The sequence below is a fragment of the Bacteroidota bacterium genome (genome assembly GCA_018692315.1).
Lineage (GTDB): Bacteria > Bacteroidota > Bacteroidia > Bacteroidales > JABHKC01 > JABHKC01.
In genome coordinates this window covers 1-43,081 of the sequence record JABHKC010000133.1, presented here as the reverse complement: position 1 = coordinate 43,081, position 43,081 = coordinate 1, and the positions used below count along the sequence as shown (strand labels likewise).

Here is a 43,081-nt window from a genome sequence, read left to right as displayed (position 1 = left end):
TAAGTTCCTGAAGTGAATTGTGCAGCTCCACCGGCAAAATGCGATTCGCCTTCACAAATATCAACATAAAGGTCGGTTGAAATTTCACTATTTACTGATAGGATTGTTGTTACGATACTATCGCATCCATCTACAGTTGTAAAATTGTCAACATAAGTACCTGAAGTAGTTTGGTCTGCTCCACCTGCATAATATGAACTTCCTGCACAAATAGCAGCATTTTCAGTAATCTCATAAACAGGATGCACAGTCAAATTGGTAGTAATAATGCTATCGCAACCTTCAGCAGTTGTGAAATTGTCGTTATATACCCCTGAAGTGGTTTGATTTGCGCCACCGGCAAAATACAATTCGCCTTCGCAAATTTCAACATCTTCTGTATAAGAATAAACCGCATTTACAGTCAAATTTGTAGTTACTACACTGTCACATCCGTCAACTGAACTAAGATTATCTGTATAGGTTCCGGAAGTTGTTTGATCTGCTCCACCAGCGTAGTAAGACTCTCCATCGCAAATATCAACATTAGCGGTTGTTGCAAAGTCAGAACTAACAGTCAAGTTTGTGGTTACCGTACTGTCGCAACCGAGAATTGAAGAGAAATTATCAATATAAGTACCTGCTGTTGTTTGATATGCTCCACCTGCATAATAGGATTCACCATCACATATTGCGGCATTTACAGTTTCGTTGTAAATTTGCCCTACAGTCAAATTAGTAGTTACAGTGCTGTCGGTACCAAAAATTGATGTATAATTATCAACAAAGGTTCCACTCGTAGTTTGATTTGCACCTCCGGCATAATATGACTCACCATCACAAATTGCAGTATCAACTGTAATGCTATAACTTGCATTTCCTGTCAAAGACTCAACGCCACTCATTCCATTAGAACTAAATTGATTTGTATTTGGAAATCCATATGGCATATAAGTTGCAACCATTTCTGTTTCATTTCCTGTAAGCACATCCCAGACTTTCCATTTAAACTCCTCATTAGACAAAAAGCCATCGTTTCCGTTATCTGCTCCCCATGCTGAAATAAACATATTTCCGGTACTTGGTGTGTATTCAGTATAACCAGCACATGCTAATGTTCCAAGTGAATCAAAAAATACTCCAACATAAGAACCTTCAACAAGCTGCACACCTCCAATAGTAATTGGGATAGTACTAGAAACTAATAATGTATGATTACTACCAGTAGTCTTGTAATACCATGGGGCATTTTGAGCATTTACTGTCGTCATTTTTAGAAATAATACCAAAAATGAAAACAAAAACAATTTAAAAAAGTATGATTTCTTCATAAATATAAAATATTAATTAAATAAAAATTTGTTACTTCATATATTTTTTAGAGATAAAATATTAAATCTATTTTGAATTGAATCACCAATTCACAAAAACCCTGAGGGCTTTGTTTTCTTACGATTTTCAAGTTCTTTCATAATTTAAAGATTTATTTGTTTAGAATTTTTGAGTAAACTTATGTCAGATATAGCAATCATTTCAAAATAAGAACTTCCTGGGAAATTCCTAATATTTATCAGTTTCTTAATCGAAAACTTCATAATAATATTCAATTTTTCTAAAAAATGTAAATATACAATATATATTTTTTTATATATATTTTTTTTCAAAATATCTATTATACTTAAATAGCTGAATATTAGTTTAAAAAAAAATGTTAATTATTTAGATTATACTTATCTGCCTAATAATCATCAATATAAGAACCCAATTTATGTATGCTATTTAACAAAAAAGATTGGTATATTCAATAAATATTTTTATTGATAAAAAGAAAACACTAAAAAATACGGACTTAAACTTCTGGTTATCATAATATTATTAATAATATTGAAAAAAATAGTGTTTTTTTTTAAAATGTCTCATTTTTGAAGTTTTTTTTGAAATAAAATTTCTCCAAAAATTAGAAATTCAAAACACTTAATGCAAAGGCATATATCTTATTGAAAATCCAAACTAAGCTCATCGGAAAACCTTTTCAATAAAGGATTCTTATCAGCTAAATAGCTTAGTTTTTCGCTATTGGTATATGGACGATTATTATCAGTATTTTGTGTAACTTCTACTTCAAGAGTAATTTTAGAATTTTTTAGTTCAGCAGATAAAAATTTCAGAAGTTCAAGCTGAATAGTTCTAATAGAACTTTCTTGAGATTGATTTTCGAGCTTTAATTTTAGAACAAAATTATCTAATAATTCAGGCTTATTTGAATTTAAAATATTGAAAAGTCTTGGTTTAGTGCTACAAAATTTGGTAGCATATGAAGACCAGGCTTCTATCAATTTTGAAGCTGAGAATTTTTCTGATTGCGTGTTTGTTTTATACGAGATTGTGCTTTCTTCCACATTTGAATTTTGCCCATTGATGCTATCAATTTTCTGATTAGATTCCTTTATTTCAAGCGATTGAGCAATATTTTTTATCGAAGATATTTTTTTTATAGTAGGTTTTTCTACATTAATACTTGGTGCATTTTCAGTTTTTTTTACTTCTATAGAATTTTGCACTTCTCTTTTCGTGTTTGTATGAACTTTTTTTGGTGCATCATCCGATTTCTTAATTGCTTCAGGTATTTTTTCAACAGGCTCTTTTTCAATAAGTTTTCCGGAAATATTGCATAAAGAAATTATTGCAATCTCGACATGTAAGCGTTTGTTTTTACTTTCTTTAAATTTCAAATCGCAATTGTTTACAATTTCAAGCGCTTTTACTAAAAAATTCAAACTTGTTTTTCCGACCTGAATACTATATTGTTGTCTTATTGATGGTCCTACTTCTAAAAGTTGAATAGCTTGTTGATCTTTGCAAATCAGTATATCGCGAAAATGCTTACTCAAACTATTTACAAAATTGTGGCTATCAAATCCCTTGTTTAGAATTTCATCGAATAATACTAACGACTGCCAAATATTTCCTTCAAGAAATAAGTCAGTAAGTTTAAAAAAATATTCGTAATCAAGAACATTCAGATTTTCAATAACATTGGCATAAGTTATGCTACTACCAGATGAACTAACTATTTGATCGAAAATAGAAAGTGCATCGCGCATTGCTCCATCTGCTTTTTGTGCAATAATATTTAAACCTTCTATCTCTGCCGATATATTTTCCTTCTCAGCAACATTTTGCAAATGACCGATTGTGTCATCAATTTTTATTCTGTTAAAATCGAATATCTGACACCGAGAAAGAATTGTTGGTATTATTTTGTGTTTTTCGGTAGTAGCAAGAATGAAAATCGCATGTTTTGGTGGTTCTTCCAAAGTTTTCAGAAATGCATTAAATGCTTGTGTAGAAAGCATATGAACCTCATCAATAATATAAATGCTATAACTTCCAATCTGAGGCGGAATTCTTACTTGTTCTGTAAGGTTTCTAATATCATCAACCGAATTGTTCGAAGCTGCATCTAATTCATGAATATTGTAAGACCTTGATTCGCTGAAAGAAACACAAGATTCGCAAACATTACATGCTTCCTGTTCGGAGGTTAAATTATCGCAATTTATGGTTTTTGCAAAAATTCTGGCGCAGGTAGTTTTTCCAACTCCTCGTGGTCCGAAAAACAAATATGCATGTGCAAGATGATTTGTCTTTATGGCATTTTTTAAAGTTTTTGTGATGGATTGTTGCCCAACTACAGTATCGAAAGTAGCCGGTCGATACTTCAATGCAGAAACTATAAAATTATTCATTCATCAATTATTTTTATTCTCTGCAAAGATATATTCTGCAATTGAAAAAAAAAATATTTGCGTTGTTGGGTATAATTCTAATTCAAATACAAAAAATACTTTCCTTAAATAGTGTTTCAAAGAAAACAGGCAATTTTTATAAAATAATTTATTTTTGATGATATTTCTATTTTCTTTCATGCAGTAAATGCTTTTGTATTAGACAAATGAAAAAAATAGAAATATCATCAAAAAGAGATGTTTTTAATTTTGAACTGTTTTCTTAGAGGCACTATGTAGGAAAAGTGTATTTTTACGTCCTATAAATAGAAGAATAATTTGAAGATTTTATTAAGAAATAGCAGGCAGATTTTCAGTTTGAAAATGAATACAAATGAACTTAAAGAAACTTGATATATAATTGAATATGATTAGTTTATTATGCAAATAAAAACCCGAATAACTTTATTTTTGATTGCCTCACTTGGCTTGTTTCTGATTATTGCATGTAGTCATCAGAAATCCGACCTATTCCCACATGAACAAACAATTGTAGAACGATTTCAGAAATCTGTCGATGACAATTTAAGAAGTTCACATCTTGATAGTGCCCAAAGTATTGCTTTGGAGGTTATCAAGATAGAAGAAATAATTGAAGATTATTCGATAATATTTCAAGCGTATAGTCAAGTGGGAATAATTCATGAATACCGGAAAGAATATGATTCAGCAATGATTTGCTATGAAAAAAGTTACAAAATTGCTAAAGAGAATAAAAATCAGAAATTAATTGCAAAATCACTTCACCTTACAGGCAATATTCATTTTCACCAAAAGAAATTAGAAAAAGCTAAAGAAGTTTCATATGAAGCTATGAAAATAAATTTGCAAAGAAATGATACAATAAACCTCGCATTCAATCATTCATTATTAGGACAAATACATCAGTCCAATGCAAATTTTGATTCAGCATTGGTGCATTTCCACTATGCGGCTGAAATTTTCGATGCAATAAAAGACTTTAATAATTATACTGTTGTTCTTAGCAGCATGGCAGATGTATATGCCGAAACAGATGAATATGAAAAATCTTTAAACAAACTTAAAGAAGTCAATGCTATCAATGATTCAATAAACGATTTATATAGTTTGATTTTTAGTTATAATAGAACAGGCTTAGCTTTCCTCAATCTTAATAAATACGATTCTGCAGTGACATTTTTCAAACATTCATACCTTCTTGCAGATAAGCTGGAAATAGGATTTTCTAAACTAATTGCAAAATTTAACACAGGCAGAGCACATTCTATGGCAGGCAACTACGATTCAGCAAATGTGATTCTTCAACAGGTTTACGATTTTTGTATCGAAAACAAAATTGTTGACGGGCAACAAAGATGCCTGCTTCGTATGGGGCAAAATGATTTGGAAAGGAATTTCTCGAATGCAGCAAACATTAAACTTACAGAAGGATTAATACTTGCTAAAAAGAATAATCATTCCGTATTAGAACGCGAGTTTTTGAGAGAATTAACCCGATTGCATATTTCTTCAAACTCCATTAAAACTAATCCACATTATTTTGAGCGCTATCTTAATGTCAGCGACAGCCTTAACAAAAATGAACAAAAGAAAAAAATTGCAGAATTGGAGATTCGTTACGAAACGAAAAAAAAGGATCAAGACATTAGAAACCTGAAAAACAAAAACACTTTAATAAAGATAAGACAGATATTTTTAAGCATTATTTCTGTACTTCTGCTGACTACTGTTGCATTAGTATTTTTCTATTTCAGAAATCGAAACCAATTGTTGCGAAACAAAAACACCTTGGTAAGCGAAAATCTGAAACTGCATGAAATAGAATTAGAAAAAACAAGACTCGACTTGCTGTTAAAAAACCAAATAATCGAAAATCAAAACCTAAAAATCCGGCAAAAAGATCAGGAATTAGTTAATTCTACATTAAACAAATCATACTATACAAAACTATTTGAGGAGTTTGCTGACAAAATGAAACCCTACTATTTGAAACTAAAAAACAAAAAAGATCAAAACGAATTCTTTCAAATAATTGAAAATAGTAAGAAACAAAACTCCATTAAGCCAATTGAGAGCTTTGAAGAAGTGTTCAAAGATTTGCATCCCAATTTTATGAAATCTATTAAAGAAAAATATCCCGAAATTTCGAATCGTGAGTTACAAATTTGTGCAATGATACGTCTGGATATGAGCTCAAAAGAAATTGCATCTGTAACCTTTCTATCTGCAACTTCCATTGATAATGCAAGGTACAGAATACGAAAAAAAATGGATTTATCCACAGATATAAACCTCACAAAAGAATTGGTGAAATATTAATTTCTGAAAGTTTATATGCGGCAAAAAAGATAATTATTGTCTAAATCTATTTTTAAGGTGCTGAAGAAAAATGCCTTGGTGGTAGCAATATGTTTACTAAAATGCTAAATTCTATTATAATAAGTTGAACTTTGAAGATAAATTTTGTTTTTTTTTGATAAAAAGAAAACAAAAATCAAAGCTCCAGAGAATTTTGAGACAATACAAATTTCTCAATCCTCCCCACAAGTAAAGTCGCCCTTTACCAATAATAGTTTCTTAATACGTTTCTGTAATTCAGTAATTTAAACTCAATTTTTCGCATGTTGTTGGAGGGCTTGTTACATGCTTAGCTATGCCCACCGCCAGAATTTTCGAAAAGTATTGTTCCCAAAATTCTCTGATGGCAGGAGTCGCAATAAAGTTAGAACGAGCCTAATTATGAGGCTATTAGTTGCAGAGGACGTGAATTTCGTTGCTATCGACAATTATCAATAGTTGTTCGCACCTAAATAATTTTGAAAAAATTATTGGTGTTGGCCGGAAAAAATGGCGGGCGGGGGCTGGCATGTGGGTGGTAGCATCATTTTTTCTTGACTTTTTGTTACTTTTGTGTCAAGACAAAAGTAATTGAAAGAACAATAAACTGAACTTGATATTTCACAATAATAAGACGAAAATTATTTTCCTCTCCTCAAAAAAAGATTTAACCAGTTTTCTCTTTAAACCTCAATTTCTTCTTTGTGATTCTTTGTGAAACAGCTATTACACAAAGTTGCTCAGAGAAGCTCAAATTGGCACAAAGTTTTAAAAGAAATTATTTTGAAGCCTTATCATAATAACTTTTCAGTACCTGTTAGTTACAAAAGAACTAATCAAAAAAAAATCATTTAAAAGCACATTATCAATCACTTAAATATTGTATGTGAGATTTTTGTGAGATTTTTTCTCCAATTCTTTTTTCATAAAATGACAAATATCATGCTGAGCAGGTTATCTTTGCAGCTCAATTTTTCACTTAAAACTAAATCAAAAAATAAAATAAATCAAAATCTATGAGAAAATTAATTATCATTTCAGTATTTATACACTTAATTGCTTCAGTCGGATTTTCACAAGAAATAATTTCCACTTCAGGAGATTATTTCGAAAACCCGGAAATCTCATTAAGTTGGACTATTGGAGAAGTGGCTGTGGAAACTTTTTCAGGCTATAACTTTTTCCTCTCTCAAGGATTTCAGCAACCGCTCGACTATCAACTCAGTCATTTTCAAAACATTACTCTAAACGAAGGTTGGAGTATGATTTCAACCTTTATTGATAAAGAATCGGAAAGCATAAGTACAGTTTTTCAGCCCGTTGTCTCCGATGTTATAATTATAAAGGACGAAACCGGCAATATTTATTGGCCCCAATACGGAATTGATGCTATTGGATACATGGGCATAGGTAAAGGATATTCAGTAAATATGATAAATAGCACAGCCCTTACAATTTCAGGTCTTGCCGTTTTTCCGGAGGAAACTCCTATTCCATTAGACGAACAATGGAATATGATTGGATATTTGCGGCAATCGGAAGAAGACATTTTGGATGCCTTAAGTGATATATCTCAGAATATCACTATTTTCAAAAACGATTTGGGACAGGTTTATTGGCCATACTATAATTACTGCAGTATCAGCAACTTAGTGCCCGGTGAAGGATATACAGTGAAAATGGAAACAGTAGATACTCTGGTATATTCACCCAATGGTCAGTCGAACAAATCTCAACTGCTTGAAATTAAAACTAAATTCTTTAAAGACATTCAAATCACAGATAACAACATGACTTTAGGAATTTTAGCCTCAGCTTTTCACAACAAAAATGCTGAAGAAACAGCCACTTCTTTGAAAATTGATGACGAAATAGGAGTTTTTAATCAAGAAGGAAAACTTGTTGGAGCTTCAGTTTATAAAGGTGGATACACAGCCATCACAATTTGGGGAGACGACGAACTGACAAGCCATACTGATGGAATGAAAGACAAAGAAAAATATTTTGTCAAAATATTAAAAAATCCTTCTGATTATGAAAATATCGAAGATTTGAACACAGCAAATATTCAAATTATTGAAGTTGAAAACTGGCTTGAAGGAAACGAATTTTATAAAACCAACAAAATTGCAATTGTTTCGAGTTTTAAAAATTTCGAAAACAACGTGAATGCAAATGAAATATATCTACACAACTATCCAAATCCGTTTGATGATTTTGTTTATTTCGAAATAGAAATGCAAACTGACGAACATGTTCAATTATCAATTTTTAATATCCTTGGCGAAAAAATCGATCTAGTTCTAAATCAAAATTTAAAATCAGGATATCACAAATTGCAGTTTGATATGAGCCAGTATCTTCCGGGCACCTACTATTACAAACTGAGAACAAAAAATTTCACAGCAAGCAAGCAGATTGTTAAAATATAATGGTGGCTTCTAAAAATACAAATTTCCAATTTCCAATTACATAAAAAAGTATAAAACTAAATAAACTAATAATTAAATTTTTAAAAATGAAAAGACTATTTATTTTCTTAGGAATCATCCTAATTAGTGCCACAACATTTTCGCAAACACCTCAGAGTTTTAAATATCAGGCTATAGCCAGAGGTCCCGGAGGCGAATTGTTGAGCTATCAGGATGTTACTTTCCGCATCACACTGCTGCAGGGAAGTGCAAACGGTTCAGCAGTTTATGCTGAAACTCATCAGGCAACCACAAATTATTTCGGCTTGGTGAATATAAATATTGGTGAAGGAACACCTGTTTCAGGAGATTTCTCTGCTATCGACTGGAGCATAAACAATTATTTCATTCAGGTTGAAATTGACCCTGCCGGCGGAAGTTTTTTTCTTATGATGGGAACGACTCAATTGCTCTCGGTGCCTTATGCCTTGCATTCGAAAACTGCCGAAAGTTTTCAAACAGGTGAATACGCCGACCTAAATGGAAAACCTGAATTATCTTTTGTAAACGATTCATTAATTATATCCTCAGGCGGAGGCTCGGTTTATCTTGGCAATTATGGCAATCTTATAAAAATTGGTGCAGATAGCACTTTTCTAAAAGGTCTTATTGACCAAAATGCAGCAGATATTACAACAGAAATTACAAACCGTACAAATGCCGACAACAATCTGCAAGCAAACATCGATGCAGAAACACTTGCCCGACAAAATGCAGATACCGATTTAAATACGGAAATGGATGCTGATTCAACTTATTTGAAAAATCTGATAGATGCAGGTTCAAGTAATATTTCTGATTCAGACAACGACACAAAAATTCTTGTAGAAGAAACCACCGACGAAGATTCTATAAAGTTTGTTGTGAATGATACTCTTCGCTGGATTATGACCAGAAACAGATTAGAAGCAAAAAATAATGGAGGTTCAATTTATATTGGAAAGGATGCCGGCGCATCAGATAAGTTGAATTACGAAAAAGAAAATGTTTTCGTAGGTATAAATAGTGGTAATGCAAATGTCTCAGATGATAATGTTTTTATTGGATCGAATAGTGGAAGATACAGCGAGAAAGCAGATCAAAGTGTTTTTATTGGAACCCAAAGCGGTATGTATAGTTATAGTGATTATAACACATTTATAGGTTTTAAAAGTGGCAAGTTAAATACTTTAGGAAATTCCAATATTTTTATTGGCTATGAAACCGGACAGAAAAATACGGAAGGAGACAAAAATACTTTTGTGGGATCCGATTGTGGCGAATATAATACCACAGGTAATGAAAATGTAAGTTTAGGATATAACAGCGGCTTTAATAATTCTACAGGAGGCGGAAATGTTTTCTTAGGTTTCAAAGCTGGGTATAGCGAATTGGGCAGTAACAAACTTTACATCGAAAACTCAAACACAAGCTCACCATTAATCTACGGAGATTTTGCAGCCGACTCTCTTGCAATAAACGGAACACTTACTGTAACAGGCGGCAATCCTGGATTAGGCAAAGTTTTAACATCAGATGCAAATGGTTTTGCAAGCTGGCAGGCAACAAGCTCCGATGCTATTTCTGATGCCGACAACGACACAAAAATCATGGTTGAAGAAACTGCCGACGAAGATTCTATTAAGTTTGTTGTGAATGACACATTGCGTTGGAACATGGTAGGATCACGTATTGAACCTAAGAACTCAGGTGGTTCTGTAATTATTGGAGAAGGTGCAGGAGCAAGTGATGATTTTAGCAATAATCAAAATGTATTCATCGGAAAAAATAGTGGAAAATCAGAAAAAAATGATAATAATGTATTTATCGGAGCTTATAGTGGTAAAAGCACAAAAGGTGATGATAATGTTTTTATCGGATCATACAGTGGAGAAAATGGCGTGAATGCAGAAGAAAATGTCTTTATCGGTTATCAAAGTGGTATGAATTGTAATGATGATTACAATACATTTGTTGGAGCATTTAGTGGAAAACAAACTACCTCAGGATGGAGAAACACATATCTTGGGTACAACAGTGGAGAAAACAATACTACAGGGCTGGGAAATCTATTTGTTGGATACAATAGTGGCCGCTACAATGAAACCGGTGAGAAAAATATTTTCCTGGGATATGATGCTGGATTTTATGAAATGGGAAGTGAAAAACTCTACATTGAAAACTCAGATTCAGAAACACCTCTTATTTATGGAGATTTTGATGCAGACTCCCTCGCAATAAACGGAACTCTTACAATCACCGGTGGCAATCCCGGATTAGGCAAAGTTTTAACATCAGATGCAAATGGTTTTGCAAGCTGGCAGGCAACAAGCTCCGATGCTATTTCTGATGCCGACAACGACACAAAAATACTTGTTGAAGAAACGCCTGATGATGATAATATAAATTTCACAATTCAAGATACAACGCGTTGGCAAATGAATGGCAACAGATTGGAAACTACAAATGCTGACAGATCTGTGTTTATCGGCGAAAACGTTGGTAACAAAGGCGAATCTAATGTTTTCATAGGTCTGGAAAGTGGAACAAGTAATACAGATGGTGATGACAATATTTTTGTTGGAGCTTGGACAGGATATAGCAACACAACAGGCGACAATAACATTTTCCTCGGAGTAGAAAGTGGTGGGAATAATACTACAGGAAGAAAAAACTTTTTTGGAGGATATTATAGCGGTGGCGAAAACACAACTGGGCAAAAAAACATATATTTAGGTTTCGAAACTGCATATAGCAACACTACAGGTTCTGGTAATACTTTCATTGGACATCAATCAGGATATGAAAATAATTATGGTTCATATAATGTTTTCTTAGGTTATCAGGCAGGAACCTATGCCTACGGAAGCAATAAACTTTTTATCGAAAACTCCGACTCTGAAACTCCACTAATTTATGGTGATTTTGATAAAGACTCACTAGTATTTAATGGAGATGTAACAATCCCAAGTGGCAACACTTTGACTGCTTCGAAACAAGGAATAGGAACTAACACACCCGATGCCAGTGCAGCTCTCGAAATTCAGAGTACTACACAAGGTTTCCTTCCTCCACGTATGACGGAAGTAGAAAGAGATGCCATTAGCTCACCAGCCGCTGGTCTTATGGTTTGGTGTACAGATTGTGGCACAGCAGGCGAATTGCAGGCTTATGATGGAGCAGCCTGGCAAAGTTTAATGGGTGGAAGCACTGGAAGCACCGGAGGTTCTGACACCACCTTTACCTGCGGAACATCTACAATTGATGATATTGATGGAAATACCTACTCAACTGTTGAAATTGGCAACCAATGCTGGATGGGCGAAAATCTAAATGTTACAAAAGAACCGCTAGGGAACTCTATTACACGAAACTGCTATGACAATAATAATGCTAATTGCAATACTTATGGTGGTTTATACGATTGGAGTACTATAATGAATGGGGCTGCAAGCAGCTCTGCTAATCCAAGCGGGGTACAGGGTATTTGCCCGGATGGCTGGCATGTACCAAGCTATGATGAATGGAATGAGTTATCCACATTTCTTGGGGGAACTTCAGTCGCCGGAGGTAAGATAAAAGAAACCGGAACTTCTCATTGGAATTCTCCAAATACGGATGCTACTAATTCAAGTGGTTTCAGTGCTCTTCCTGGTGGCTATTTATACAACGGTAATTTTAGCTCGATGTATTCTAATGGCATGTGGTTTACGTCCACACATATTGCATCATATACCGCCCATGCTTACTTTATAAGGGTAAGTGACAATCATGGAATTCTGGACTTTATAGATAATCCTAAGGAGATAGCATATTCAGTCCGCTGCGTAAAAGACTAAAACAATAGATTTGAGTTAATTAATTATGAGTTAAAAATACAACACTATATATTGAAGCAGTATCGGGGTTTTGCCGGTAGAGGTTGAGCTGCTCGGTTTTAGCCCTGAAAACTGTTTCATAGTATTCAATTTTTAATTATTAAAGCTATTCTGAAACTAAATGTATGAGTTTGGTTAAATAGTATAATTTGTTACTTCAAACTAAGCCCCATTGTTCTTTTACTTTGGGGCTTTTTTTATGTTTACTGTATAAAAACCTCGCTGTGCGAAGTATTCAACTACGCTCTCACCTGCCGCAAGTTTGCAACTTGTGGCTATTTCTCCGTTTGAGCTATCAAATGTGGCTTCGAGTGCCTCAACCACCTTGCTAAGCGTAGTTTTTACTACGCTCTCTGCAAAAAATCAATATTGTTCCCATCAAAAACAAAGGAATACAAATCGCATACAGCACAAAATAGTTGAAATCGCCGGCATAGGCTTGAAAAAAGAAAAATGCTGCAACACTGAACAATATCAAAACAATTCCACCAATTGTTTCCCATTTCCAGACTACATAATTTATTATAAACAAAAGAGCCCATGGAAGAGCGTTTGGAGAATTTTTTACCACTCCCATCAATCCGCCGCCATAGGTTTCTGAACCAGAAAGCAGTGCAAAGAGAAACAAAAGTGTGGTGAGAATCAATAGTAAGGATCTAACTCCTATTCTTAAAATTCTAATCGTCGATTTATTAAAAATTTGTTTTTTCATGATATCGTTTTGGATATGCGTAGTGCGGGTTAAAGAAGCACTACACTTTTATTCAACAAATAAATATGATTACTAATATTAGCTTTCAGTTTGCAATGAACCCTGTAACACGTATGGGTTTTTATTATGGACTGAATTTATTAAAACAGTCTTAAAGTTTCTTCATTCTCTTCAAAACATCAAGCAATAGTTTATGTTTTTTTTAAGAAATGCTTTTTGATGATTTTTTCGTTAACCACCAACTGCAAATATATAAAATTGAAGGTATCAGATAAATAAAAATAGTATAAATAAAATTAGCTTGAGGATTAATTCCTACAAGAAAGATAAAAATAATAAAGCTACACAAGGAAATAATGCCTCCATTACCCTCTTTCCATAATGCAAAGATGAGTCCGGCAAGACCTACAATAAAAAATACAAATGCCATTATCATTAAACTATCAAATTTCTCAAATGGACAAACTCCATTCCTATTGTAGCTCCCAAGCATTTCACCAACACCTATAATTATAGTAAACAGAACTAATAATATACCAATTACACGAGCTGTCCAGCGAATGATATTTATTATTGTAGAAGTTTTCATTTTTAAAGTTTTTTAATTTTTAAATAAATATTTCTCAGTCTAAATCATAATTGTCAAGTCTATCAAAGTTAAACTTTAGTAGCTCTGGCCAAAGCATTTTTTCAATATGCTCATAAATTTTATTGTCATTTACATATTTTCAAACTTCACAAGCATTAAGTATAGATAGGAAAACTGTAATACATTAGAAAAATTTATCTTTATAAGATTCTGTTATATTTCTGTTTTCATCGAATTTGAGTGTAAACTTTTTCTCGTATAAAACCCCATTTATTGTTTGATCTTTTGCAAGTGTACATTTCTTTAATTTTCCATTTTCATAAAGCCATATCCCTCCTTTTGTAGAAGATGCTAAACATATCACGCCATTCACATCAATATCATCAACAGCATAAAAGAATTTTAATTTTCCATTTGGATAAAAACGAATACCACCTCCGCCCATCCATATCCAACTTGTATATTTGGTTCCCGAACACTGATAGCCTTGAATTATTGGGTCATATAAACAATATGTAGAGAAACTTCCGCTCTCAGCAAACACTGCAAGAGTACCCTTCCTTAGCATATTTCCTTCAATAGTGTCATCATCGCCAAGAATACAAGCTCGCAAATTCCAGTTTGTTGTAAATATAACCTCCTCAGTAGCAGAGCATAAAAGACCATTTATTGATTGATTGGATATGAATTTGCATGTATTTACAAAATCATGTCCTGCTACAACCAAATAATGTGTTTGAAGATCATATTTATTTATATCAAAACCAATGTAAGTATCTTTAGGAAAGATGTATTCACCAAAAGTATGCTCATCGGCAAGGGTGAAATATTCCAGTTTCCAATTTTTAACAAAACTAATTTTGTGGTGGCAAGGAATCCCTTTTATTATAGTCTTATGTTTTAAAAGACCTTCAATATGAAGTGTATCATTTGTTTTCTTGTCAAGAGTAAAAGTAATTTCTTTAAAATCAATATGATTGAAAGTTCTGTCAGTATATGTGTCCTTCTTCATTTTCCCGAGACAGGAAGTTGAAATTAGGACAATTGCCAAAATGAATGCTAAATTTTTCATGTCTATATTTTTTAATTGATAAATATTTATTGGTAACTTTTAAAATGGTAAGATTCAAACTTCATCAGTTTTGCATAACAAGACCACAAGGCATATAAAGCAAAACTGATAAAGTCATTAATTCTATTTTTTAGTTTTTCTTTTAGCAATATTAAAACCAAATGAAATTCCTACAACAGTGCCCTCTTTGTTCGGCGAAACATAAAGATTTACCGGAACATTCAAATAGCCTGATTTAAAAGTTTTTCCAACAGCAATAATCAAACCTGTGGTAAGTTTTGCATCTCCCCTATTGTCGAGAGCTTCTTCCAATTTATAGTTGCTACCGGAAGGTACTTGGTCGGCCATATGCCATATATCGTTTTCGTCCCAGTAGCCTTCTGCCACTTGCGAAATTCTAAAAACAGGACCCAAGCCCAACTCAAAACCACTTTTGTTGAACCTAAAACCATTCAAGAAAGTCAATGAAGGAATAACTTTTCCCGACTCCAAACCGTTTATTGCTCCAACAAATTCTACGAGTGCTTGAAAATCGCCTGAGCTAATGTACTGTACCTCATACTGATATCCAAAAACTGAAGTAACCGGATACATATTAAATCCGCCTTCTTTTTCCGATGCCATCAATCGTTCAGCAGCTCTTCCGGTTGTCCAAATCGCGCCCATTCTTGGCCCATTTAGTTTCAGTGTAGTTTTTTCGCTTGTGATAGGTGCACTAAAATTCGATAATAAATCTACCAAATTTTGGTCGTTTTCAATTCCAAGCAAATTATTCAATGAAATTCTAACCATAATCTGAATTTCTGACTGTTGGTTTAGATATTCCATCACATCGGTTTTTTCAATTTTTTCGGTACTAACATCTATCATGCGTAGAATTAGAATAATTTTCTCTCCAAAACGCTCGGCACTACCAGTGAGCATTTTGTCTGCTTCGAGCAATTTTCCAACTTTCACCAATTTGGTTTTTCCGAAACATTCGTTCACGTCAATTCCGTTTTTCTTAACAATATCTGCAACATCATATTTGTCCAGGACTTCGAAAGTATTTGCCTTTTCCAATTCGAGCCGAACCATGCTTCCCATAGTTGAATTGTCGTAGTCCAAACCTTTAGTGTCGATACTTATCACAGCAATACTCTCTTTGTTTTGAGCTGAAACAACAGAATTTAACGAAAATACCAAAAAGCCAATAATGGCAATTCTTAAAATAAACATTTGTGTTTTCATAACTTTAAATTTTAAATTAATAATCTATTTCTTTAAACCTTCAATCTTTATTAAAGATCTTTTCATGAAACAAAGGTATGGCAGTAATTAAGGCGATAAAAACGGTTATTTACAATCTGTTTTTGAAATTTGTAGAATTCCAAAAATAATTTCTATAAAAATGAAATCTGAATAATATTTTTGCATATTATGCAAATTTTCAATCAAAATTATTGTAATTTGCAAATTATTTTTTTACTAAAATTAGATTATGTTAAAAATAGATGAAATTAGAATTAGTAAAAATACTTTTATTAACATATTTATTATGGGGACTTCTAAAAATAGCAAATTTCAAGGCGTAAGAAATTTTAAGACCACAGTTTACCATTGTAAATGAGGATTTTAAAATTTTGAAACAACGAAGAAATTTACATTTTTAGATGTTCCCTTATTTCAAATTTAAAACAATTACATGAAAAATAATTCAATATCAATTCAATTACAGTTTTTAAATAAAATTGAAGATATTATTCCATCGAACAGCTCCCTTGTTTATGAGCTTGAATCAAGCTTGGGAATAAGTATGGACAGTGCATATAGAAGGATTCGAGGAGAAACTTCATTAACAATCAACGATGTTATAATACTTTGTAATAAATACAAAATTTCTTTCGATTCATTCAGCAATTTCGAGACCGGAACGGTTACTTTTGGATATACCGTAATGAAAAATTTTGAAGATAATTTTGAGGATTATTTAAAATCTTTGCTGAAAGATTTGACGATAATAAAAGCTGCAAAAAATAGTCAAATAATTTATGCTTGTCAGGATATACCAGTTTTTCATAACTATAAATATCCCGAAATGGCAGCTTTTAAAATGTTTTATTGGATGAGGTCAATAATGAATGTTCCCTCACTGCAAGACAAGAAATTCGATATAGTGAATATTCCGGATAAACTTAAGGAACTTGGGAAACAAATCTTTATAGCCTATACCTCAATTCCATCAATTGAAATTTGGACAGATTCAACTTTTCAAAGCACACTAAAACAAATTGAATTTTATTGGGAATCAGGAATGTTCAATTCTATTGAAGATGTAAAAAATGTTTGTGCATCGCTTAAATTACAACTAATAGATATTCAAAAACAAGCTGAGATAAGCAAAAAATATGCCTCGGAAGACAAAATTGTTGCTGATGAAAATAATTATTCGCTTTATTTTAGCGAAATAGAAATTACGAACAATTGTGTATTGGTTTCGCTCGGAAACACCAAAGCAGTTTATCTTGGGCATCAATCGTTCAACACAATGTCAACTTCAAATATTTCATATTGCAACGAAACCGAAATTTGGCTAAACAACCTCATAAAAAAATCTACTCTAATTAGTGGAGTTGCCGAAAAACACAGATACCAATTTTTCAGAAAAGCCTTCAGAGGTTTGGATAATTTGTTAGAGAAAATTGAGGAATTTTAATTTTTTCACTAATAAGGGATTATTTGTTCCTAAACTTTAGGATTTTTAGTTTCAGGCATTGACAACTTGCAACATGCAACCCGCAACTCGAAACCCAGCAACATAATTTTACTCAACAAGTTTTTCAAAATCTTGCATCAATGGTTCTTCTTTTTCAAAATCGTATAATGTAAGCATCCTTATTGTAAAATAATAGTTCCAATAAGATCGCAAAGAGCTTATGTAGCTTCGTTTTTTCACATCTTTTTCAGTGAGGGCATCGTTCAGGTTTAGCACGTCAACTTTTCCTATAAGAAATCTTTGTTTTGTAACATCGTAGCGGCTTTGTGCAATTGTATCGGCTTTTGCAGCAATTCTCACTTGCTCGTTTTGCATATTAAATTGCATAACTTTAAGGAAAACATTTTGCTGAAAATCAATTTCGGCTTGCTCGATTACAATTTTTGTAAGTTCCTCATTCGACTTTGCCATTTTTACCTCACCTTTGCCCAAGCCCCAATCAATAATCGGAATATCAATGCCAAAATATAAATTCGAAGTTTGTTGTGGATCAATATAAACATCTTTTGCTTCGGTGGCGGTTTGGCTTAAACCATAATTTAACGACAAATTTGCATTGAAACGATTTTCAGCTTTAGCCTGGGCGACATCTCTTTTTGCTTCAACAAGTTGGCGATGGTAGGATAAAATATCGGGATTGTTTTTTAATGCCAAATCCATTGCCTGCGATACATTTATTTCAAGTTTAGGAATTTCGTAAGGTACAATCAATTCCAGTTTTACTGTTTCGTTAAATCCCAAAAAAGAGCGTAATCTGAACTCCATAATTTTAAGGTTTAATTCTGAATTGTTTACATCGGAATTTGAATTCAGAAAACTAAGCTCCATTTGCAACAATTCGTTTTGAGCAATTTTTCCTATATTAAATCTACCTTCAGAAATTTTGAAAAGTGTATCGGTATTTAAGAAATTTATTTTAGATATTTGAACGTCAAGCTGTGCCGAAAGCAATTCGAAAAAATGTGAAACGGCATCCATCGATATTTGCTCAATGCTCTCAACATATTCTTTTTTAGCTTCTTCGTATTTTATTGGTTCTATTTTCCTTTCCCATTTCAAGCTGTTGAACGACAAAATCGGTTGAACAATTCCTATGCTAATTGGCGATGAGCTGTATGAAGTTGTACTGTCGTTGAATTGGTCGAGACGCAAAACGTCTGAATTTAAATAAATGCTCCCGCCAGTGGGGCCAATATTCTGATTCAACGAAAGCTGCATTGAGGAATTGTTAGAATTTTGGTCTAAAAAAACATCTTGCCCATCCAAAGTAGTTTTTCGTATAGATTTATTGTAATTCAAAAGTGTTGAATTAAGCGACAATGAAGGCAGATAATTTGCCTTAAAAGTACGATATTGCCAGTATTTTCCAAGAAAACGATGCTTTGCAATATATGAATCTGGCGATTGAGATACAGCCAAATCGATTACTTCTTCCAGAGTTAAGAGTATAGTTTTTTGCTGACTAAACAATTTAAAACTAAAAAATAACAAAACAATAATTAGTATTTTGGTGGTGTAGTTCATTTCTATAATATTTATTTTGTTGGCTAACTTTTAGCTCACTGCCAACATTTAACTTTATAAACTTTCAACATATTAAATTTTAACAATTCCATCGCTAATTTGAATTATCCTATCAGACATGGCAGCAAGTTCCTTATCGTGAGTAACTATAACAATAGTTTGGTTAAATTTTTTCCTTAAATCGAAAAATAATTTGTGCAATTCTTCTTTATTTTTCGTGTCTAAATTTCCTGAAGGTTCGTCGGCAAGAATTATTTGAGGATTATTTATTAACGCTCTTGCCACTGCAACTCTTTGCTGTTCGCCACCGGAAAGTTCTGCCGGCTTATGGTTTTTACGTTCAGTCATTTTAAGAAAACCTATAACTTTTTCGGCTCGTGCAATTGCTTGTTTCTCAGACTCTTTTGCAATGAAGGCAGGAATACAGACATTCTCGATGGCAGTAAATTCAGGCAGCAAATTATGAAACTGAAAAACAAAACCAATATTTTGATTACGGAATCTTGCTAACTGTTTGTTTTTTAGATTATTAATCTCAATATCGTTGATTCTTAAAGTTCCTCCATCAGCTTCTAAAAGGGTTCCTATTATTTGCAATAAAGTAGTTTTTCCGGCTCCACTTGCACCAACTATCGACACAATTTCGCCTTTATTTATATGAAAATTTACTCCTTTCAGAACCATTAAGTCGCCAAACGATTTGGTTATATTTTTTATTTCTATCATCAAATTCTCCTAAAATCAAACTATTCAATAATTGCTCAAAAATATATAATCGAAATGAAATAATAATTACGAATTATTTGATAAAATATTTTATTCCATTTTACAAATCCGAATAATTAGTATTTCTTAGCAAACTCATTATTTTGAAGCAGCTTATAAAAATACATCGATAAAATGGTTTGTGAATCGTTTAAAATTAAGAAGTTTACTTTTGCAAACGAATGCCTTAAACACAAGCGTATCGCAATTATTGACTTTTTTTAATAAGCCAATAATTAATAATAGCTCTCTCCTAAATTAAGTCATGAAGTGGATTGTATATTTATTTAACTTCATAAATTCATTGAAATTTGTGAACTTAACTTCATATATTTATAAGAATTTATGAAGTTTGTTTCATATTTTTAATAGTTTTGTAATATATTAAAAATGATAAATATGCAAATTGATAGAATAATTCAAGAAAAAATTGAGAATAATTTATTCAAAGGAAAGGTAATGATAATTTATGGGGCGCGAAGAGTTGGAAAAACAACATTATCGAAACAAATTCTTTCGAAATATACTAAATCAAAATACATAAATTGCGAATTATTGCAAAATAAAATCGCATTAGAAACTACAAATAGCGAACTGTTATTGAATTTTTTAGGCGGATATCAACTTATTGTTTTAGACGAAGCTCAATATATTAATAATATTGGACTAATTTTAAAAATAATCACAGATACATTTCCAAATTTGCAAATAATTGCAACTGGTTCGTCAAGTTTTGATTTGAGTAATAAGATTTCTGAACCCTTAACCGGAAGGTCAAGACAATTTTTATTGTTTCCATTTTCGATGATAGAACTTCAGCAAAAATATGATTTTATTGAAACTCATTCGAAATTGGAAAATATACTCCGTTTGGGTTTGTATCCCGAAGTTTTCGACAAACCCATAGATGAAGCAAAGGAAGAGATAAATAATATTGCCAGTAATTATTTGTATAAAGATGTGCTTTTATTTGAAAAACTGAAACGTTCCGATTTGTTGATGAATTTGCTGAAAACTATTGCATTTCAAATAGGTCATGAATTGTCATACAATGAATTAGCTACTTTACTTGGAGAAAATGCACATACAATAAAACGTTATATCGAGATACTTGAAAAAGCATTTGTTCTTTTTAGATTATTTTCATATAGTCGTAATTTAAGAAAAGAAATAAGAAAAAGCCAAAAAATATATTTTTATGATTTGGGAATAAGAAATGCACTAATACAAAACTATAACCCAATTAGTTTAAGAAATGATGTTGGTGGATTGTGGGAAAATTTCTGCATTCTTGAACGTAAAAAAGCAAACAATAATAATCGAAGATTTGTAAATACTTATTTTTGGCGTACTTATGACAAAAAGAAGATTGATTATATTGAAGAAAAAGACGGAAAACTCTTTGCTTTTGAATTCAAATTCAATCCTAAAAAAACGGTAAAACCGTCGAAAGAATTTTTAGAACATTATTCTGGAACTGAATTTCAAGTAATAAATAATGAAAATTACTGGAGCTTTATTAGTTAAAAAATACGAGTTCTCATTAAAATAAATTATTCAATTGCGTAAATCTCTAATTCATTTTTTTTCTAATTTCCAATTTCTAACTTTCAGTGTTCTATTACAAAATTTCTTTACTTTGTAATTGTTATCAAATTTTTTGTTTACTATATAATATATTTATTATGAGGCATTTATTAGTTTTTTTGTTTGTCGGAAGTTTTGTTTTTGTAAATGCTCAAGTGAAGTTCGACGATTATTTTCTGCCGAAAACCATGAGAGTAGATTATTCACAATCAGGAAATGCTCACAATGCCTTGATATTTTTTGAACAAATAAAAAGTGAGCCATATTGGGGAGGCTCGCAAAAAAATCTTTTAGATGCTTTCGATTATGGCGATTATCGCTATTTGGTTTACGATTCGACAAGCAATGAGCTGATTTTTTCGCGTGGATATTCAAATCTCTTCCGAGAGTGGCAAGACACACCCGAAGCAAAAGTGATGCGAAAAAGTTTTTATGAATCAATAGTTTTTCCATATCCAAAAAATACTGTAAGGCTCGAAATTCAGAGTCGTTCTAAAAATCAGAAATTCAATTCAATTTTTTCACATTATATTAATCCCGACAATTATTTTATTGTTGAAGAAAACCCACTAAATTTTAAAACTAAGAAAATTCATGACTCTGGAAACCCTGCCACAAATATCGATGTAGTGATAATTCCGGAAGGGTACACAAAATCGGAAATGAAAAAATTTCGAAAAGACGCTGAGCGTTTTGTGAATTTTTTCTTTACAGTTTCTCCTTTTAAGGAAAACAAAGGTAGATTCAACTATTGGACGGTTGAAGCCATTTCTGAAGAATCGGGAACAGATATTCCTGGCAAGGATATTTGGAGAAAAACTATCCTGAACACACATTTTTATACCTTCAATTCGGAACGTTATCTTACCACAAAAGACATACGCTCTGTAAGAGATATTGCAGCCTGCGTGCCTTACGATCAAATATATATACTTGTAAATACAGAAAAATACGGCGGTGGCGGAATCTACAATTATTACAATCTTTGTTCGAGCGATAACGAGCAATCAGAAAAAGTTTTTGTACACGAATTTGGTCATGCTTTTGCAGCACTGGCAGACGAATACGACTATGGCTACGACAAAGCTGAAAACCTGTACGATATGACAGTTGAGCCATATCAACCAAATATTACGAATTTAGTTGATTTCGAAAAAAAATGGAAAAATATGGTCGATTCCGATACCCCCATTCCTACTTCTACCGATGGGAAGTATCGTAATAAAGTAGGAGCATTTGAAGGTGCTGGCTATGTAAAAAAGAAAATATACAGACCGGTAGCAGATTGCAAAATGAGATCGAACAATGTGAAAGAGTTTTGCCCGGTTTGTAAAAAAGTCTTAGTAGAAATGATAATTTATTATTCGGAATAAAGTGTATCTATTGATTTTTTTAAACGAAAAATGAACGTAGCTTTTTTTAATTTTGAAATAAATGAACATAAAACAAAATATTAGATTTTTTTCAGAAACAATTCCGAATTCGGTGAAACTTGTGGCTGTTTCTAAAACAAAACCAAACGAAATAATTTTGGAAGCCTATCAAGCCGGACAGAAAATTTTTGGAGAGAATAAAATTCAAGATTTAGTTAGAAAATATGAAGAACTTCCAAAAGATATAGAATGGCATATGATTGGTCATTTACAAACCAATAAAGTGAAATATATTGCTCCCTTTGTTGGTCTGATTCATGCTGTCGATAGCCTTAAACTTCTGAGTACCATCAATAAAGAAGCACAAAAAAACAACAGAATTATCAAGTGTATGTTTCAGCTACATATTGCTGAAGAGGATACAAAATTTGGTTTAGATTACAACAAATTAATTGCTATTTTAGATTCAGAAGAATTTTCAAAATTTCAAAACATTGAAATAGTCGGATTGATGGGAATGGCAACTTATACTGAGGAAGAAGATCAAATTCGCAATGAATTTAAATATCTTGCAAACAGTTTTAAGAAAATAAAGAATAAATATTTTAGCGAAAGTGAAAAATTCTGTGAAATATCGATGGGTATGTCCGGAGACTATCGAATTGCAATTGAGGAAGGCAGCACTATGATTAGAGTTGGGAGTTTGATTTTTGGAGCTAGAACATGAAAAATAATAATTCAATTGAAGTCTTTCAAAAAAATATTAGCTTATAAAAGCAGTATAAATGGAATTTGAATGGGACAAGAATAAAAACAAATCAAATATTGAAAAACATGGAATTGACTTCAGTTATGCAAAAGATGTCTTTTTTGACAGAAAAAGAATATCTTCACCCGATTTGAGAAAAGATTATGGAGAAAATCGTTGGGTATCAATTGGGAAATTTGCAGATACAATAATTGTTGTAATTTATACGATACGAAACAATATATATCGCATTATTTCAGCAAGATATGCAAAGAAAAAAGAACGAACTTTTTATGAAAATGAAAAAATATGAAAAAAAGAAAACTATACTGGAAAGATGCTATTGAATTATTAGAAAATGACAATGATGTATCACCATTGGAAATAGATTTCAGGAATGAAAAAATTCCTATAAAAGAAGTTGGATTTCTTAATAAGCACCAAATTCGAGTTCCGGAAAACCTAATTTCATACGATGATGAAAATATTGATTGTAGCGATATTCCTGAAATTACAGAAGAAGATATAAAATCAAGCAAAATTCAATGGATAAAAATGGAGGAATTTCCAATTGATAAGGAAATTCGAAATTGGGTAGTATCACAGAAAATAAATTTAAATGAACTATTACCACATCTTTTAGAAAACTTTTATCAATCAATTAAATTTGCAAAAAAAAACCAATTGTAATTTTTATCTTACTTAAATCAATTTTACTAAACAAATAGATATTTACAGATGAAACTCATTTCCAAAACAATCATAATATTAGTTTTTGTGCTAATAGCAAACATTGCAAACGCAGCCTACCTCCTCATCCCAATGGACGACACACAAAAAAACCACCTTAAAGCATATGGAATTGCATATATGACTTTACAAAACAAAATTGAAGTTCAGTGGTTGCTAAATTATAAAGGGGGTAGTTTTATGATACCATATTATAAAGATATTGAAACTGAATGTATAATTCGTGGTGTAAGTTTTAAAGTTATTGCTGATGTTCAGGCGAGTGCAATTTTGAGCGAAATTTCGCAAGCCGAAATAAATATGGATGTTGTAAAATTAGAAAATGCTCCAACAATCGCCGTATATTCGCCGAAAGGCAAACAACCGTGGGACGATGCCGTAACACTCACCCTGACTTATGCCGAAATCCCTTATGACATTTTGTACGATGAAGAAATGATTGTGCAGGGGCTTGAAGGATACGATTGGCTGCATCTACACCATGAAGATTTTACCGGACAATACGGAAAATTTTACGCCTCATTTCATCATATGGCTTGGTATCAGGAAGAAGTGAGACGAAACGAAGAAATGGCTGCAAAATTAGGTTTTTCAAAAGTTTCCGATTTGAAACTTGCCGTTGCGAAAGTAATCCGCGAATACGTTTTTGGAGGAGGCTTTTTGTTTGCAATGTGCTCTGCTACCGACTCTTACGACATTTCTCTCGCAGCAGCCAATGTTGACATTTGTGGAAAAATGTTTGATGGTGATGCTGCCGATCCCGATGCTCAAACAAAATTAAATTACGATAATTGTTTTGCATTTAAAAATTTTAAATTAGTCAGAGACCCTTACAGGTACGAGTTTTCGAGTATCGATGCCACCGAAAAAAGAAAAGTTAGCCAGAATAATGATTATTTTTCGCTGTTCGATTTCTCAGCAAAATGGGACCCGATTCCAACAATGCTATGCCAAAATCACACCAGTCTGATAAAAGGTTTTATGGGACAAACCACATCTTTTCATAAAGAATATATTAAATCAAACGTTTTGGTAATGGGCGAAAATAAATCGGCAAACGAAGCAAAATATATTCATGGAGAATTTGGTAAAGGCACATGGACATTTTATGCCGGCCACGATCCTGAAGATTATCGTCATAGAGTTGGAGACCCGCCCACAGAATTAAATTTGCACCCAAACTCGCCGGGATATCGATTGATTTTAAACAATATATTATTTCCGGCAGCTAAGAAAAAGAAGTTGAAAACGTAGATTAGGTGTTGGCTTTTAGCCATTTGCTTTAGTTTTTTGCTAACAGCCAACAAGCCCAGCTAATAATTCAAATTCGTCCTAAGGATTTTTTCAGCTTCCTCAACTTCAATTTTATTTGTCAGAGCAAAATTATTTAATTGGTCTTTCGAGATTTTGCCAACATTAAAATACTTTGCATCTGGATGTGCAAAATAAAATCCGCAAACCGAAGCTGCCGGATACATGGCGAAATTTTCTGTAAGCTTCATCCCAATTTTTTCTTCAATATCAAGAATCTCAAATATTGTTTTTTTATCGAAATGCGAAGGACAGGCAGGATAGCCCGGTGCAGGCCTTATTCCTTGATATTTTTCTCTTTGCAAATCTTCCATTTCGAAGTTTTCGTTTTTCGAGTATCCCCAAAATTCCTTCCTCACTTTTTCGTGCAGAAATTCAGCGAAAGCTTCTGCCAAACGGTCAGCAAGTATTTTCAGCATTAAAACATTGTAATCATCTCCTTCACCCTCGAAATGTTTTATCCATTTTTCAATGCCAATTCCGGTTGTTAGAGCAAAAAAGCCAATATAATCTTGATTTTCTCCTGATGGTGAAATAAAATCTGACAGACACAAATTTGGTTGTCCGTCGCTTTTTAATTCCTGATTTCTGAGAAAAGCAAAATTAGCTATCGTTTTTCTAACGTTTTCATTTTCATAAACTTCAATATTATTGCCGGAAGAATTTGCGGGGAATAATCCAACAACAGCACGTGCTTCCAACATTTTTTTACTAATTATTTCTGCAATAAATGCTTGAGCATCGTCGAAAAGTTTTTTGGCTTCTTCGCCTTTTTCCGAATCATTAAAAATTGCAGGATATTTTCCCGTGATTTTCCAGGCATGGAAAAAGTAAGTCCAATCAATATATTTACTGATTTCTTCAATAGAATAACTTTTGATAACTTTTGTGCCTAAAACAATTGGCTTTTTTATATTGTTTTTAAACTCAAGTTTCAATCCATTTTTGTTTGCTTCCGAAATTGAAATATATTTTTTCGAACTAATTTTTCTCAAATGGTTATCTTTCAACTCCTTATATTTTTTATCAACAGAACTAAGAAATTTTTCTTTTTGAGAAACAGAAAGTAAATTTGCTACTACACCAACAGCTTTTGAGGCATCTCTAACGTGAATAACAGCAGCATCATAGTTTTGACAAATCTTCACAGCAGTATGAATTTCAGAAGTTGTTGCACCTCCAATCAAAAGTGGAATTTTCATTCCCTGTTTTTGCATTTCTTTTGCAACATGCACCATTTCCTCCAAGGATGGTGTTATCAAGCCACTAAGTCCAATTATATCAACATTTTTCTCTCTTGCTGTTTGTAATATTTTTTCAGCAGAAACCATCACACCAATATCAATCACTTCGTAGTTGTTGCAGCCAAGCACCACGCCTACAATGTTTTTTCCAATATCGTGAACATCGCCTTTTACTGTGGCAAGCAGAATTTTTTCTGCATGTGTAATTGTCTCATTTCCTTGCTTTTCTGCTTCCAAATAAGGCTGTAATTTCGAAACAGCTTTTTTCATAACTCTGGCACTTTTCACAACTTGCGGTAGAAACATTTTCCCGGAGCCAAACAAATCGCCAACTTTGTTCATCCCCGCCATAAGCGGATTTTCGATAATTGTTACAGCATTTTCGTAAGTTTTTAGTGCTTCATCAATATCCTCTTCTATGTATTTATCGATTCCTTTTACAAGTGAAAAAGACAGTTTTTCGGCTATTTTTAATTGCCGCCACTCTTCAATTAAATTCTGTTTTTCCTTGGTTTCAGTAACATTTTCAGCGAAAGCGAGAAGCCTCTCGGTGGCATCGTTTCTTTTGTTAAAAATCAAATCCTGGACAAGAGCTAACAAATCCTTTGGAATTTCGTCATAAATTTGCAACATTCCGGCATTCACAATTCCCATATCGAGCCCCGCTTTTATTGCATGATATAAAAAAACAGAGTGCATAGCTTCCCTAATCGTATTGTTTCCACGAAAAGAAAACGACAAATTGCTGATACCTCCACTAACTTTTGCATAGGGCAAATTATTTTTTATCCATCGGGTAGCATCAATAAAGTCGATTGCATAATTATTGTGTTCTTCGAGAGCCGTTGCTATTGTGAGAATGTTTGGGTCGAAAATTATATCCTGAGGATAAAATTTTACTTTTTCAGTTAGGATTTTATATGCTCGCTCGCAAATTTCAATTTTCCTATCGAAACTTGTTGCCTGACCATTTTCATCGAAAGCCATAACAACAACTGCAGCGCCAAAGGCTTTTACTTTTTTTGCTTTAGAAATAAAATCTTTTTCACCCTCCTTCAAGCTAATAGAATTTACAACTGCCTTTCCCTGACAACATTTCAAGCCTGCTTCTATAACTTCCCATTTCGAGGAATCTATCATTATTGGCAATTTGGCAATTTCTGGTTCAGAAGCTATTAGGTTCAGGAAATTCGCCATCTCTGCTTTTGTGTCAAGCATGGCATCATCAAGATTTACATCAATAATCTGAGCTCCTCCCTCAACCTGATTTTTAGCAATTTCGAGCGCTTCTTCATATTTTTTTTCACGAATTAAGCGTGCAAATTTTCGAGAGCCACTCACATTTGTCCTTTCGCCAATATTTACAAAATTGCTTGCCGCTGAAACTGTTAGAGATTCCAATCCGCTAAGTTTTAATTCCTTTTTAAGTGACGGTGCAGTCCTGATTTCTGCATTTTCAGCCAATTTTACAAATTCCAAGACATGCTCCGGACTTGTGCCACAACAACCACCAATCAAGTTTACAAATTTATTGCCAACAAATTCTTTCATTAAAATAGCCATTTCCTTAGCTGTTTCATCGTATTCGCCAAATTGATTTGGCAATCCAGCATTCGGATGAACACTGATATAACAATTCGACTTTTTCGAAATTTCTTCAAGATGAGGGGCTAAATCTTTGGCACCCAGCGAACAATTCAGCCCAATACTTAGCAGGTGCGGATAGGAAATAGAATCTACGAAAGCCTCAACTGTTTGCCCCGACAAAGTTCTGCCACTGGCATCGACAACAGTTCCCGAAACCATAACAGGAATTTTTATGTCCCTCTCCTCCGAAATATTATTTATTGCAAAAAGTGCAGCTTTAGCGTTCAGCGTGTCAAAAATAGTTTCTAAAAGTAAAATGTCTGCACCTCCATCAATCAGTCCATTCACTTGTTCGGTATATGAAATTGCCATTTCATCGAAATTCACTGCACGAAAAGACGGATTGTTTATGTCGGGAGAAATAGAACATGTCCTGTTTGTTGGACCAATTGAGCCGGCAACAAATCTGGGTTTATTCTTGTCAATTTTTGAATATTTTATGGCTGCCTTTTTAGCAATTTTAGCAGATTCAAAATTCATTTCATAAACAAAATTTTCCATTTTGTAATCGGCCATAGAAATTCTGTTGGCATTGAATGTGTTGGTAGAAATAATATCGGCACCCGCTGCAAGATATTTATCATGAATCTCGGCGATAATATCGGTTTGAGTAATAGATAATAAATCGTTGTTTCCTTTCAGGTCAATTTCGTAGTTTGCAAACCGATTGCCACGATAATCTTTTTCAGTCAAATTGCAATTTTGAATCATAGTTCCCATTGCACCGTCGAGGACTAAAATTCTCTTTTTCAAGGCATTATATATACTATTTACTATCGTCATATTTTCTATTTTTTAATAGAACAAATTAAGTTTATTTTTTGAAAATTACAAACTTCGATTTTTTGGGTTATTTTTTTGAACCATATAAGGAATATATGAGCAAATAAGTTTTTGTTTTTTTTTAAATTTGCCATAAAAATATTTTACAGAAAATTATTACAAACAAAAGGCATTGAAATGCGGTTTAGAATTAAATTTTCACTTAAAGGAAACAGGCAAACTTTACCATTGAATTATAGATATCCTGTAAGCTCATGGATATACAAAGTGTTGGCTAGTGCCGACAAAGAATTCACCAACATTCTACACAACCACGGATACAAACTGAATGATGGAAAAACATTCAAGCTATTCACTTTTTCGAATCTGCAATTTCCGCGAAACACTTGGAAGCTAATACCAAAATCGGATAGAATTTCTGTTTGGTCGAGAAACGCTTATCTTCAGGTTTCGTTTCTGCTGCCTGAGCAATATGAAAAATTTGTTTCCGGCTTGTTTTGCGACCAAAAAGTTCGTATTGCCGACGAAATATCGGGAATAGACGCAGAAATATCACAAATTGAGGCAATGAAGACAGTGTTACCCGAAACAAAAACACAAATAATTAGAAGTTTGACTCCAATTGTTCTTGGAATTACTGAAAAAGACAAAAAACATGAACAGTATGCTTCACCATTATTAGCCGAATATAAAGAATTGTTCATAAACAACCTTTTGCAAAAGCATGAAGTAAGCGGTAAAACATTGGAAGAAAAAAAGGATATTGATTTTAAAGTAAAAGAACTTCACAGGAACAAAAGCGGCAAGCCTAAAACAGAACTGCAAACTATAAAAGCTCACACACAACAGCAAACAAAAATAAAAGGCTGGTATTACGATTTTGAACTTACTGCCCCCGATGAGCTCATAAAAACCGGGCTTAGTGCAGGATTTGGTAGCATGAATTCGCTGGGTTTCGGATTTTGTGAAATTATTAATGATAGCAAATATCACAAATAAACAAGTGATTCGCAGATTGTTAGATAAAACATGTAAACGTGCGGCATTTTATAATCGAATATCCTAATATAAAAAACTTAACATGAAAATTGCTGAATTAAGAACTATAGTAAAAAAACATTCAAAGGCAGAACTTGAATTTCTGGTTGCAGAATTATATAAGGTGATTCCTAAAAACAAGAAAGAAGATTACCAGCTTGATAAACTGATAGAAAAGCCCTTTAAAGAACAAAAAACTAAAAAAGTATCAAAAACCAGATCGATTGACGAGATAGCATCTGAAGTAGCATTCTTCCACGAAAATGCCATGGAACAGAACTATTTGGCACCAAATTCTTATATTTCGAAAAAAGACCGACCAAAATGGCGTTTCGTCGTGAAAAGATTGTTTAAGGAAATTGTTGAGTGCAACAAAAACGGTGCACCAGATGTACAATGCGGAAAAGAATTACAGGTCTTGTACGAAACATTAACTCATGCTTGCAGATTGCAGATATTTTCAGCCTACGACCCGTTCGAGTCTGTAGGAATAGACCAAGCGGATTTCTATGAGCAGGTAGTCCGGTTTTATCGGGAAGGTCTCGAAATTGATGCATTCTTAATCAAAGGAATAAACCTAATTACAGAAAACTCTCTGAACCGATATACTTTGTACAACGAATTGATGGAAATTTTTATCAAGCATTGCGAAACACCTGCTATGAAAGAATTGGCGATAGAACATCTTAATAAACTCAGGGAAATTAAAAATAAAGAAAAAGTAAAGAAAAACGCATGGGGAAATGATGATTTTTACAAAAACAGAATGCTAAACAACTACACAGAATTTATCTTCAGGTTTAATGCCCATCTGCACGATTTCGACAAGGGAATTCAGCATTATATGCAATATTACATAGCTAGAAACCCCGAATTAAAACTATACATATTGATACGTATTCTATTTGAATTCAAGAATAAAGATAGTATCTTTGAAGTTTTAAAATCAGAAAAAACTAAAAATTTGCGAAAAGGATTAATCGACCTGCGTAATTTTATTCAGAAACACAACAAGTTGCCCGAATATATGCTGTAAGAATAAAAAAAGAAAAAGATGATACAAGAAATTGTGAAATTTGTGGAGCATTTAGAGGAAAAAAGTCCTGAAATTTTTTCAGAAAATCTCGAACTAAAAGAAGGAATTTATGTTTTTCTTGAAAAAGAAGGCGATGAATTGGTGGTGAAGGACGAGAATATTTTGAGGGTGGAGAAGGATTCGAAAAGAAATTTGATGTATGAAGATTTTTTGGATTTAGCTACAAATACCGAAATGCTTAATGCAATGAAAAGTTTTAATTCCGGACCAAAAGTATATATAGCAATTGGTTCTCCTTTTGGAATTTCTTTAAATGCAAAAGCTTACAAAAAAATATCCGAAAAAAAATTACTTGATTCCGCCGGTGCATATTTTAAAGCTGCCCGAAAATTTTTGAATCCGGAAAACATGCAACATGAAGAATGGTGCAAAGAGCTTGAATTTTTCGTAAAAACAAAAATGCTGGACTTTTTGGCAAACGATGAAGAAAATGCTAAGGCAAAAGACCAATATATGTTCTATTTTTTTATGAATGAACCAACTTTGGAAGACTACAAAGAAATACAATCCCGATTCCTTGCAGAAAAACTCTTCAACAAAGATAAATTCAATGTAAAGTCTGCAACCGGCGATTTATACGGCATAGCAGACAGTTTAAGTGGATTTAACGACAAAAAAGAATTTTTGCAGCATAAATCCGCACCTATAGAGCTGAATTATCGGGTTAATGGCATTGAGGCAAAGAAATTATTTCTTTTTTTTAACCTTCAACAAAAAAACAAAATACTACCAAATCCATTCCCTCTTTTTGTTGAAGAGCAGGAACTTTCTGAAAGAGCTGTTAAATTTTATAAAAAGGATAAAAAATCCGGACACAAAGAAATTATTGAGGAATTACTAAAGAAAAAAGAGAACCTTCAAAACTACTACCTTATTTATTTTAACAACAAAGAAAAAGGCAGCAGAATTGTCGATTTAGATTTTGTGCCTGTTTTTCGCTATAAAATTGACGATATAATAATCAAGGAACCTTTTTCCTTAGCGGGAAAACTAAAAAGCCTTCCGCTCACAAATATTTTTGAATTTCAGCAGAATGTGCTCAATAAAATATTTAATAATCAACTGATTACTGAAACAAAAAAAGGTGTATGGATTAAATATTTTGATGATATGGAGGTGAAACCCAATTATGGAGCAACCGATGCTATTGTTAATTTATTTTATATGTACAGAACAGCATTATACAATTATGTGTATAAATCACAAACTCAGGCTATTATACATGAAATGTTTCAAAATATGATGCAAAAAAGTATTTTAGATGATATTGCACACGATAAAGAATTCGACAAAACATATAGAATTAAAGAAAAACTAAACATATGGTTTAGCCTATATAATTATTTTGTAAACTCTAAAAACAAGGAAGATATGGTAAACAAAACTGAACTACTTTTAGAAAAACTAAAAGCAATTGCAAAACCAGAAAATTCGGCGGAACACATTAACTCTGATGATGAATTTGGTTTCGCCGCAGGACAATTAATCCGCACAATTCTAAACAAAAGTGAATCGGGCGAGCGTTCACATGCTTTGCTCGAACCATTTTTGCAAAAAACACAGTGCAACAAACTGAAACTTGCAATTGCCAGGGCATTCGATACTTATAAGCACGCATTCAAATTTTACCGAGGCGATGCTACACGTTTCGAGTTTGATAAAATAATTAGCGAAGTAATGGGCTTCGAAACCAATACCAACATGAAAGATTTGTTGCCCATGATTCTGTCAGGCTATTTTTCGGAAACAATTTTTAAAAAGTAAGACGACAACGAATAAGTGTCTCGTAGAGACGAAATTATGGTAGAAAATATAATCAAATAATTAAAAGAGCCAAAGGCTCGACACCATTAAATAAAATAATATTATGGAAAAATTCAAAAACAGAGTATTTGGAGCGGCAATTGTAAAAGCCATTAATTCAAATTATAATGCCGATTTTTCGGGGCAGCCACGAACATTGCCAAACGGAAACGTTTACGCTACCGATAAAGCATTTAAATACACAGTAAAAAACTATATCAAAGATGTGTATCAAGGCGAAAAAGTGTTTTATTTTAAACGATTGAATGACGAATTTAATCCGCTAACTTTAGAAGATTCGTATTTCAAGGTTTTTAATACAGATACTGCAAAAGACAAGAAAGTTGTTGCACAGAATATCCTAAGTTGCATTGACGTTAGGTTTTTCGGGGCAACTTTTGCTATGAGCGGAAAGGCAGGAAAAGTGGCTTTATCAGTTCATGGTCCGGTTCAGGTAAATCATGGCATAAATATTTGGGCAGAAAACAATATCTACAGTGAACAAATTACTGCACCATTTAGTTCGCCCGGTGAGAAAGAAAAAGAAATGACAACTATAGGCCGCCAATCAAAACTCGAAGAAGGGCATTATTTGCATCATTTTTCAGTCAATCCTAAAAATCTGGGAGAAGTAGTTGCTTTGGCAGGAGAAGATGCTGATAATTTGAGCGCCGAAGATATCAACAAGCTAAAAGAAGCAATGCGGCGCGGAGCAACGTATTATGACAGTGCCTCGAAGGCAGGCACCGAAAACGAATTTTTGATTTGGGTACAGTTGAACGAAAATTCAAAACTTGTTTTGCCAAATTTTAACAATTTAATTAAAATGAAAGATAAGAAACAAAACGGCAAGGTAGTTTTGGATTTATCGGGATTAAGCGAAGAATTAAAACAACACAGTTCGGAAATTGCCAAAATTGAAATTTTCAGAAACGATACTTCTTTGGTTGTTGAAAACAAACCGGAAGGAGCTATTGTTTTTGGAATGTAAGATTCGAAATAAAATTTTGATTTGTGTGAGAATATAATCAGAAATTAAGGTGCTTTGCTTAATCAAATCACAAAAAAGTTAGAAAACAATACTTTAGTACAGAATGGCCTGTTATTATTCTTTCTATAAGATAATTATGTTGCATTTTGCATTTACCTTTTGTTTTGTTAATTTTGTCATTTTTATATGGGCTAACATAACAAAAGGTAATTTTTGACTTATGAAAAAACCATCTATATTATTATTGGAAACTTTCGACAATTATAGTGTTGACATTTTCGCTAAAGAAGACAGCTTTATGAATGATTTTTCGGACAAAGCATTAAGAGAGTTGAATAATCAGGGCTATATTGATGTTATTGAAAAAGGCAAATATTGTCGTCATAATTTCAGGGACGAAAATGTAATTGCAAGTTTTATTGTAAAAAATGGTGGCGTAGCCTATTGGTCTGCAATGCATTATCACGGGTTAACCGAACAAATACCTAATGTTATGTATGTGCAAACCACAATGATTAAAGCCAACAAAACCATTTTTGGTATTCGATATAAATTTATAAAAGTGAAGAATGAAAAGTTGATTGGGTTTAAAAAGTTGGGGTATGGAAATCATCAATTTAGAATTACCGATGTTGAAAAAACTATAGTTGATTGTTTTGATTTACCGCAGTACGGAGGCGGATATGCCGAAATAATCAAGGCTTTTAATAATGCAAAATTGAGTGCTCAAAAAATGGTGAAATATTGTAAAGCCATCAACAACATTGCTGTAACGAAACGATTAGCATTTTTAACGGAACTTTTAAAAAAGCCTGATATGGATTATTTTAAAAAATACGCTCAATCTGTCAAAAACAAAAAGTACAATTTGTTTGAATCAGGTGGTTTTCAGACCGGTAAAACAAATAGCAGGTGGAACCTTATAATCAATATAGATGAAGATGAAATCATAGAAATTGCAAACTCTTGATATGATATTACAAAAAGAGATAATTAAAATTGCCGAAAGTAAAAGCTTAAAGACCGAAACAATAGATAAAGATTGGGTTTTAGGACATTTTTTAAACGCTATGTTTTCCATCAAGGACATCAAAGATTGTTTTGTTTTCAAAGGAGGAACTGCATTGAAGAAATGCTATTTTCCTGATTATCGATTTTCGGAAGATTTGGATTTCACCTTATTAGGCAAAAAAATTGTGGCTGATGAGAAATTAATTAAAAAAATCATTGAAAAAGCTGCAAGAAACAGCGGAATTAAATTTCATTTTCAAAATAGGAAAATTCAAAAATCGGATGGCAAAGAGCAAGCATATGAAATTAAAATAAAATATTGGGGAGCAAACCACAAACCAAATCAAAAGCCTTTGCCACCTTCACGATGGCAAACACAAATTAAGCTTGACATTAGTTTTACGGAAAAGCTACTTTTACCGGCAGAACAAAAACCTATACTTCATGAATATTCCGACAATTCATTAATTTCAGAAATTATACCAACATATTCGCTCATTGAAGTATTGGGAGAAAAACTACGTTCATTAATTCAACGTAATCGCCCACGAGATATTTACGACCTAAACTATCTGAGTAACTTATTACCTGAAGATTCTTCCACTTCAATAAAAAACATTTTGTTTGAAAAAGCAAAGAGCAAAGGCATCAAGATTAATGATACCCATGATTTTGTAAACCTTATAAAAGGACGAACTAACAAGCGTGCATGGCAAAGCAGTTTAGGAAACCATTTGCCTGCCGGTGAATTGCCCGACTTCGACAAAGTTTATAATAAGCTTAGACAATTTATAGAAAAAATTCTAAACTCATAGAAAATGCAAAAACTCGTTTCAATAGATATATTTGCCGATTTCGGCATGTTAAAAAAGCCCGACACAAATGAACCTATTTACTTAACATTTAACATGTTGCATAAACCTTCGTTATTAGGTATTTTGGGAGCAATTGCAGGCGAAAGCGGTTTTAAGGAAAAAGGCGTTTTACCTGATTATTATTTAAGTTTTCAGGATTTAAAAATTGGGATTCAACCCTTAAATCACGAAAAAGGTAATTTCCAAAAAACAACAGTTACTTATAACAATACAACCGGAATGGCAAGCAAAGAACAAGGCGGTAATCTAATGATAACCGAACAAACACTTGTAGCCCCAGCATATCGCTGCTATTTCTTTTTCGATACCGAAAACGAAACCCATCGAAAAGCCGATGAAAACCTTTCAAAATACTACGCAGAATATTTGCCATATTTGGGGAAAAACGAATTTTCGGTTTGGTGGAAAAAATATACAGTACATGATTTTGAGGAATTTAAACCGAATGAAAGTTTTAAAATAAAATCAATTTACATAAAAAACCAACCGGTAGAAGGTTCTAAATACATACAAGCGTTTAGCCCGTTTAGCATTGAATCCGGCAATACTTTTTCTTATTTCGAAAGATTGCCGATAGGATATACAGATATTGGCAATAAGAATTATCAATATAAATATGAAAGTTTTGCCTTTACCAATTGGACATTAAAGGCTAATTATGAAGTAAATTTTATGATCTTAAAATTAAAAAACAATGGTATCATTCAGGTCTTTTAAAAGTATCTCGAAAAATAACATTAAGATTGAATCCATTTTCAAAGAAAAAAAAGAGTTCAAAGCTCATACACATACCCAAAAACAAAAAGAAACATTGCAAGAACATATTTATGAGGTGAAAGATTGTTTTTTGCGCCTTGTAGAGCTTAATAAAATTGAAAAGATTATAGATAACCTCATCAAAAGCATATGTTTTGGAAGCAGTGCCGCAGGAAATCATTTGAAACGAATGTTTCTTGATTCAATTGTATTCCACGATTTCGGAAAAATAAACCCTAATTTTCAGACAGAAAGGATGCAAAATACAATATTCTTTCCACAGGACAAAAGCATTAAAATAGGGTCTGAACATTCGTTTTTAAGTGCATACATATTTCTCAATTATCATTTTAACGAAATTCATAATAGCTCACTGACCAATGAAAATAAGTCTATACTTTGGGCATATGCTTTTTTGTTTGCCATTCCTATTATTAAACATCATTCAGGCAGTATTAATAAAGATTACGATTTTGAAAAAGACAAAATAAAATCCATACACCGGTTTTTAGAAATTTTTGGTAACGAAATTACGTTTGAGTTTTCAAGTAGTTTTTTTGAAAATGAACATAAGTTATGGGAATATTTCGATGATAAGATTAATAATAACAATTTCGATTTCTTCCCGCTTTTCGCCCTACTAAAACTAAACTACTCATTGCTTACTGCTTCCGATTATTTGGCAACTTCGCATTATATGAATGACATTGAGCTAAAATCGGAAGAAGATTTTGGACTGATTACCAATGAGTTTAAGAAAAAACTTTTTGTGAATTTTGACAAAAATGATAAAGCTCCTTGGAACGGAGAATTAATCAAAAACAAAGAGAAATATCTGCACAAAAGCCTTGACGATTTAGGAGAAAAAAGCAACGAAAACCTGAATTTTATTCGCCAAAAACTTGGAGCGGAAGTGCTGACCGGAATTGAAAAAAACAAAAACGAAAAAGTTTTTTACATAGAAGCTCCAACTGGGGGCGGGAAAACCAATATGTCGATGATAGCTGTGCGAAAAATGATAGAGCTGCACACGGAAATCAACAAAGTATTTTATGTTTTTCCGTTTACAACTCTCATTACACAAACTGCAAAAGCTATAAAAGAAACCTTCGGGCTTGAAAATGACCAGATTGCGCAAGTACATTCAAAATCGGGCTTTCAGGAAAAAGAATACAGAAACGAAATTGATGCAAAATACGGAAAAGAAAAGCGCAACCAAATCGACAATTTATTTGTGAATTATCCTTTTTCTTTGATGACACACATCAAGTTTTTCGATGTTCTGAAATCGAACAAAAAAGACACAAATTATTTGTTGCATCGTTTGGCAAATTCAATTGTAATTATTGACGAATTGCAGGCTTATAACCCCGAACATTGGGACAAAATAAAATACTTCATAGCTAAATATGCCGAATTATTTAATATTCAATTTATTATAATGTCGGCAACACTACCAAAAATTGATGAGATTGAACTTTCGGGATATAAACCAAAACCTTTTGTTTCGCTCATTTCTGACGCAAAAAATTATCTTCAAAACCCAAATTTTGCAGGCAGGGTAAAAATAAAAACCAATTTACTAAACAAAAAAATAGAATTAAGCGAGCTGGCTAATATTGTTTTAGAAAAATCGAAAAAGTATGCAGAAACACGAAATGATGGTTATTTGGGAAGCGTTCACACCATAATCGAATTTATATTCAAAAAGTCGGCAAGCGCTTTTTTTAGAGAATTACAAAAATGCGAAGACGAAAACGGGAAATTCTACGATGAAATTTTCGTACTATCAGGAACTATTCTCGAAGCCCGCAGGAAATATATAATTGATTTTTTGAAAGCCCCGAGAAATAAAAACACGAAAGTTCTTTTAATCACAACCCAAGTTGTTGAAGCAGGGGTTGATATAGATATGGACCTGGGTTTCAAAAATCAATCGTTGATAGACAGCGACGAACAACTTGCTGGCCGAATAAACAGAAATATAAACAAACAAAATTGCGAACTTTTTTTGTTTAAACACGATTCTCCAAAACGAATATATGGCGATGATTTAAGATATCAGGAAACTGAAAAATTTGATGCCAAAAGAATTAAAGACATTTTATCAAATAAATCGTTCGATGAATTATACAAAAAAGTATTTGCCGGTATTTTTAAAACAAATATATCTGCATACAAAAAAGGATTGGATGAATATTTAGATAATTTCAGTCGTTTTGATTTTAAAGGCATTCATCACGATTTCAGGCTGATAGATAGCCAAAATGTAAACATTTTTGTTCCGATAGATATTCCAGTTAATGGCTATAGTACAAAAAGTTTCTCTGATAAAGAGTTTGAATGGATTACAAAAAATAACTGTCTCGAAAACACTAATTTTGTTTCAGGCGAAAAGATGTGGGAAAGATATGTTTCAATAATAGAAAATAAAGAATTGGAGTTTACGCAGAAAAACTACGAACTAAAAATCTTAAATGGAATAATGTCGAATTTCGTGTTTTCGGTGTTCATATATAAACTGTCAGATTTATCTGAATTTATTGAAAATCCTCGAACAGATGAAAGCAAATTCCAATTGTACTACAAATTACGAAAAGAAGGATTATCAAATATCTATACCATAGAAGGCGGTTTAAATGAGGAGTATTTAGAAATTAAATCAGGTCAACGATTTGATTTTATATAAATTTGAAAAACAATTATTGAAATTGATGTTATACATAAACACTTTTTTTTATGAAAAACTACATAAACCAACTAATCGAAGATATCAGGTATGCAACTCACAATGTCAGGCCTCCACGCGATATTTGGGACCATGCCGATGTAAACAGCGAGTTGGAACTCGAAGACATGTCTTTTATTGAAAAACAATTTGGTGATAATGAAGAGCCGATATCCGAAATTACAGGAATAGAGGCTGAACATCTTCCACCTTCCGAAAAACTCACCGATGAGGAAAAATCAATACTTGCCACAGAACTTGAAAATCTTCTCCAATACTTCAATTTTAAGCTCGATTTTCCGGAAACACTACCTGCACATTTAAAATATCCGGTAATTTTCAATTTCTGGAAAGAAAAACAAGTTGCTGTTTCTTTTGGCAGAAACAACATTGAACTGTGCGATATGGAAATTGAAAACTGTCCGTTTCCGGGCTACTGCAAAACCTGCGATGAAGTGGCAGCTCAATTGAAATTTGATGAAGAAACAAGTAGTACTTCCACGGATTTTGATATTAAAATTGAAGACCTTCTGCCATCGCCCGAAGAAATTGAAATATTGAATAAGGAGGCTGAACTTTATGAGAATGAGAATGAAAGCGAGCAGGTTGAAGAAATAAATGGTTTATATAACGATAATGGCGAAAAAATCGATCCTCAATCAGTTCCTATTCCAAATTTGTGCATTATATGCAAACAGCACCAATCGGAAGACTGGGAGGAAAATCTTTTATGCTTAATGAACCGGCATGACCAGATGAAAAATGATAATTTTATATGTGCGGCATTCAAAAAAATATAAGCTACTGCAATTGAGCTTTTTAACAAAAAGTCTGTAGTGATTAAAATTAGGTTCGAGAAACACATATTTTAGCATTTTGAAACTAAAGGAGGCTTCTTAAAATAGTAAATTGCATAGCTTTAGAAATTTGAAAACCCGAGCTTACCATTGTAAATGCGATGTATTGAACTAATCGAAATAAGGATTTTAAAATATCGAAACAACAAAGAAATTTGCATTTTTAGAAATCGCCTAAAGAATTTAACACATAAAAAACAAAACCACAATGCAAATAACCGGCACTCATATCAACTACTATTTTGTATGTAGTCGAAAACTCTGGCTTTTTGCCAACGGAATACAAATGGAACATTCGAGCGATATGGTTTTCGAAGGAAAATTGATACATGAGACCATCTATCCGCAACGGTCTGCGAAATACGAAGAAATTACTATCGGAGGAATCAAAATAGATTTCTACGATGCAAAAAACAAAATCATTCACGAGATAAAGAAATCGGAAAAATTAGAAGAAGCTCACATTTGGCAACTAAAATACTACATCTACATAATGGAGCAAGCCGGAATAGACGGGATAAGCGGAGTGCTGGAATATCCAAAAGAACGAAAAAAGAAAGAAGTGTATTTGTCATCAATTGATATTGAAAGAATCATAGAAATTGAACATGATATTTCTGAAATTGCAAGCTCTGAACATGTGCCTGAAATAGAAGAAAAGACAATCTGCAAAAAATGTTCGTACTTCGATTTTTGTTTCGTAAACTAAATATGAAATTCGGAAAAATAATAAACAAAATAATGTAATGAAACATCCATGATTAGTTTTTAAACATATATGAGTATGAATATTAATAAGTCGCAGATTCACAAATAATTACAACCAATCCATAAACCATAGCATAAATTCCGAACGAATGAAAAAAAGCTATTACATTTTTAATCCGGGCCGTCTTTCGAGAAAAGATAATACACTGAAATTTACTCCGATAAATGAAGAAGGTAAGGATGGGAAACCCAGATTTCTGCCTGTAGAACAAGTTGACCAACTCTACTGTTTCGGTTCTGTTGATGCCAATTCAGCAATGTACAACTTTTTAGGCAAGAACGAAATAGCTGTCCATTTTTTCGATTATTATGAGAATTATACTGGCTCTTTTCTATCGAAAGATTATCTTTTGTCGGGAAAAATGCTGGTCAGTCAGGTCAAATATTTTAGTTCAAAAAACAAAAGAATAGAAATTGCCCGGGAAATAATCAATGCAGCAATCCATAATATTCTAAAAAATCTGAATTATTATAATTCGAGAGGAAAAGACCTGAGGAAAATTATCGAGGAAATTGAAAAACTTAGACAATCAATTTCTAATGTAAAAGAAATAAACGAGTTGATGGGGATTGAAGGAAACATCAGGAAAAAATATTATGAAGCATTTAACGAAATTCTCAAGCATTTTGAAATGGACGGCAGAAACAAACAACCGCCCAAAGACCCTGTAAATGCTCTCATCTCGTTCGGAAATATGATTTGCTATTCTCAGGTGTTGCGTTCGATACACCAAACACAGTTGAATCCTACGATCAGCTATCTTCATAGTCCGGGCGAGAGAAGATATTCGCTTGCATTAGATTTGGCAGAGGTTTTCAAGCCAATGCTGGTCGATAGAGTAATTTTCAAAGTGCTGAACAAACAAATGATTTCAAAAACCGATTTCGACAAAAAAGTCAATGGCATTCTGCTAAAAGAGGGTGCAAAACAAAAATTCATTAAAGCCTGGGAAGAACGGCTCGAAGAAACCATCATGCACAGAAGCCTAAAAAAGAAAGTTAGCTACAAACACTTAATAAAACTCGAAGCATATAAACTGCAAAAGCATTTATTGGGAATAACGACCTACAAAGGATTTAAAATTTGGTGGTAAACTAAAAAAAGCATTATGTATGTGATATTAGTATATGATATTGGCGAAAAACGAGTAGGAAAAATGCTGAAACTTTGCCGACAGTATCTGAATTGGATACAAAACTCGGTTTTCGAAGGAGAAATTACGGAAGTTAAACTAAAAGAATTAATTTTGCGAGCGAAAAACATTATGAAGGAAGAAAATGACAGTCTTATAATATTTAAAAGCAGGGAAGAAAAATGGTTAGAAAAACAAGTAGTAGGAACAGAAAAAAACAAATTAGATAATTTTTTATAGTTGTCGAAGTCCAAAAACACTATCAAACGAAGTAATATATATCAGGTATAAAAAAGCAAACGTTCATTGATATGCTGATTATTAAGCCCTTGCGCACCATTGTCGAAGCCCTGACATTTTTAAGGCATTGCAGATCGACGATTTTCTAAGTCAAAGAAAGAGTATTTTATTTTCTAATTCAGTGAAAATCAACATATTTTTTTATAGCTTTGCACGGAATTTAATCGTACCATTTTGGAATTGAAACGTTTATGACGAACTGCAAAATAACCTGATATATTTAATTTAATCGTACCATTTTGGAATTGAAACATTGATAAAGAAGTTGCATCTGCAACGGAATCAGCCGAATTTAATCGTACCATTTTGGAATTGAAACAGTTGTAGAGGCTGTAATTTTTACAAATCAACATTAATTTAATCGTACCATTTTGGAATTGAAACATTACAATACATGCGAACCTATCCAACTTTAATTTATAATTTAATCGTACCATTTTGGAATTGAAAC

The 43,081-nt window shown here is 32.8% G+C and carries 31 protein-coding genes and 1 CRISPR repeat array; of the genes, 22 read left to right on the top strand and 9 right to left on the bottom strand.

Annotated features, from left to right (window positions below):
- On the bottom strand, positions 1 to 1,250 hold a 1,250-nt coding region (locus tag HN894_10200), incomplete at its 3' end, for a hypothetical protein (protein ID MBT7143701.1).
- Between the two features lie 723 nt (positions 1,251 to 1,973).
- Positions 1,974 to 3,728 (bottom strand): DNA polymerase III subunit gamma/tau, encoded by a 1,755-nt coding sequence (locus HN894_10195; protein ID MBT7143700.1) that lies wholly within the window; start codon positions 3,726 to 3,728, stop codon positions 1,974 to 1,976.
- A 420-nt stretch (positions 3,729 to 4,148) separates the two neighbouring features.
- On the opposite strand from HN894_10195, the gene HN894_10190 reads away from it, so the two are divergent.
- From HN894_10190 to HN894_10180, 3 genes are all read left to right on the top strand, one after another.
- Positions 4,149 to 6,068, top strand: coding sequence for a hypothetical protein (locus tag HN894_10190; GenBank protein ID MBT7143699.1), 1,920 nt, complete (start codon positions 4,149 to 4,151; stop codon positions 6,066 to 6,068).
- A 1,034-nt stretch (positions 6,069 to 7,102) separates the two neighbouring features.
- Positions 7,103 to 8,518 carry a T9SS type A sorting domain-containing protein gene (locus HN894_10185; protein ID MBT7143698.1) on the top strand — a complete coding sequence of 472 codons (1,416 nt, stop codon included), beginning with the start codon at positions 7,103 to 7,105 and terminating at the stop codon, positions 8,516 to 8,518.
- 86 nt (positions 8,519 to 8,604) lie between these two features.
- Positions 8,605 to 12,375: a hypothetical protein gene (locus tag HN894_10180; protein ID MBT7143697.1), complete on the top strand. Its 3,771-nt coding sequence runs from the start codon at positions 8,605 to 8,607 to the stop codon at positions 12,373 to 12,375.
- 367 nt (positions 12,376 to 12,742) lie between these two features.
- Here the strand turns inward: HN894_10180 and HN894_10175 are convergent, their stop codons facing one another.
- From HN894_10175 to HN894_10160, 4 genes are all read right to left on the bottom strand, one after another.
- The gene (locus tag HN894_10175; GenBank protein ID MBT7143696.1) at positions 12,743 to 13,126 is read right to left on the bottom strand and encodes a hypothetical protein; all 384 of its coding nucleotides are present in this window, start codon (positions 13,124 to 13,126) and stop codon (positions 12,743 to 12,745) included.
- A gap of 202 nt (positions 13,127 to 13,328) precedes the next feature.
- A complete protein-coding gene (locus HN894_10170) occupies positions 13,329 to 13,715 on the bottom strand; it encodes a hypothetical protein (GenBank protein ID MBT7143695.1) in 387 nt (128 codons plus the stop codon).
- 184 nt (positions 13,716 to 13,899) lie between these two features.
- Positions 13,900 to 14,787 carry a hypothetical protein gene (locus HN894_10165; protein MBT7143694.1) on the bottom strand — a complete coding sequence of 296 codons (888 nt, stop codon included), beginning with the start codon at positions 14,785 to 14,787 and terminating at the stop codon, positions 13,900 to 13,902.
- Between the two features lie 123 nt (positions 14,788 to 14,910).
- Positions 14,911 to 16,017 carry a hypothetical protein gene (locus HN894_10160; GenBank protein MBT7143693.1) on the bottom strand — a complete coding sequence of 369 codons (1,107 nt, stop codon included), beginning with the start codon at positions 16,015 to 16,017 and terminating at the stop codon, positions 14,911 to 14,913.
- A 454-nt stretch (positions 16,018 to 16,471) separates the two neighbouring features.
- On the opposite strand from HN894_10160, the gene HN894_10155 reads away from it, so the two are divergent.
- Entirely contained in the window at positions 16,472 to 17,482 is a 1,011-nt protein-coding gene (locus HN894_10155) for a hypothetical protein (GenBank protein ID MBT7143692.1), read from the top strand.
- Positions 17,483 to 17,590: 108 nt separating this feature from the next.
- Here HN894_10155 and HN894_10150 read toward each other — a convergent pair whose 3' ends face one another.
- On the bottom strand, positions 17,591 to 19,066 hold the full coding sequence (locus HN894_10150) for a TolC family protein (GenBank protein ID MBT7143691.1): 1,476 nt from the start codon (positions 19,064 to 19,066) through the stop codon (positions 17,591 to 17,593).
- A gap of 72 nt (positions 19,067 to 19,138) precedes the next feature.
- Positions 19,139 to 19,792, bottom strand: coding sequence for an ABC transporter ATP-binding protein (locus HN894_10145; protein ID MBT7143690.1), 654 nt, complete (start codon positions 19,790 to 19,792; stop codon positions 19,139 to 19,141).
- A gap of 438 nt (positions 19,793 to 20,230) precedes the next feature.
- Here HN894_10145 and HN894_10140 point away from each other — a divergent pair, with 438 nt between their 5' ends.
- From HN894_10140 to HN894_10115, 6 genes are all read left to right on the top strand, one after another.
- Entirely contained in the window at positions 20,231 to 21,358 is a 1,128-nt protein-coding gene (locus HN894_10140) for an ATP-binding protein (GenBank protein ID MBT7143689.1), read from the top strand.
- A gap of 158 nt (positions 21,359 to 21,516) precedes the next feature.
- Entirely contained in the window at positions 21,517 to 22,791 is a 1,275-nt protein-coding gene (locus tag HN894_10135) for a peptidase M64 (GenBank protein ID MBT7143688.1), read from the top strand.
- A gap of 61 nt (positions 22,792 to 22,852) precedes the next feature.
- On the top strand, positions 22,853 to 23,518 hold the full coding sequence (locus HN894_10130) for a YggS family pyridoxal phosphate-dependent enzyme (protein ID MBT7143687.1): 666 nt from the start codon (positions 22,853 to 22,855) through the stop codon (positions 23,516 to 23,518).
- A 58-nt stretch (positions 23,519 to 23,576) separates the two neighbouring features.
- Positions 23,577 to 23,852: a BrnT family toxin gene (locus tag HN894_10125; protein ID MBT7143686.1), complete on the top strand. Its 276-nt coding sequence runs from the start codon at positions 23,577 to 23,579 to the stop codon at positions 23,850 to 23,852.
- Positions 23,849 to 24,229 (top strand): hypothetical protein, encoded by a 381-nt coding sequence (locus HN894_10120; protein ID MBT7143685.1) that lies wholly within the window; start codon positions 23,849 to 23,851, stop codon positions 24,227 to 24,229. Before HN894_10125 ends, HN894_10120 begins: the two co-directional genes overlap by 4 nt.
- Before the next feature lie 48 nt (positions 24,230 to 24,277).
- The gene (locus HN894_10115; GenBank protein MBT7143684.1) at positions 24,278 to 25,543 is read left to right on the top strand and encodes an asparagine synthetase B; all 1,266 of its coding nucleotides are present in this window, start codon (positions 24,278 to 24,280) and stop codon (positions 25,541 to 25,543) included.
- Between the two features lie 59 nt (positions 25,544 to 25,602).
- On the opposite strand, the gene metH is transcribed toward HN894_10115, so the two are convergent.
- Positions 25,603 to 29,274, bottom strand: coding sequence for a methionine synthase (gene metH / locus HN894_10110; protein MBT7143683.1), 3,672 nt, complete (start codon positions 29,272 to 29,274; stop codon positions 25,603 to 25,605).
- A 177-nt stretch (positions 29,275 to 29,451) separates the two neighbouring features.
- On the opposite strand from metH, the gene cas6 reads away from it, so the two are divergent.
- The 12 genes from cas6 to cas2 all read left to right on the top strand — a co-directional run bounded on the left by cas6 (position 29,452) and on the right by cas2 (position 42,570).
- Positions 29,452 to 30,273, top strand: coding sequence for a CRISPR-associated endoribonuclease Cas6 (cas6, locus tag HN894_10105; GenBank protein MBT7143682.1), 822 nt, complete (start codon positions 29,452 to 29,454; stop codon positions 30,271 to 30,273).
- Between the two features lie 82 nt (positions 30,274 to 30,355).
- Positions 30,356 to 31,348 (top strand): hypothetical protein, encoded by a 993-nt coding sequence (locus HN894_10100; protein MBT7143681.1) that lies wholly within the window; start codon positions 30,356 to 30,358, stop codon positions 31,346 to 31,348.
- Between the two features lie 18 nt (positions 31,349 to 31,366).
- Positions 31,367 to 33,172, top strand: a complete 1,806-nt coding sequence (locus HN894_10095; GenBank protein ID MBT7143680.1) for a hypothetical protein — start codon at positions 31,367 to 31,369, stop codon at positions 33,170 to 33,172.
- A 103-nt stretch (positions 33,173 to 33,275) separates the two neighbouring features.
- Entirely contained in the window at positions 33,276 to 34,202 is a 927-nt protein-coding gene (locus HN894_10090) for a type I CRISPR-associated protein Cas7 (protein ID MBT7143679.1), read from the top strand.
- A 220-nt stretch (positions 34,203 to 34,422) separates the two neighbouring features.
- Complete coding sequence (locus tag HN894_10085) at positions 34,423 to 35,172, top strand: hypothetical protein (GenBank protein MBT7143678.1); 750 nt, start codon at positions 34,423 to 34,425, stop codon at positions 35,170 to 35,172.
- Between the two features lies 1 nt (position 35,173).
- Positions 35,174 to 36,028, top strand: coding sequence for a nucleotidyl transferase AbiEii/AbiGii toxin family protein (locus tag HN894_10080; protein MBT7143677.1), 855 nt, complete (start codon positions 35,174 to 35,176; stop codon positions 36,026 to 36,028).
- A 3-nt stretch (positions 36,029 to 36,031) separates the two neighbouring features.
- On the top strand, positions 36,032 to 36,805 hold the full coding sequence (locus HN894_10075) for a type I-B CRISPR-associated protein Cas5 (GenBank protein MBT7143676.1): 774 nt from the start codon (positions 36,032 to 36,034) through the stop codon (positions 36,803 to 36,805).
- Positions 36,783 to 39,533 carry a CRISPR-associated helicase Cas3' gene (gene cas3, locus HN894_10070; GenBank protein ID MBT7143675.1) on the top strand — a complete coding sequence of 917 codons (2,751 nt, stop codon included), beginning with the start codon at positions 36,783 to 36,785 and terminating at the stop codon, positions 39,531 to 39,533. The genes HN894_10075 and cas3 overlap by 23 nt, the downstream gene beginning before the upstream one ends.
- Before the next feature lie 50 nt (positions 39,534 to 39,583).
- Positions 39,584 to 40,372, top strand: coding sequence for a hypothetical protein (locus tag HN894_10065; protein MBT7143674.1), 789 nt, complete (start codon positions 39,584 to 39,586; stop codon positions 40,370 to 40,372).
- 265 nt (positions 40,373 to 40,637) lie between these two features.
- Positions 40,638 to 41,138 (top strand): CRISPR-associated protein Cas4, encoded by a 501-nt coding sequence (gene cas4, locus HN894_10060; protein MBT7143673.1) that lies wholly within the window; start codon positions 40,638 to 40,640, stop codon positions 41,136 to 41,138.
- 148 nt (positions 41,139 to 41,286) lie between these two features.
- The gene (gene cas1b, locus HN894_10055; protein MBT7143672.1) at positions 41,287 to 42,291 is read left to right on the top strand and encodes a type I-B CRISPR-associated endonuclease Cas1; all 1,005 of its coding nucleotides are present in this window, start codon (positions 41,287 to 41,289) and stop codon (positions 42,289 to 42,291) included.
- Between the two features lie 15 nt (positions 42,292 to 42,306).
- Positions 42,307 to 42,570, top strand: a complete 264-nt coding sequence (gene cas2, locus HN894_10050) for a CRISPR-associated endonuclease Cas2 (GenBank protein MBT7143671.1) — start codon at positions 42,307 to 42,309, stop codon at positions 42,568 to 42,570.
- Between the two features lie 217 nt (positions 42,571 to 42,787).
- Positions 42,788 to 43,081: direct repeats of the CRISPR family, unit length 30 nt; unit sequence AATTTAATCGTACCATTTTGGAATTGAAAC.

Bases quoted from the DNA above. Each gene is read 5' to 3' on its own strand.
- HN894_10195 (MBT7143700.1), bottom strand. From the start codon at position 3,728: ATGAATAATTTTATAGTTTCTGCATTGAAGTATCGACCGGCTACTTTC.
- HN894_10190 (MBT7143699.1), top strand. From the start codon at position 4,149: ATGCAAATAAAAACCCGAATAACTTTATTTTTGATTGCCTCACTTGGC.
- HN894_10185 (MBT7143698.1), top strand. From the start codon at position 7,103: ATGAGAAAATTAATTATCATTTCAGTATTTATACACTTAATTGCTTCA.
- HN894_10180 (MBT7143697.1), top strand. From the start codon at position 8,605: ATGAAAAGACTATTTATTTTCTTAGGAATCATCCTAATTAGTGCCACA.
- HN894_10175 (MBT7143696.1), bottom strand. From the start codon at position 13,126: ATGAAAAAACAAATTTTTAATAAATCGACGATTAGAATTTTAAGAATA.
- HN894_10170 (MBT7143695.1), bottom strand. From the start codon at position 13,715: ATGAAAACTTCTACAATAATAAATATCATTCGCTGGACAGCTCGTGTA.
- HN894_10165 (MBT7143694.1), bottom strand. From the start codon at position 14,787: ATGAAAAATTTAGCATTCATTTTGGCAATTGTCCTAATTTCAACTTCC.
- HN894_10160 (MBT7143693.1), bottom strand. From the start codon at position 16,017: ATGAAAACACAAATGTTTATTTTAAGAATTGCCATTATTGGCTTTTTG.
- HN894_10155 (MBT7143692.1), top strand. From the start codon at position 16,472: ATGAAAAATAATTCAATATCAATTCAATTACAGTTTTTAAATAAAATT.
- HN894_10150 (MBT7143691.1), bottom strand. From the start codon at position 19,066: ATGAACTACACCACCAAAATACTAATTATTGTTTTGTTATTTTTTAGT.
- HN894_10145 (MBT7143690.1), bottom strand. From the start codon at position 19,792: ATGATAGAAATAAAAAATATAACCAAATCGTTTGGCGACTTAATGGTT.
- HN894_10140 (MBT7143689.1), top strand. From the start codon at position 20,231: ATGCAAATTGATAGAATAATTCAAGAAAAAATTGAGAATAATTTATTC.
- HN894_10135 (MBT7143688.1), top strand. From the start codon at position 21,517: ATGAGGCATTTATTAGTTTTTTTGTTTGTCGGAAGTTTTGTTTTTGTA.
- HN894_10130 (MBT7143687.1), top strand. From the start codon at position 22,853: ATGAACATAAAACAAAATATTAGATTTTTTTCAGAAACAATTCCGAAT.
- HN894_10125 (MBT7143686.1), top strand. From the start codon at position 23,577: ATGGAATTTGAATGGGACAAGAATAAAAACAAATCAAATATTGAAAAA.
- HN894_10120 (MBT7143685.1), top strand. From the start codon at position 23,849: ATGAAAAAAAGAAAACTATACTGGAAAGATGCTATTGAATTATTAGAA.
- HN894_10115 (MBT7143684.1), top strand. From the start codon at position 24,278: ATGAAACTCATTTCCAAAACAATCATAATATTAGTTTTTGTGCTAATA.
- metH (MBT7143683.1), bottom strand. From the start codon at position 29,274: ATGACGATAGTAAATAGTATATATAATGCCTTGAAAAAGAGAATTTTA.
- cas6 (MBT7143682.1), top strand. From the start codon at position 29,452: ATGCGGTTTAGAATTAAATTTTCACTTAAAGGAAACAGGCAAACTTTA.
- HN894_10100 (MBT7143681.1), top strand. From the start codon at position 30,356: ATGAAAATTGCTGAATTAAGAACTATAGTAAAAAAACATTCAAAGGCA.
- HN894_10095 (MBT7143680.1), top strand. From the start codon at position 31,367: ATGATACAAGAAATTGTGAAATTTGTGGAGCATTTAGAGGAAAAAAGT.
- HN894_10090 (MBT7143679.1), top strand. From the start codon at position 33,276: ATGGAAAAATTCAAAAACAGAGTATTTGGAGCGGCAATTGTAAAAGCC.
- HN894_10085 (MBT7143678.1), top strand. From the start codon at position 34,423: ATGAAAAAACCATCTATATTATTATTGGAAACTTTCGACAATTATAGT.
- HN894_10080 (MBT7143677.1), top strand. From the start codon at position 35,174: ATGATATTACAAAAAGAGATAATTAAAATTGCCGAAAGTAAAAGCTTA.
- HN894_10075 (MBT7143676.1), top strand. From the start codon at position 36,032: ATGCAAAAACTCGTTTCAATAGATATATTTGCCGATTTCGGCATGTTA.
- cas3 (MBT7143675.1), top strand. From the start codon at position 36,783: ATGGTATCATTCAGGTCTTTTAAAAGTATCTCGAAAAATAACATTAAG.
- HN894_10065 (MBT7143674.1), top strand. From the start codon at position 39,584: ATGAAAAACTACATAAACCAACTAATCGAAGATATCAGGTATGCAACT.
- cas4 (MBT7143673.1), top strand. From the start codon at position 40,638: ATGCAAATAACCGGCACTCATATCAACTACTATTTTGTATGTAGTCGA.
- cas1b (MBT7143672.1), top strand. From the start codon at position 41,287: ATGAAAAAAAGCTATTACATTTTTAATCCGGGCCGTCTTTCGAGAAAA.
- cas2 (MBT7143671.1), top strand. From the start codon at position 42,307: ATGTATGTGATATTAGTATATGATATTGGCGAAAAACGAGTAGGAAAA.